Source organism: Gemmobacter aquaticus (assembly GCF_007859075.1).
Taxonomy (GTDB): Bacteria; Pseudomonadota; Alphaproteobacteria; order Rhodobacterales; family Rhodobacteraceae; genus Gemmobacter; species Gemmobacter aquaticus.
Genome location: NZ_VOAK01000011.1, coordinates 389222 through 444057 on the forward strand (window position 1 = coordinate 389222; position 54836 = coordinate 444057).

A 54836-nucleotide genomic window follows, 5' to 3' on the forward strand; every position below is an offset into this window, starting at 1 on the left:
GGCCCGTTCGTCTATCGGTTAGGACACCAGGTTTTCAACCTGGGAAGAGGGGTTCGACTCCCCTACGGGCTGCCAAGGTTCTCCCCATACACACCACGAATTCTTGCGACTTAAGTCGGCTCGCCAGAATTGGTGGGCAATCCCGTCGCGAAGACTGCGGTACTGCCCGATGGAGCGGGGGGCCTTGGTGGTTCCATTTCATTCGACACATCTGCGCCTGCATCTCTCGCCATCCGGTTCCGTCGTCTCTGTATGGTTCCAGTTTTAAGATGTTGCTCGGGTTGACGGCCGGAGGGAAAGAGGTTCCTGCGGCGCAAGATCGACCCTTCACGCCGAGCGCTAAAAGCAATTGGCACCGGCTCTCCTGTCCTGACAACGCCACGGTTCAACATCATGGAACCACTACCGGGAGCAGATGCTGCAAGACCGAAAAAACCGCTTGTCTGTCCCGAGGACCACAAATATACGGGTCGGCGGAGACGTGGCCGAGTGGTCGAAGGCACACCCCTGCTAAGGGTGCAGGCCCGGAAGGGTCTCGAGGGTTCGAATCCCTTCGTCTCCGCCATTTCCCTATTGCCGTGGAATTCGTATTGCGCTGATTTTGCGCGATATTTTTGCGAGTATAGCTGGAACTGGCTCTGCGCAACGCGCAATCTGCTGCACATTTTGCTGCACAAAGCGCTGCACGCAGACTTGAGAGGCAGGTGCAGGCTTGCTAGGGTCAGGACCCATTGATCGGCTTGAGGCCGCTCGGCCTGCGTGATTCAAGGCCCCGACCTGACGGGGGTGATGATGAGCAATCTATTCTGGCTGACAGATGAGCAGATGGAGCGGTTGAAGCCATTCTTCCTGAAGAGCCACGGCAAGCCGCGGGTGGATGATCTGCGGGTTTTGAGCGGCATAATCTTCATCAATCGCAATGTCTTGAGGTGGCGCGCCGCGCCGCGTGAGTATGGTCTGCCAAAGACACTCTATAACCGGTGGAAGCGGTGGGGGGACATGGGGGTCTTTGCCCTGATGATGGAGGGGCTGGCCCCGACAGGCACCGAGCTGAAGACGGTAATGATCGACGCGACCTATCTTAAGGCGCACCGCACGGCTTCGAGCCTGCGGGTGAAAAAGGGGGACCTGACGACCAGAGCGGGCGTTTGATCGGGCGGACCAAGGGAGGGCTGAACACCACATGGCATGCCGTCACGGACGCCAAGGGAAGGCCCCTGAAATTCTTCATGACTGCAGGCCAGGTCAGCGACTACACTGGAGCCGCCGCCTTTCTGGGCAGCTTGCCTGCTGCCGAATGGTTGATCGCGGACCGGGATTATGACGCCGACTGGTTCCGAGATGCGTTGAAAGACGAGGGATGCGCCCCTGTATCCCCGGTTGGAAGTCGCGCGGCAAAGCTGTCCGCTACGACAAGCGACGCTATCGCCGCCGCAACCGCATCGAGATCATGTTCGGCCGACTGAAAGACTGGCGCAGGGTCGCAACCCGATACGACAGGTGCGCCAAGACCTTCCTGTCCGCCGTCGCCCTCGCCGAAACCGTCATATTCTGGCTTTGACGATCAATGAGTCCGGACGCTAGAACGGGTCATCACACTAGTCGATGATATGGTAGCCGCCATCGACATAGATGACCTGTCCGGTCATGTGGCGGGCCGCATCGAGTGCCAGAAAGGCGCAGGTCGCGCCGACATCGTCGATCGTGACAAGGGCGCGGGCGGGTGCATCCGATTTGGCCTTGTCCAGCAGGGCGTCGAATTCGGCGATGCCGGATGCTGCCCGTGTCGCCAGCGGGCCAGGCGAGATGGCGTGGACACGGATGCCCTTTGGCCCAAGCTCGGCTGCCATATAGCGCACGGCGCTTTCCAGCGCGGCCTTGGCCACGCCCATGATATTGTAGTTCTCGACCACCATCTGCGCGCCGTAATAGGTCATGGTGAACAGGGTGCCGCCCTTCGTCATCAGCGGTTCGGCCAGATGCGCCATCCGCAGGAAGGACCAGCACGAGACGTCCATGGTCTTCAGAAACCCGTCGCGCGGGGCATCGGTCACACGCCCATGCAACGTATCGCGCGGTGAGAAGGCAATCGAATGGATCACGAAATCTAGCGCGCCCCAGTCTTGCGCGATACGGTCGAACACCGCCTCCATCTGGCCATCCTGCATGACATCGAGCGGCAGGAAGATCTCGGCGTCAACCTCTTGCGCCAATGGCTCTACATGCGGCTTTGCCTTGTCGCCCAGATAGGTGATCGCCAGTTCAGCCCCAAGCGCCCGGAAGGCGCGCGCGCAGCCCCATGCGATGGACTGATCATTCGCGATGCCGACAATCAGGCCACGTTTGCCCTCAAGAAGTTTGGCCTTTGCGGTGGGAAGCGTCATTTCGGTCTCCAGGTCAATGGGGCGTGTCAGTCCAGCAATGCAAGCGTCTGGCGGGCGATCATCAGTTCTTCGTCGGTGGGAATGACCATCAGGCGCAGCTTTGAGCCGGGGGTCGAGATCACCATCTCGTTCCGCTCATTGGCCGCAGCATCCAGTTCTGCGCCCAGCCAGCCGATACGTTCCGCGATGCGCGTACGCACCTGCGGCGCGTTCTCGCCAATCCCTGCGGTGAAGACCAGCGCATCCAGCCCACCCAGGGCCGCCGTCAGACCTCCGATACTGATGGCGCACCGGTGGACGAAGTGATCGATTGCAAAGGCTGCGCGCGGGTCAGTGCTGACCAGCAGGTCGCGCATGTCGTTCGACACCCCCGACAGGCCCTTCAGCCCCGACTGCTTGTAGAGAAGGTCTGAAACCTCGGCCGCGCTCATGCCCTTTTGGTCAATGAGGTAGAGAACAACGCCTGGATCAAGCTGGCCGGGGCGCGTGCCCATTGGCAGGCCGTCCAGCGCCGTGAACCCCATGGTGCTTTCGACGCTGCGCCCTCCGCGGATCGCGCACATCGACGCACCTGACCCCAGATGCGCCACGATGATGCGGCCCGCGCTCAGGTCGGGCGCCACCGTCTGCAGACGGTTGGCGATGTATTCGTAGGACAGGCCGTGGAACCCGTAGCGCCGGACACCTTCGTCATAAAGCGCCGCCGGAATTGCGTAACAATCGGCAACGGGCGCATGGCCCCGGTGAAAGGCCGTGTCGAAACAGGCGACCTGCGCCATGTCGGGGGCTGCCGCCATGACCATGCGGATGGGGGCAAGGTTGTTGGGTTGATGCAGCGGCGCCAGATCCTCAAACCGTTCGAGCCGTTTCAGCACATCGGCGTCGATCCGCACCGCGCGGTCATAATCCGGGCCGCCATGCACGACACGATGGCCGATGGCGCGCAGCGTCATGCCCTCGGCGTGCTCGACAAGCCACTGGCGCAGGCGCCCTGTCGCCGCAGCGAGATCCGGAATTTCGGCGGCAGGGTAAGACTGATCGAGCAGTGCCGCACCATCCCTGTCCGCCACGCGGAACCGGGGATGCACACCGATCCCGTCGATCTGACCCTTGTACAGCCGTTCAGGGCCGGCGGGTGTGATGTCGAAGATCTGGAACTTGAGGCTGGAGGAGCCGGCGTTCAGGACAAGGATGACATCCATGGATCAGACCCTTGGCACCGCGGCCTTGGCGCGGCGCGCGGCGGCGAGGATATTGCCCACGGCGGCCGAGGCGAGCCGGGTGCGTACACTATCGGCCCGGCTGGTCAGGATCACCGGCACGCGGGCGCCCAGAACGATGCCCGCGGCATCGGCATGCGCCATGAAGGTCAGGTTCTTGGCCAGCATGTTCCCGGCCTCCAGATCCGGCACGACAAGGATCTGCGCGCGCCCAGCGACGGGGCCGTTGATGCCCTTGATGCGTGCGGCCTCGGGGTCAATTGCATTGTCAAAGGCCAGGGGGCCGTCCAGCGTTCCCCCGGTGATCTGTCCCCGGTCGGCCATCTTGCAAAGTGCTGCCGCCTCGATGGTTGAGGGGATCTTGGTCGTCACCGTTTCAACGGCCGAGAGGATGGCCACGCGGGGCTCTGCGTTGCCCAGGGCGTGGCACAGGTCAATCGCGTTCTGGATGATGTCGCGCTTGGTCTCGAGGTCGGGAAAGATGTTGATCGCCGCATCGGTGATGAAGAGGGTCTCTTCATGTCCGGGGACGTCCATGATGAAGACATGGCTGATCCGCCGCCCCGTGCGCAGACCCGTCGCCGAGGAGGTGATCTCATGCATCAACTCATCAGTGTGCAGGCTGCCCTTCATCAGAAGTTCGGCCTTGCCTTCGCGGATCATCGCAACGGCAAGCGCCGCTCCGGCCTCGCTGTTGGGCGCGGACACGATCTCGACCCCGGTCAGGTCAAGCCCGCACTGGCTGGCCACGCCGCGGATGCGCGCTTCGGGCCCGACAAGAATGGGCACGATCAGCCCGGCATCGCGGGCCTCCAGCGCCCCGGCCAGAGAGCTTTCGTCGCAGGGATGCACGACCAGCGTGGTCGCGGCCGGAAGGTCATTCGCGGCATCGATCAGCAGGTCATACTTTGCGTGGCTCGTCGGTTCCTGTGCGGTCATGCGTCATTCCCTTTGCGGCATCGAATGCGATTACGGCGTTTTGGTCCCTGCTGGTCGCGCCTTGACCGGTGTGATGCGGGGCTCGGGGTCGAAAATGCCCTCAACCCTATGCATCCGTTCGGCCACCTCTCCCTCCAGCGGGCCTGTGCCCTCAAGGATATGCCGGATAGTGTCGATCGTCGCGCGGCGGGGGGCGCTGTCTTCGGGCAAGAGGTCGGGCAGCGCGGCCATTGCGGCCTCTTCATTGATCTTCAGCATCAGGAACTGACGCCGGACAATCTGCTTGAATTCTGAAAGGCTCAGCCCGGAACTGCCGGTCTGGCTCTGCCGAAGCCGGCGGATCACCTCGAATCCGCGCTCATCCACGGCGGCGCGGGGCAGGCCCACATAGATCAGCGCCCGGATCGCAGCCTCGCGCAGCCCCCCCTTGCTGAAATCGACGCGCAACTCGTCGACCTTTTGGCGAACCAGCTCGGCATGCAAGGGGCTTTTCGCGGCGCGGCGGGGCCGCTTGTCCGAGGCCGTATCGACGCCAAGCGCGGTTTGCAGGGCGGGCGAGCCATAGATGCGGTGGAAGGCATCCTCTGCCGATCGCTCTGCCATCTTCCGAAAATCTTCAAGCCCCGTGACGATCGCGTCCGAAAGCTTTGCCTGCCAGGCGAGGAAAGGGTTCTCGGGGTCGGCCTGCTTGCGATCTTCGCGCACCTTTTCGGCCGATGACGCGACCCAGGCCATGAAGGGGTTTGCCGGCCCGAAGACATCATACTGCAGACGCAACGGATGCATCCGCTTCATCGTCTCGGCCACGGCCGGGGTGACCATGGCCTTGACGACCGGCTGGGCGAATGTGCGGTACAGCGCGAGGTTGAGCTCGGATGCGCGCGCGGCGGCGGCGAACATGCGCTCGTCCTCGATGGAGTTGCCACCAAGGGCGCGGATGTCGTCAAGCGTCCGTGCCTCGCAACGCATGACCCATTCTCCGGTCGCAAGGCCGCTTGCGTCGGCCTCACGCGGGGTCAGCACCGCCTCGTAGAGGCCGGGTGGAAGTATGTCGATCAGATCGATGTTCGAGGCAAACTCGTCATGTTCCTTCCGCGCGACGCCGGCCGAGACGAAGATGCCAAGGTGGCCGATGCTATCGTGGATGGTGTAGACAATGGTCTGACCATGGGCGCGGATTTCGTCCACGCTGTCATAAAGGTCAAGGATCCAGTCCAGCGCCTGCTGCGGCGGGGTGATGTTGTCACCCTTGGAGCAGAAAACCACGATGGGCGAGCGGATGTTGCGCAGATCGATGCTGGTGCCGTCAGAAGTACGGATCTCGCCCGCCGCCAGCTTGTTGCCGACGAAAAGCTCATCGACGATGAACTGCATCTCCTCGGCATTCAGCGAAACATGACCGCCCCACCACTTCTCGAACCCCAGATAGCGGTCGGCCTCGGTGTCGATCTTGGAGTAGAGGTTGTATTGCTTGGACCAGAGCGTGTTTGCCGGGTTCTGGTTCTCGAAATTGCTGACAAGCCAGGCGCCGTCAAAGACGCCCGCACCCAAGTCACCAGCAAGCGCAGTCAACCAGCTGCCGCCCAAGAGGCCGCCGGAATAGCGCATCGGGTACTGCCCGCGTACCCCTGCCCAATATGACAGGGGCGAGCCCGCGACGATAATCGGACCGAAGAGCTCGGGGCGCAGCGCCGCCAGCATCATGACAGCCCAGCCCGCCTGGCAGTTGCCGATTACGCAGGGCTTGCCGTCGGCCTCGGGGTGCAGGGTGATGACATGTTCCAGAAACTCTGCCTCGGCGCGGGCAACGTCCTCGATGGTCTGCCCTGGCACCGGATCGGGCAGAAACCCCACGAAATAGCACGGATGCCCCGCCCGCATTGCGACGCCGATCTCGCTGTCGGCCTTGAAGCCGCCGATGCCCGGCCCATGGCCCGCGCGCGGGTCCACAACCACGAAGGGCCGTTTGCGCGCATCAAGGATGATGCCCTCGGGTGGCAGGATGCGGACCAGCAGATAGTTGACCGGACGTTTGAGGCGACGCCCGTCGCAGACAAGCTCGGCCCTGAAGTCGAGCACGTTCGGCACGGCCTCGGCGTTATGGGCGGCAGACTGCGCGGACCTTTGGCGCATCACGTCCAGAAACAGGATCGCGCGCTGGCGTGCATCGGCCAGATAGCCCATGGCATCGGCGGGGGTGGGAAGCTCTGACATCGCTGATCTCCTTGCTGATCCGACTCAGCACCAAGTCACGTTCCGTGCGCCTTCAATTGCCCCGGCGTGCATCGGGTCGGCCATGACCCAGATCAAGCCCGGACCGATACCTGACGTTTCCCCTGCCACTTCTTCAGGCCCATGACCGAGGTCAGGCATAGACGGGTATCAGTCTTGCTAATGTTAGGCGAAACTGACGGCTCCGTCGCTCAGTTTTGCCGCTCCAATTGGCGGGCGTGGGCGAAGAAGACTTACACCAGCGTGGAACTCCGCCAGTCTTGCGGGCAGATCAACGCCTCTTTCATCATCATCTGGTCCTTCGGATCCAGTCGAATCGGGACCAGCCCGTGGTCCTCGTCAAACTCGGCCAGCGAAACAGAACCGATACTTGGGCCAGAAGCCACGATCTCGCGCTTTTCGGCCACGGTCGCAGGCCTAGGGTCCACACCCGCAGACTTAGCCGCGACTTCCAGCTTCATCCGTGTCCTGGAGCCGCGTTATCAAAGTACCAGCAGGTATTCTGCCAGTCGCGCGAAGGTCAGGCGCCTTGTCCGCGTAATGGCCGTAAAGACTGCTGACAACCGTTTCGGCGTTTCCGGTGCAGGCCGAAATGCGCACGCCCGGATATCGCTGCCGGAAGCCGTGACCCTCGGTGCCCATTTATCTTGCCGAGGCCGTGTCGGGGATGATCGACCACGACATCGAACGGGCGGCAAACAACTGCGCTGCAATCCTGCAAGAATGTTGAGGGTCTTCGGCAGACCATACAGCCCCAGCGTATTGCTCCACCACAAGTGATTGTTATCAAACGATATTATACCATCCAAGGCCCCGTGGTCATCTGCCCGCGCCAGCCGCGCGTCTGTGGGCCAGAAAAGGTTTCTCATCCGTCAGTCTGCTCGCGGAGGCCGAATCATGCCGTAGACACAAGGTCGATGGGTCCGGGCCCTAGGCGTGTGGGCGTCGGCTCACCGCCTTGCTTGCGCGGGTCAGGCCGTGGCGGGCCATCCGGCGATGGATCGTGGTGCGGTCAACGCCAAGCGCCTCGGCCACGGCCGAGATATTCCAGCCGTGCTGGTTCAGCACATGGCGCAACATGGCCGGGGTATCGGCGCGAGGGGTGGGGCCAACGTCCCACAACTCTGGCGGAAGCTGCGCCAGACCCAGATGAACGCCCGAGGCAGGGCAGGGGGCGTAGCTTGTGGCGATGGACTGGGCCATTGCTTCCAGTTCGTGCAGGTTGCCCTGCCACGGATGGCGGGTCAGGGCAGAGGCAGCGGCGGTTTCGAAGGTGACGGGGCAGCCGAGTGCCTGACCAAAGACCCGCCCTGCCAAGGATACCAGGTCCTGCCGCTGTGCCAACGGGGGCAGGGTCAGCCGATACCCCGAAAGGCGGTGAAACAGATCGCGCCGCAGGCTGTCGGTCTGTGCTGACCCACGACTGGTGACGATCACGCGCGCGGTCGTGGTCCTTTCGCGCAGCGCGCCAACCGGACGGAAGCGGCGCTCGGCGATCAGGCTGACAAGCCGTGCCTGCAGGCGCGGGGGCAACTCTTCGAGATTGTCGAGCACAAGCGTTCCGCCCTCGGCCGAGGCGATGAGGCCCGCCTCATGTCCACGCGCGTCGCCGCGACCGAACAGCACCGCCGCTTCGTCTTCCCCGATTGTCTCGCAGGCAATGGTGACGAACGGCCCACGTCTGCCAGTCGCGTGGATTGCCCGCGCAAGCGTCGACTTGCCGCACCCGCTTGGGCCTTCGATCAAAAGGGGCACATCGCGAGGCGCCAGCGCTGCAGCCTGTTCCGCGATCCGGCGCATCACCGGATCATCGCCTGCAAGCTGGCGCAGTTCGGGCGACAGGGTCCGCGCGGGTTCGGCCCGTGGCGCGGGGGTGCGGCGCGGTTCGATGGCATGGGCAAAAAGACGATAGCCGTCACGGGTTTCGATCAGCCGGTCGCGTGCGGCATGCTGTCGGGTCAGCCCCTCAAGCGTGTCGATGTCCAGATCAAACACCTCTGACACATGGCGACCGATCAGCGTAGGGCCGTGGCGCCAGTCCTGACCCAGAACCCGCGCCATCAGTCGCGCGGCACCATTGGTCATGCCGATCACGCGGCCCCCTGCATCAAGCCGCAGTGCTGCCTGCGGGTCGACATCCAGAAAGTCGGGGCTTCCCGCCAGCCGCAGCACCCAATCGGCGCGGCTTTCGGCCATGATGTTCGCCATCTCGATCCGCCGCGCGGTCTGCCGCACGAGGTTGAGTGCGAGCAATTGGCTGGTGCGCGCCACGGGCGAGGACAGGAGCGAGATATCCAGCACTGCCGCCAGTCGTCCGGCCGTGTCATAGATCGGTGCGGCGGTGCAGGACAGTCCGCCATGCGTGACGTCGAAATGGTCGCTCTGGTGGATGATCAGCGGCTCGCCCGTCTCGATACAGGCGCCAAGGGCACAGGTGCCCGCCCGCGCCTCGGACCATTCCGCGCCGAGGTAGAGACCAGACCTGCGCAGTTCGGCCTTGTGGCTTTCCTCGCCAAGATACTCGACGGTCACGCCGCAGCCATCGGACAGAAGCAGGACATAGTTCTGGCCCGCGACAAGGCGGTAGAGGTCATCGATCCCCGACCGTGCGATGCGGATCAGATCCTCGGACCGCTGGCGATGCTGGCGCAGGGCGGCGTCCGGCACGATATAGGCCTCGGACCGCGCCGTCGGGTCGAGCCCGTGCTTCTCAAGGCAGCGCAGCCAGCTTTCCACGACGATGGGATCACGGCTTTCGCTGCCGTGCTGTGCGACGATCTCGATCTCGCGGATGTGCTCGACATCGGTCTGCATGGGTGCCCTCCGGCCCGGCCCCTGAAGGGGCGGACCCGCGTGATCCTAGCCCACATTCCCCTGTCATAGAACCTACCCATGACGGGGGCGCAGCATCGTGCCGCACTGCGGCAAAGGTGTTGCGGCCCGGTGCAACAGTTGCCGCACTTGATGCAACAGGTGTTTCCGGCAAGCCATTGAAATCACGTGGCTCGCGTTTTGCGTTTCGTCCCTGTCGCGCAAGCGGCCACCCTGTCTCTGCATTCGAGGAGGAGACAGAATGAAGGCCCTGCGTTTCCATGCCGCCAAAGATCTGCGTATCGAGGAGATCGCGGCGATTCCCGCCCCCGGCCCCGGTCAGGTGGCGATCCGGAACCGGTTTGTCGGCATTTGCGGCACGGATCTGCACGAATATGCCTACGGCCCGATCTTCATCCCGACGGCGCCGCATCCCTTTACCGGCGCCCATGGCCCGCAGGTTCTGGGGCACGAGTTCGGCGGCGTCGTCACCGCAGTTGGTGCCGGTGTGACCCATGTCGCCGTGGGCGACCGCGTGTCGGTCCAGCCGCTGATCATGCCACGGTCGGGTGACTACTTTGCCGATCGTGGCCTTTTTCACCTGAGCGAGAATCTGGCGCTTGCCGGACTGAGCTGGGTGTCCGGCGGCATGGCCGAGGCAGCGCTGCTCAATGACTATAACGTGGTCCGCATCCCTGACAGGATGAGTGACGAGGAGGCAGCTCTGGTCGAGCCCACCGCCGTCGCCGTCTATGCCTGCGACCGCGGCAAGGTTACCGCCGGCCATTCGGTGTTGATCACCGGCGCGGGGCCGATCGGCATCCTGACCCTGCTGACCGCAAAGGCCTTTGGCGCGACCACCCTGTTCCTGTCCGATCTGAACGACACCCGGCTGGAGCTTGCCCGGAAGATGCTGCCCGGCGTCATCACGCTGAACCCCAAGCGCGACGACATCGGGGCCGCGGTGCGGGCCGCGACCGAGGGGGGTGTCGGCTGTGATGTGGCTCTGGAATGCGTGGGCAATGAACGCGCGCTGCAAGGCTGCCTCGATGCGGTGCGCAAGCAGGGCACCGTCGTGCAGGTCGGGCTGCATCCTGGCAATTCGGGTCTGCACTGGCACACGGTCACCTTCAAGGACGTCGACCTGCGTGGATCGTGGGCCTATCCGACCCACCTCTGGCCGCGCGTCATCGATCTTATCGCTTCGGGCGCGATCCCGGCGGCGCGGGTGGTGACACGCAAGATCCGTCTCGATCAAGCCGTTACCGAGGGCTTCGATGCGCTTCTCGATCCGGCGGGGACGCAGCTCAAGATCCTTATCGATCTGACCTGATCCATCACCACGGGGCGGTGGGGTTGGGAGGCCCCTCTGCCCGGACATATCCAAAGCAAATGGGAGGAGAAACCATGCTTGATACAACATCCGAAGGCGCGCTTGCGGCGCTGGTGGCTGACCTTGAACGCGCATTGGTCGCGCAGGATGCCGATGCAGTGGCAGGCCTGTTCCTTGAAACAGGCTTCTGGCGCGATCTGGCGGCCTTTACCTGGAATCTGAAGACCTGCGAGGGGCGCAGCCAGATTGCCGAAATGGCCCGCGCGCAACTGCCACGGATTGCACCCAAGGCCCTGTCGCTCGACCCGACTGAGACGGTGGCCGAGGCGGGCGGTGTGACCGAGGGCTGGCTGGTGATCGAAACCGCTGCCGGGCGCGGCCAGGGCTATATCCGCATGAAGGAGGGCAAGATCTGGACGCTGCTGACCACCTTGCACGAGTTGAAGGGGCATGAAGAGCCGCGTCGCTTTCGCAGGCCCATGGGGGCAGAGCATGGCCACGATCCAAAGCGCCAGACGTGGAAGGAAAAGCGCGAGGCAGAAGCCGCACGCCTGGGCCATGAAGAGCAGCCCTATGTGCTGGTGATTGGCGGCGGGCAGGGCGGTATCGCCCTTGGCGCGCGGTTGCGCCAGCTGTCGGTTCCGACCATCGTGATCGACAAGCACCCGCGCCCGGGCGATCAGTGGCGCAACCGCTACAAATCGCTCTGCCTGCATGATCCGGTCTGGTACGACCACCTGCCTTACATCCCCTTCCCGGACAACTGGCCGGTCTTCGCCCCCAAGGACAAAGTGGGCGACTGGCTGGAGATGTATACCAAGGTCATGGAGTTGAACTACTGGTCCTCGACCACCGCGAAGTCGGCCAAGTACGACGACGCCAAGGCAGAATGGACCGTCATTGTAGAACGCGACGGGCAAGAGATCACCCTGCGCCCCAAGCAGCTGGTGCTGGCAACCGGCATGTCGGGCAAAGCGAATGTGCCAAAGTTCAAGGGGCAGGATGTCTTCAAGGGCGAGCAGCAGCACTCCAGCCAGCACCCCGGCCCCGATGCCTATCGTGGCAAGAAGGTTGTGGTCATCGGTGCCAACAACTCGGCCCATGACATCTGCGCCGCCCTTTGGGAGAACGGTGCAGATGTGACGATGGTGCAGCGCTCGTCCACGCATATCGTCAAGTCCGACAGCCTGATGGAGGTCTGTCTGGGTGGGCTCTATTCAGAACAGGCGGTGGCGAACGGGATCACGCATGAAAAGGCCGACATGATCTTCGCAAGCGTGCCCTACAAGATCATGGCCGATTTCCACGTCCCGCAATACGCCGAGATCAAAAAGCGCGACGCCGACTTCTATGCCGCGCTTGAGAAGGCGGGCTTCATGCTCGACTTCGGCGATGACGAAAGCGGGCTCTTCATGAAGTATCTGCGCCGCGGGTCGGGCTATTACATCGATGTGGGTGCCTGCGATCTGATCATCGACGGGTCGATCAAGCTGCAATCGGGCAAGGGCATCAGCCATCTGTCGGAAACGGCGGTCGTGCTGGACGACGGAACCGAACTGCCCGCCGATCTGGTGGTCTATGCCACGGGCTATGGGTCGATGAATGGCTGGGCTGCCGATCTGATCAGCCAGGAGGTTGCGGACAAGGTGGGCAAATGCTGGGGCCTCGGGTCCAATACCACCAAAGACCCCGGTCCGTGGGAGGGGGAAGAGCGCAACATGTGGAAGCCCACGATGCAGCAGGGGCTGTGGTTCCACGGTGGAAACCTGCACCAGTCGCGGCACTATTCGCGCTATCTTTCGCTGCAGCTCAAGGCCCGGTACGAGGGGATCGACACGCCCGTCTGGGGGCTTGAAGCGCCGCATCATCTGGCCTGAACCAAGTGGGCTGCCCTGCCTGCGTGCGGGGTGGCCCAATTTCTCCAACCTTACGATTGGCCTGCTGGCAAATAGGGGGAAGGTGCAGGTTTCTGTTGCCAGGTACCTGCGAACCCCGCCTTACGCGGCTAAGCGCAAGGGCTTAAGTTTCGGTTACCCGAGCTGCTTACGCAGCCAGAGCGACCGGAGCACGGTTGTCGTTGGCAACTGTACTTTTGGACCGATAACGGTGGTACCTCACCGAGCGAAAGCTGGCCTCTTTAGACGTTCGTCGATCCTGTTTCGGCCCCCTCCGCGCCCAACGAGCGAGTATTGGTGGAGCCGCCGGGTACCGCCCCCGGGTCCGATCCGCTTATTCCAGGTGCGTTTATCGCCATAGTCCGGGCGAACCCGAACAAGACAGATATAGGCCGGGGGGAAACGGGGCGCAAGGTGGCGCAGGCCGGTCATGAAAAACGTGCCTGCCATGCAAAAGGGGCCGGTCAGAAACCGGCCCCTTTTCAAACTGTGGTCTGATGACGGATCAGAAGCCCGCCTTGATCGCCTCGAACTCGTCGATCATGCGGGTGCGCATTTCGGTCGGGATCGGGGTCTGCGCAAGGATCGTGGTCGAAACCGGATCCACATAATGCGCCTTCAGCGTCTCGGCCGGGATGGTCGCCATCGCGGCGTCATTCGACAGCGCATAGCCCAGTCCATCGAGCAGGGCAGGGGCCGAGGTCGGCGCCAGCAGGCTGTTGATGAAGTCATAGGCCTTTTCTTCGTTGCCGGGGCCGTCCTTGGCGTTCACAAAGCCGCAGAACCAGGTGGCGGCACCCTCAGCAGGGCTGCGCTGGAAGCCGATGGGGAAGCCCTCGTCCTGCAGAAGCGCCACGCCGTCATTCCACGACCAGGCGACCAGAACCTCACCTGTCGCCATCAGCTGCGACATCTCGGCCGGGTCCGACCAATAGGCGCGGACATTCGGGTGCACGGCGCGCAGCCAGTCGGCGGCCGCCTGGAACTGTTCATCGGTGACGTTTTCCCAGCTGGTCAGGCCCGTCGCAAGGAAGGCCAGCGACCACACGTCATCAGTGGAATCGGGCAGCGAGATGCGGCCTGCGTATTTCGGGTCCTCAAACACCTTGAGCGAGGCGACATCAGCCTCGGGCACTTCCTTGGTGTTATAGGCAATCGCGGTATAGGCGTAGTCTGTCGGAATGAACCAGACGCCTTCGCCATCCTTGAACACCTCGGAATCCAGCATCCGTGCGCCGATGTTCGCGAACTCCGGGATCTTCGAGACATCCCATGGCTCGATCAGGCCGGCCTCGCGATAGCGGGCAACGTGGGCGGCGCAGGGGTGCACGATGTCGGCCTTGAAGCCCGACGAGAATTTCTGGAAGGCCTCATCGTCGTCGGCGAAAAACGAATAGGTCGGCTTGTCGCCGTTCTTGGCAACATAGCCATCCATGATCCCGTCAATGTCCCAGCCGGCCCAGTCGAGAACCGTCAGTTCGGAATCGGCGGCGAAGGCGGGCAGGGCGAATGCGAATGCGGCGCCGGCCAGCAAGGTCGTGCGAATGGTCATGGAAGCTCCTCGGCTGTTGGTGCATCCGACCGATCCCCCGGTGCTGCGGATGCATGATGGGCTGACGCTAAGCGAGCGGTTTTCACCCGACAAGAAAAAATTTCGCGAGCAAATCCCCATCGGCGGGAAAACGCAAAATTTTGATCAAAATATGATCGAAGCGTGTCGCGCTGGTCGGTCCTGAGGTTGCGGCAGGGGCCGCACTTCGACAGAATCACCCACGACATACCGAGGATGACATGACCCAGACCAGCCAGACCCTTCGCCCGACGCTTGACCTCGACTTCGTCCGTGGCCAGTTCCCGGCCTTTTCCAGCGCGGCGCTGCAAGGCCAGATGTTCTTCGAGAATGCGGGCGGATCCTATACCTGCAAACCGGTGATCGACCGGTTGTTCCGCTTCTATCATGAACGCAAGGTTCAGCCCTATGCCCCCTATGAGGCAAGCCGCCTTGGCGGGGCCGAGATGGACGAGGCGCGCGCCCGTCTGGCAGCCCTGATGGGAGTTGAGACGGACGAGCTGTCGTTTGGCCCGTCGACCAGCGCCAATACCTTTGTGCTGTCGAACGCGGTCCGCATGTGGCTCGAGGGCAAGAACGCGGCGATCGTCGTCACCAATCAGGATCATGAAGCGAACAGCGGTGTCTGGCGCCGTCTGGCGGACGAGGGCATAGAGGTGCGCGAGTGGCGGATCGACCCGCAGACAGGCCATCTTGATCCTGCAGCACTTGCGCCACTGCTTGCGGACGGCAAGGTGAAGCTGGTGTGCTTCCCGCATTGCTCGAACATCGTGGCCGAGATCAACCCGGTGGCCGAGATCTGCGCCATGGCGCGGGCGGCGGGCGCGTTTACCTGTGTTGATGGTGTCAGCTATGCCCCGCACGGCTTTCCCGACATGGCGGAACTGGGGGCCGACGTTTACCTGTTTTCGGCCTACAAGACCTACGGGCCGCATCAGGGGATCATGGTCCTCCGTCGCGGCATCGGGGCAGAGCTGCCCAATCAGGCGCATTTCTTCAACGGCGATGTCCTTTACAAGCGCTTTACGCCCGCAGGTCCCGATCATGCCCAGGTCGCGGCCTGTGCTGGCATGGCCGATTATGTCGATGCGCTCTACGCCCACCATTTCGGTGCGGCCGCGGCCAGCCCGGTGCAACGGAATACGGCCGTGCATGGTTTGATGCGCGACCACGAGATTGCACTGACCGCGCCTCTTCTCGACTATCTGGCCGCGCGCAACGATCTTCGCCTGATCGGCCCGCGCCAAGCCGCGCGGCGGGCGCCCACGCTTGCCGTGGCGCTGGATCGCCCGGCCCTGCCGGTTGCCACCGCGCTTGCGGGTCATGGCATCATGGCGGGGGGCGGCGATTTCTACGGCGTCCGTCCGCTGGGGGCGCTTGGCGTTGACCTGGAAAAGGGCGTACTGCGGCTGAGCTTCGTGCATTATACGACGAAGGCCGAGGTCGACCACCTGATCGGCGCACTGGACCATGTTCTGAAGGCCTGAGTCCACGCAATGGGGGAATCCCCTTTCCATCGCTTCGGGTGCGCCTTATGGTGAACCCGAGGCTGCAAGAGGTGCTTGATGTCCCGCTCTATAGACTATGGCAACCTGATGCACCGCGCCATGCGGGGGCTGATCCAGACTGTCCTGAAGGACGTGGCCGATCACGGTTTGCCCGGGGCGCACCATTTCTTCATCACCTTCGACACGACTTACCCCGGTGTCGAGATCGCCGACTGGTTGCGCGCGCGCTATCCTGAGGAAATGACTGTTGTCATCCAGCACTGGTTCGAGAACCTCGAGGTGACGGATGAGGGGTTCTCGGTCACGCTGAATTTCGGCAATGCGCCCGAACCGCTGATCATCCCGTTCGATTCCGTGCGCACCTTTGTCGACCCGTCGGTAGAGTTCGGGCTGCGGTTCGAAACCCATGCCGATGATGAGGATGACGACGACGAGATCGACGACGAGGACGATGTGGAAGAATCGCCCGCCCGTCCGCACGAGGCCGAGATCGTCAGTCTGGACAAATTCCGCAAGTAACCATCCAGAAATGCAGGATGTTAGCGGTATACATATGTATGCCGATTGATTTCCCATGTTCCGGCGCATAGAAGAGGCGGGCAAATTTCTGGAGGCTTGCCCATGACCGCCACCCGCACCGAGACCGACAGCTTTGGCCCGCTCGAGGTTCCCGCCGACAAGTACTGGGGCGCGCAGACCCAGCGTTCGATCATGAACTTCCCCATCGGCTGGGAAAAGCAGCCCGTGGCCATCGTGCGCGCGCTTGGCGTCATCAAGAAGGCTTGCGCCCTGGTGAACAAGGCGCAGGGTGACATGGCGCCCGAACTTGCCGACGCGGTCGCCGCTGCCGCGCAAGAGGTGATCGACGGCAAGTTTGATGACAACTTCCCGCTGGTGGTCTGGCAGACCGGATCGGGCACGCAGTCGAACATGAACGCCAACGAGGTGATCTCGAACCGCGCGATCGAGATGCTGGGCGGCGTGAAAGGCTCCAAAAAGCCGGTCCACCCGAACGATCATGTGAACATGGGGCAGTCGTCGAACGATACATTCCCCACGGCGATGCACGTGGCGATTGGCATGATGGCTCGCGATGTGCTGATCCCCGGCCTTGAGAAACTGCACAAGGCACTTGTCGCCAAGTCGGAAGAGTTCAAGGACATCATCAAGATCGGCCGCACCCACACGCAGGATGCAACGCCCCTGACTCTGGGCCAGGAATTCGGCGGCTATGCCAAGCAGGTGGAAAAGGGCATCGCCCGCGTCAAGGCCTGCCTGCCCGACATCTATGAACTGGCGCAAGGCGGCACCGCCGTCGGCACCGGGCTGAATACGCGCGTCGGCTGGGATACCCGCGTCGCCGCACAGATCGCCGAGATCACGGGCCTTCCGTTCGTCACCGCGCCCAACAAGTTCGAGGCGCTGGCCGCGCATGATGCAATGGTCATGTTCTCGGGCGCGCTGAAGACCGTGGCGGCGAGCCTCTTCAAGATCGCGAACGACATGCGCCTGCTTGGCTCGGGCCCCCGCTCGGGTCTGGGCGAGCTGATCCTGCCAGAGAACGAGCCGGGCAGCAGCATCATGCCGGGCAAGGTGAACCCGACCCAGGCCGAGGCGCTGACCATGGTGTGCGCGCATGTCATGGGCAATGACGCGGCGATTGGCTTTGCCGGTTCGCAGGGCCATTTCGAACTGAATGTCTACAATCCGATGATGTCCTACAACGTGCTGCAATCGATGCAGCTTCTGGGCGATGCGGCAGGGTCGTTCACCGACAACATGGTGGTCGGCACGCAGGCCAATGTCGCGCGCATCGACAAGCTGATGAAGGAATCGCTGATGCTGGTGACGGCGCTGGCACCGACCATCGGCTATGACAACGCCACGAAGGTCGCGAAGACCGCGCACAAGAACGGCACCACGCTGCGCGAAGAGGCGATTGCGCTTGGCTTTGTCGATGGCGAGACTTTCGACCGCGTCGTGCGCCCGGAAGACATGATCAGCCCGAAAGGGTGAGGCACGGTCGGGGGCGCACTTCGCGCCCCCTATGAGGCGCTCCGGTGGAGCGTTTCGAGTGCCGAACGCCCGAGCAAACCTGCGAGGGTAGTCGATCAAGGAGATGCCGATGGCCGAGGTGGTAAACCTCAACCGGTTTCGCAAGGACAGGCAGCGCGCGGAAAAGCGCGCCGAGGCCGATGCCAATGCCGTGCGGTTTGGTCGGACCAAGGCCGAGAAGGATCTGGAAAAGCAAAGGGCGGCCAAGGCCGCCCGAGAGCTTGATGCGCATCAGCGCGAAGCTGACAAAGATCAGGAATAAAGCGCGGCGCGCACACGTTCGGCAACCGAGGTGGCCGAGGGGTCAGTTTTCTCTGTCTCGCGCGCCTTGGCCTCACGGCTGCGCAGCGCGTTCTGCTTTCGGCAAATCTCTGCGCGGGATACTTTAGGAACCGTTTCGATCGCAGGTGTGACCGACCGCGATTTCCGACCAAACAACGCCAACCCCAGACGGAACCGCGAGCCACCATTCCGTGCCCCGGAGCTGTCGAAACCCATCATGCGAAACCCCCAGTTTCGGTATTTTTCGTCGCTTGAACATGCGACCGGTGGCAGCCGACTCGCATTTGATCACCCTAGCAGGATGTCCCGATTTTGGGGAGAATGATTCAACGATGCGATCAATTTCCGGTTATTGACTGGCGATCGGAAACAGCGCTTGCGTGCATTTGCATGTTTCGGTGGCATTCCCGCAACTTGCCCGCCAGAACGGAGCGGGACCAGATCAGGAGAAGGCGATGACGATGCGCCCCACGAAACACTCGCTGACACTGCGCGGTCATCGCACCAGCGTATCACTGGAGGCCGAGTTCTGGGATGGGTTCAAGGCAATGGCACTTGCGCGTGGCAAGGGGTTGAACGAGCTGGCGGTCGAGATTGACGAGGCGCGTGACGGCGATATCGGTCTTGCCAGTGCCATCCGCCTAGCTGTGTTGCGGCACTACAGGGCCAGCCAGACCTGAGGCGGGAATTTGCGTCATTTGGCGATGCGTCGGTGATCCGCTTTGATATCCTGATCGTAAAGACGTGAAAGATCAGGATGTTCGCCGATATGTCTGCCCAACCGCTTCTCGTCTGGTTTCGCCGGGACCTTCGGCTGAACGACCATCCGATGCTGACTGCAGCCGTCCAGGAAGGGCGTCCTCTGATCCCGGTGTTCATCCTGGACCCCGAGACCGAAGAGATCGGTGCTGCGGCGAAGTGGCGGCTTGGATTGGCGCTCGCCGCCTTTGCGGAGAGCCTTGGCGCCATGGGCCAGCGTCTGGTGCTGCGGCGTGGCCCGGCGCTTGAGACGCTTCGCGCCCTGATCAGTGAAAGCAACGCCACAGGGGTATATTGGACGCGCGCCTATGATCCGGCGTCGCGCGCGCGCGACAGCGCAATCAAGGAAGCGCTGCGGGCCGAGGGAATCGAGGCGCAAAGCCATCCCGGATTCACCCTGCACGAACCCTGGCAGGTCGAGACCGGGCAGGGTGGGTGCTACCGTGTCTATTCACCATTCTGGCGCGCGGTGAAGGACCGCCCGGTTGCCGCGCCCTTGCCTGCGCCGGCCCGGCTGCTGATCCCGGCCGCATGGCCCCGGTCGGACAAGCTGGACGACTGGCGGTTGGGGGCAGCCATGCGCCGGGGGGCTGCGGTCTGCGCACCCTATCAGCATGTCGGTGAACCCGCCGCGCAGGATCGGCTGGCCGCGTTTCTGGACCAAAAGGTCGCGGGCTATCGTGCCGCGCGGGACTTGATGGGTGAGGATGCCACCTCTGGCCTGTCCGAGAACCTGACCTATGGCGAGATTTCCCCGCGTACCATCTGGCATGCAGGATTTCGCGCGATGCAGCAGGGTGCCGCAGGCGCCGAGCATTTCCTCAAGGAACTGGTCTGGCGCGAGTTCGCCTGGCATCTGCTCTATCACTTCCCGACGCTTGCCGATCAGAACTGGCGCGAAGGCTGGGACGCCTTTCCATGGCGCGGCGACAACGAGGATGCCGAGCGGTGGCGTCGGGGCTTGACGGGTGAGCCGCTGGTCGATGCGGCCATGCGGCAGATGTATGTGACCGGCACCATGCACAACCGCGCCCGGATGATTGCTGCAAGCTATCTGACCAAGCACCTGATGACCGATTGGCGGGTAGGCCTGCGCTGGTTTGCCGACTGCCTGACAGACTGGGACCCGGCGGCGAATGCGATGGGCTGGCAATGGGTTGCGGGCTGTGGCCCCGATGCTGCCCCGTATTTCCGCATCTTCAATCCGGCAGGGCAGGCCGATAAGTTCGATGTCGATGCCCGATACCGCCGCCGTTTCGTGGCAGAACTGTCCCGCACCCCCGAGCCCGAGGCCATCGCCTATTTCCGCGCTGTGCCGAAACGCTGGGGCCTTGATCCCGCGCAACCCTATCCCGCGCCCCTGATCTCGCTGGACGCAGGGCGCAGGCGTGCTTTGGAAGCCTATGAACAACGTAACGCTTGAGTGATGGCCCACCTTCGGGAATCATCTGGAAAGACCCGGCCGCAGAATGCCGGGGGAGGTATGTGAAATGACGGTGCTTACTTCGTCGCAGGGCCAGCACGGCCTGCCGCGATACTTTGCGCAGGTGTTGCGCGTGCTGGAGCGGTTGCAGACCGGGCAGCTTGACTTCGTTCTGCCTGACGGGCGGCGGTTTCGGTCACAGGGCAGCCAGCCCGGCCCGGTGGCCGAGGTTCGGGTGCGCAACGCCGATGTATTCTCGCGGCTGATCCGCGAGGGGGATCTGGGCTTCTGCGATGCCTATCTGGATGGTGACTGGGATACGCCCGACCTGCAGGCCTTCATGGATCTGGTGCAGATCCCCGCCAACAACGCGGTGAACGACGGCTTTCCCGGCATGGGTCTGGTGCGGGCCTATGAGCGGATGCGCCACTGGATGCGCTCGAACTCTCGCACGCAGGCCCGGCGCAACATTGCCTACCACTACGATCTGGGGAACGACTTCTACAAGTTGTGGCTGGACGATACGATGACCTATTCCAGCGCGCTTTTCACCAGCGGGCAGGAAAGCCTCGAAGCCGCGCAGACGGCGAAATACGCCTCGATGATCGATCAGATGGGCGCCAAGGCTGGCGATCATCTGCTGGAGATCGGCTGCGGTTGGGGGGGATTTGCCGAATATGCGGCGCGCGAGCGGGGTATGCGCGTGACCGGTCTGACGATCTCGAAAGAGCAGCATGACTTCGCCCAGGATCGCATCCAGAAGGCCGGCCTTGCCGACCGGGTAGAGATCCGTCTGCAAGATTACCGCGATGAGAGGGGGCGCTACGACGGCATAGCCTCAATCGAGATGTTCGAGGCGGTGGGCGAAAAGTACTGGCCCACCTACTTCAACGCGGTGCACAACTGCCTGAAGCCCGGCGCCAATGCGACGCTGCAGATCATCACTGTGCCCGACCACAGATTTGAATCCTATCGCAGGACGGTGGATTTCATCCAGAAATACATCTTCCCCGGCGGGATGCTTCCCTCGCCTTCGGCCTTGCAGCGCGAGATCACAACAGCGGGATTGCGGCTGAAAGGCTCGATAGAGTTCGGCCACAGCTACAGCCTGACCCTGCGCCGCTGGTATGACACCTTCAACGGGCGCTGGCCCGAGGTGAGCCGTTTGGGCTTTGATGACCGCTTCCGCAGGATGTGGAATTTCTACCTGACCTCTTGCGCAGGTGCCTTTGAGGGCGGAAACTGCGACGTGACGCAGATCACGATGACGCGGCCGGGTTGAGGGCTGCGCGAGGGGCAGGAAAAGCATGCCGACAGCGGGAAAGCTGGCAGGTGCCGTGGTGTTCGCGGCCATAGCTTGGGTGGTGACTGAACTCTACGCGCGCGCGATCCCGCCCGATCAGGCCTTTGGCGACTACCGGTCCATCGCGGCCTTCATTGGCCTTGTATGCGGCTGGCGTATCATGGGCCCACAGGCTGACCGGCCCCTGATGGTCACGTTGAGCGCAGGGCTTCAGACATCGCTGATGACCGTGGTCTTCTGCCTGCTTGCGCTCTCGATCTATCAGATGGTCATCAAGTCGCTTCGGATGCTCTACGACGGGCCGGTTGCCGCGGTCGTGGGCATCTTCGAGATGGCTGTGGAATATGGTCTTGTGCTGATCAATGGCCCCGTCCTTCTGGCCATCGTTCTGGGCGGGTTCATCGGCGGCTGGATCTCGGGCATCGTCGGGCGGAACTATCCGTGACGGTGCTGTTCTTTTACGGAACGCTGCGGCACCTGCCGCTCTTGCAGCAGGTCCTGGGGCGAGAGGTCGCGGTAGAACCGGCGGCTCTGCCAGGCCATACCGTCGCACGGGCCGAGGCTGGTGACTGGCCGACCCTTGTTCCGCTTGCAGGCGCTTTGGCGTCGGGGTCCCTGATGCGGGATGTGACCGACAGCGATCTGGAGCGGCTGGATTTCTATGAGGGTGGTTTCGGATACCGTCTCGCCGCGCAATCGGTGCGGGTCTCGGATGGCACGACCCTGACGGCGCTGGTCTATATGCCGCCAGAGGGGCAGGGCAGCGCGGGCGATTGGAGCCTTGATGACTGGCGCCTCAATTGGGGCGATGTTGCGGTCGCAACGGCGGCCGATGTGATGATGCTGATGGGCCAGCGCAGCGGGGCAGAGGTCGCGCGGCGCTATGGTCTGATGCAGGTGCGCGGCGCCAGTCGGTTGCGTGCGGCAACAGCGGCCCCGGCAACCCGGCGCCACCATGCCGGCGATAGCGATGTGCAGGTTCTGCGTCACCGGCAAAGCTATGCGAATTTCTTTGCGCTTGAAGAATACGACCTGACCTATCGCCGCTTCGACGGATCGCGCAGCCCGGTGATCAACCGCGCGGTTTTCGTCTCGGGCGATGCCGTGACGGTACTGCCCTATGATCCGGCGCGCGACCGCGTGCTGCTGATCGAACAGTTCCGTGCCGGGCCGATGGGGCGGGGTGATCCGCAGCCCTGGCTGCTTGAAGCCATCGCAGGGCGCATCGATGCGGGCGAGACACCCGAACAGGCCGCGCGGCGCGAGGCGGTCGAGGAGGCCGGCCTGAACCTCGGGGCGCTGGAATTCGTTGCGGGCTATTACCCGTCGCCCGGTGCGAAAAGCGAATACATCTATTCCTATGTCGCCCTGACCGATCTGCCCGATGGCATCGAGGGCGTGTTCGGCGTCGAGGGCGAGGCCGAGGATATCCGCGGACATCTTATTGAATTTGAAGCCCTTATGTCGCTGATCGCGAGTGGCGAGGTGAACAACGCCCCCCTGATGCTGACGGCATTGTGGCTTCAGCGTGAGCGGGCACGTTTGCGAACGCCGCGCCACGGCGATAGCGATAACACGTCTGTGTGAAGTGGTGTTACATTCCTCGAATCCGCGACGGATGCGTCCTATCTTGACGTAAAATGTCGGAAACCGTGCAGGCACTGGTTGTGGTTTGTGCGGTCCGTTGTAAAGTGTCTGCCCCGCAAGGCTTTTGGCTTCGGGGCGAGAAAGGGGGACAGTCAATGTCGAGCTATGCGAACCTTCCGGCGCCCAGCCCAGAACAGGGGCTGAACCGCTATCTTCAAGAGATCCGCAAGTTCCCGCTGCTGGAACCGGAAGAAGAATACATGCTGGCCAAGGCCTGGGTTGATCATCAGGACCCCAAGGCCGCCCACCGGCTTGTGACCAGTCACCTTCGGCTGGCCGCAAAGATCGCCATGGGCTATCGCGGCTACGGTCTGCCGCAGGCCGAGGTGATTTCCGAAGCGAACGTCGGCCTGATGCAGGCCGTGAAGCGGTTTGACCCCGAAAAGGGCTTCCGCCTCGCGACCTATGCCATGTGGTGGATCCGCGCCTCGATCCAGGAATACATCCTGCGGTCCTGGAGCCTTGTGAAACTGGGTACCACCTCGGCGCAGAAAAAGCTGTTCTTCAACCTCCGCAAGGCCAAGGCCAAGGTCGGTGCGCTTGAAGACGGCGACCTGCGTCCCGAAAACGTGGCTCAGATCGCCAAGGATCTGTCGGTGACCGAGGATGAGGTCATCGATATGAACCGGCGCCTGTCTGGCTCGGATGCCTCGCTGAATGCGACGGTGGGTTCGGACGGCGATTCCTCGACCCAATGGCAGGACTGGCTTGAGGATGAGGACAGCGATCAGGCAGGCGCCTATGCCGAGCGTGACGAACTGGACGCCCGCCGTGCCTTGCTGGCGCAGGCGATGTCGGTGCTCAACGACCGCGAAAAGGACATCCTGGTGCAGCGCCGTCTGAGCGAAGACCCGGTCACGCTTGAAGAGTTGTCCGATAGCTACGGCGTCAGCCGCGAGCGGATCCGCCAGATCGAGGTGCGTGCCTTTGAAAAACTGCAGGCCAAGATGAAAGAACTGGCCCGCGGCAAGGGGATGCTGGCCAAAGTCTGATCGCAGCAACGCAGACAGAAGGAAAAGGGGCGGCTTTCGGGCCGCCCCTTTTTCGTATCGCGGCCAGCCCATCCTGCCCGTGATCCGCCGAGGCCATGCCCTGCAGTTGAAAATGTGATCGGGCAGGGGTTTACTTCGCGTCGCGTTTCGTGTCCAAAGCGTCGTATTTAGTTGCTTTGTCGTTTGCGCGCATGTTGCGCGGCGGCGTGGCGTTGATCCTGCGGGCAGGTGTCAGTACCAAGGCGCAAACGGAACAAGGACCCTGACCGATGACCATGCCCTCTGACATGCTGAAGACGTTCATAAAGCCGATGCACCCCGAAGGCATCAAGTTCGTCGCGATCTTTGGTCTGGTTACCCTGCTGCTGTTCTGGCTTTGGGACCCGCTGGGCTGGATCGGGGTCGGGCTGACCATCTGGTGCTACTACTTCTTCCGCGATCCCAAGCGTGCCGTGCCGCAGGGCGATGGCTTGATGATCTCTCCCGCCGACGGTGTCGTGTCGCTGATCGAACGTGCGGTTCCGCCGCCTGAGCTGGGCATGGCAAGCGACCCGCTGCTGCGCGTTTCCGTATTCATGTCAGTCTTCAACTGCCATGTGAACCGTGCGCCCATCGCGGGTAAGCTGGTGGAGATGGCCTACCGCCCTGGCAAATTCCTGAACGCCTCGCTCGACAAGGCGTCCGAGGACAACGAGCGCAACTCGCTGTGCCTTGAGCTTGCCGACGGCCGCCGCATCGCAGTCGTGCAGATCGCAGGTCTGGTCGCGCGCCGGATCGTGCCCTTTGTGTCAGAAGGGCAGAGCCTGAAGACGGGTGAGCGTTTTGGCCTTATCCGCTTTGGCAGCCGCGTCGATGTCTATCTTCCCGAAGGTGTGTCGCCGCTGGTCGCCGTGGGACAGACCTGTATTGCAGGCGAGACGGTGATCGCCGAGCTGGGCCGCGAGTTGCCCCAACGCCTTGCAAAGCTGGTCTGAGCGATGGAACCCGCGCCGCGTCGCCTTTCGCTGATCGGGCTTGTGCCCAATATGCTGACGGTTGGCGCGCTTTGCGCTGGCCTGACGGCCATTCGGTTTGCCATCGAGGGCCACTTTCGTCTGGCATTGTTGCTGATTGTGCTGGCGGCGATCATGGACGGACTCGACGGCCGGATTGCGCGCCTGCTGAGGTCTGAGAGCCAGATCGGTGCCGAACTGGACAGCCTGTGCGACTTTGTCAATTTCGGCGTGGCGCCGGGCCTGATCCTGTGGATCTGGGCGCTGCAGGACATGCGCGCGGCGGGCTGGATTGCCGTGCTGATCTATGCCGTCTCGTGCCTTCTGCGGCTTGCGCGGTTCAATCTGGGCAACCGCGCAATCGACAAGGTGGCCGAGAAGGCGGGCTTTCAGGGTGTGCCCTCGCCTGCCGGGGCGATGCTGGCCTTCCTGCCCATGTTCCTCAGCTTCGCCATCGATGCCGAACAGCCGTTCCATGGCAGCATCGTCGCGGTTTACATGGCGGGCGTCGGGGCGCTGATGATCGGGCGTTTCCGCACGCCGTCGTTCAAGAAGCTGACCTTCGAGGCACGGTATGTGCGCTATGTGGTGGTGGCCTTTGCAGGTCTGATCGCAGCGCTGATCGCCTACCCATGGGCCACGCTGGTGGCGCTAGACCTGATCTATGTCGGCATCGTCGGCTTCAGCATGGTCCGCCGCGACAAGACACCCGATGCAGGGCCGACCGAAACCTGATGATTTGAAAGGAGCCCCGGATGGAGCTTGAAGCCGTCGCGAAATCCTATGCCCGCTGGGCCCCGGTTTATGATCGCACCTTTGGCGCGGTCACCCATGCTGGACGGCGGCGCGCGACGAGCTTTGCCAACCATGTCGGCGGCACGGTGCTGGAAGTCGGGGTTGGCACTGGCCTGGCCTTGCCATTCTATGCCCCGCATATGCAGGTGACAGGCATCGACTTTTCCGAAGAGATGCTGGCCAAGGCGCATGAACGGGTGGCCGAGCAAGGGCTGCGCCATGTGCGCGAACTGCGTCAGATGGATGCGCGGGCGCTGGATTTCGCGGACGAGAGTTTCGACACCGTTTGCGCCATGCATATCATGTCGGTCGTCCCTGAGCCCGAGCGCGTTCTGGCCGAAATGGCGCGGGTTTGTCGGCGCGGTGGCCATGTGCTGATCACCAACCACTTCGCGGCCGAGGGCAAGGGGGCGCTGGCCAGGATCGAGCGGATGGTTGCGCCGCTGTCCGATCTGCTTGGCTGGCACAGCGACTTTGATCGTGCCCGTGTGCTGGGCGATGCCCGGCTCGAACTGGTCGAAGAGGACGGGTTGCCGCCACTTGGCCTCATGACCTATCTGCGGCTACGTCGCCGCGACTAAGGCTGTTTGCGCTAACTTCCGAGCTTGCGGCGGGCATGCCACCCGCCTAACCTTCGCACGACACGGGCGGGAGGGAACGCGATGAGCGTGCGTTGGGGTATTCTAGGGGCGGCGAAGTTCGCGCAGAACCACATGGGACCGGCGATCCACGCGGCCAAGGGGGCCGAGCTGGCGGCGCTGGCAACCTCATCCGAGGAAAAAGCGGCGGGATTTCGTGCCTTTGCGCCCGGACTGCGCCTGCATGACAGCTACGAGGCGTTGCTGGCCGATCCCGGCATCGATGCGGTCTATATCCCGCTGCCCAACACCCTGCATCTGGAGTGGTCGCTGAAGGCCATCGCTGCCGGCAAGCATGTGTTGACCGAAAAGCCCATGACCATGCAGGCGGCCGAGTTCGAGCAGCTGATCGCCGCGCGCGATGCCAGCGGGCTCGTGGTGGCCGAGGCCTATATGATCGTGCATCACCCGCAATGGCAGAAGGCGCGCGACCTGATTGCCGAGGGCGCGATTGGCCGGCTGGAGCATGTCGATACCGCCTTCAGCTATGACAACCGGACCGAGCCGGGCAATATCCGCAACCGTCCCGAAACCGGGGGCGGCGGCATCCGTGACATCGGGGTCTACACCTATGGATCGGTGCGCTTTGCCGCAGCGGCCGAACCCGTGAACCTGCAGGCGCGTTTGCGTCGGGAGAATGGGGTCGATACCTTTGCCCATGTCACCGGCGAGATGGAGGGGCCGCAGGGGCGTTTCACCTATTCGGCCATCACCTCGATGCGGCTTTTCCCGCGTCAGGAAGTGATCTTCCAGGGCACGACCGGCCTGATCCGCCTGACCGCACCGTTCAATGCGGGGCTCTTCGGCGAGGCGCAGGTAGAGCTACATCGCGGCGGCGGGGTCTCTGAGCTGTTCCGTTATTCCGGCGTCAACCACTATGTCCTGCAGGTTGAAGCCTTTGGGCGCAGCGTGACAGAGGGGGCGCCCTATCCATGCTCGATGGAGTTCTCGAAGGGCACGCAGGCCATGATCGACACGATCTTCGCCTGCGGTGTGGAATTCTGAGAGGGCGCAGGGGGCTGTCCGCCCCCTCTGGTCGGCGGCCAGCTCACCCCCGAAAGTTCTTGGTGCCCGGATGAAGGGGTCAGGCCGCCATCGTGACCACGATCTTGCCGGTCGAGCGGCGTTCGCGCAGGCAGGAGAGTGCCTCGGAGGCATGTGACAAGGGGAAGCGGTGGCTGATGTGGGGTTTCAGGCTGCCATCCGCGATCCAGTCGGCAAGCGTGCGCAGGCTTGCGGTCAGAACATCGGGGCGGAACGTCAGGTAGCCGCCCCAGTAGAGGCCCATCACGGTCAGGTTCTTGACGAGCAGCAGGTTGGCCGGGATCTGCGGCACTTCGCCACCGGCAAAGCCGATGGTCAGGATGCGCCCCTCAGGCCGTGTGGCGCGCAGCGCTTCAGAAAAGGCGGGCTCGCCCACCGAGTCATAGACGACATCCACCCCGCCAAGCTCGCGCAGGGCCTCGCGCAGGCCGGGGGCGTCGCTGTCGATCACATGGTCGGCACCGGCCTGGCGCGCAACCTCCAGCTTTTCGGCGCCGCGGGCCGAGGCGATGACCCGCGCGCCCATCCGTTTGCCGATCTCGACTGCCGTCAGGCCAACGCCGCCCGCCGCACCGGTCACGAACAGCGTCTCACCTGGCTGCAGGTGCGCGCGGTGATCGAGCGACAGGTGCGACGTCCCGTAGGCGATCTGGAACGCGGCGGCGGTTTCGAAATCAAGCGCTGCTGGCAGGGGAAGGCAGCGGCTTGCGGCGACATTCGCCTCGGTTGCAAGGCCGCCCTGTCCGGCAAAGGCCGCGACCCGGTCGCCGATCCTGAACCCGGTCACATCTTCCCCAAGGGCGATGACGGTTCCCGCCATCTCCATCCCGAGGGTGAAGGGGAGCGCGGGTTTTTCCTGATAGCGCCCGTCGATCATCAGAAGGTCCGCAAAGTTCAGCGCACAGGCCGCAATCCGCAGGCGCAACTCGCCACGGGCGGGCGCAGGCAGGGTGATCTCGCGCAGGACAGGCGCGACGTGAAGGGTTTCGAGTTGTAGCGCTTGCACGTCAGAATCGCTCCGGTTGCAGGACTGGAATCATTGTCGAAAAAGGACCTTAGCGAAGAGAGAATCGCTGTCCAGAAGGGGGAAGATTGGGCTTGCGTGGTGGTCAAAAACTGGGCACAACTATTTGGTGAAAGCCCCTGTATCAGAGAAAGCAGGGGCGGAATGCGGTGGCCAAGGGTGAATTTGCGCTGCAATCCCGGACTGTTGTTCGATGGTGCGACGGGCACTGTCTAAAAAGACAGGTAGCCGTTTTGAGTGTTACATGACAATAAGGAGAAGCCGGGCAGCATCCTACACCCATAGGCTGCAAACCGGTGGTAACGGTAAATTTTGTCACTTGGGAGTATTGAAGATGAAGCACCCCGTTGATGCGCATGTGGGCAAGCGTATCCGGCATCGCCGCTGGATGGTGGGCATGACCCAGCAACAGCTGGCTGATCAGGTCGGGATTAAATTTCAGCAGATTCAGAAATACGAAACCGGCATGAACCGTGTCAGCGCCTCCCGCCTGTGGGACATCGCCGAGACGCTTGGTGTGCACATCGGTTTCTTCTTTGAAGGTCTTGATGAAAAACGCGACGTGGCCGTGCCCGTCGAAGGCGACATGCTGGCCGACAAAGAGGCGCTGGAGCTGGTTCGGTCTTACTACGCCATCCCCGAAGCGCAGCGCCGCCGCCTGTTTGATCTGGCGCGCGTGCTGAGCGACGCTGCCTGAACACCGGGCTCCGCCCCTGGTGCGGAAGAAGACGGGGTGCCGGGAAAGGCGCGCCGGTGATGTGATGAAACGCCTCTTTGCTTGACCGGCCTGACGGGCATCGCTAGCCCTTGGACGGCAAGCAAGAGGTGACAGATATGACGGTGCTGACAGAGGCGACACGCGCGGACCTGATTTCAGTCGCGCATGAACTGGCAGACGCGGCGCGGACAGCGACGTTGAGCCATTTCCGCAGCGCCGATTTGACCGCAGACAACAAGGAAAGCCACCGGTTTGATCCGGTAACTGTTGCCGACCGCCTCTCGGAACAGCGCATGCGTGAGATTCTGGGGCGGCGTCGCCCCTTGGATGGCATTCTTGGCGAGGAATTCGGCGCCAGTGTCGGAAGTTCGGGCCTGACCTGGGTGCTCGACCCCATTGATGGCACGCGGTCTTATCTTTGCGGCACGCCCACCTGGGGGGTGCTGATCTCGGTCGCAGATGCCTCGGGGCCGATCTATGGCCTGATCGACCAGCCCTATACCGGCGAGCGGTTCGAGGGCGGCTTTGGCATTGCCAGAATGGTGGGTCCGCATTGGACGCGTCCTCTGGCCACCCGGACGGCGCGTGACCTAGGCGAATGCATCATCATGTCGACATTCCCAGAAGTCGGGACAGCAGAAGAGGGCGCGGCATTCCACGCGCTTGCGCGCGAGTGTCGGCTGACGCGCTATGGCACAGACTGCTACGCCTATGCGCTGCTGGCGGCGGGACATATCGATCTGGTCGTCGAAGCAGGGCTGCAGGCCTATGACGTTCAGGCCCCCATTGCCGTGATCGAGGCTGCGGGCGGCATCGTCACCGACTGGGAGGGCAGGCCCGCGCATCAGGGCGGGCGGATACTGGCGGCTTCGTCCCCGGCGGTCCACAAGGCAGCGATGGCCGTCCTGCGGGGCTGAGCCCACTCTTGCGTCAGCACGGCGTTTCAGGGCAGATTGGCCCTGACGCGCCGAGTCCTTCCCCCCTTCTGTCGCGCGTCCGGCCGGGAAACCGAAGGGGCAAGACAAAGGACCCGGGAAATGACCCAACAGATATTGATCCGTAACGCATTGGCCGTGGTGACGATGGACCACGCGCGGCGCGAGATTGCGGGCGGCGATGTGCTGATCCGCGATGGCATAGTTGAGGCGGTGGGGCAGGGGCTGCAGGCATCCGGCGCAGAGGTGGTGGATGCCACGGGCTGCGTTGTGACTCCGGGCCTGGTGAACACGCACCATCACCTCTATCAGACGCTGACGCGGGCGGTGCCGGGCGGACAGGATGCGCTGCTCTTTGGCTGGCTCAAGACGCTCTACCCGATCTGGGCGCGGTTCGGCCCGGAAGAGATGTTCGTCTCGGCCGAGATCGGGTTGGCCGAACTTGCACTCTCGGGCTGCAGCCTGACCTCGGACCACCTTTATCTCTACCCAAACGGCGCGCGGCTTGATGACACGATTGCCGCCGCGACTGAGGTGGGTCTGCGCTTCCATCCGACGCGCGGGGCGATGAGCATTGGCGAAAGCGCCGGTGGATTGCCACCGGACAGTCTGGTGGAGGCCGAGGATGCGATCCTGAAGGACAGCATCCGCGTTATCGACACCTTCCACGACCCTGCCGAGGGCGCGATGGTGCGTGTGGGGCTGGCCCCCTGTTCACCGTTCTCGGTCAGCCGCGATCTGATGCGCGATGCAGCCCTGCTGGCCCGCGACAAGGGGGTGATGCTGCATACGCACCTTGCCGAGAATGACGAGGATATCGCCTATAGCCTTGCCAATTTCGGCTGCCGCCCCGGACAGTATGCCGAGGATCTGGGCTGGACGGGGGCCGATGTCTGGCATGCGCATTGCGTGAAGCTGGACGGGGCCGAGATCGACCTGTTTGCTCGCAGCCAGACCGGGGTGGCGCATTGCCCCTGTTCCAACTGTCGGCTTGGGTCGGGCATCGCGCCTGTGCGTGCCATGCGGGACAACGGGGTGCGTGTCGGGCTTGGCGTCGATGGCTCTGCATCGAATGATGCGGGCAATCTGATGGATGAGGTGCGCCAGACGCTGCTTCTGCAACGGGTGGCGCGTGGGGCGGATGCGATGTCGGCGCGCGAGGCGCTGGAGATTGCCACGCTGGGGGGCGCTCAGGTGCTGGGGCGCAATGACTGCGGCAGCCTTGCGCCGGGCAAACGGGCCGATATTGCTGTCTGGGACATGCGCGGCATTGAGGCGGCAGGTGCGTGGGACCCGGTCGCGGCGCTGGTCCTCTGTGGTCCCGGTCAGGCGCGGCATCTGTTCGTCGAAGGGCGGCAGGTGGTGCGCGATCACCAGCTTGCTACCATCGACCTTCCCCTGGTGATCGAGCGGCAGAACGCACTGGCACGGCGGCTGGCCAACGCTTGACGCTTGCGCCGCGCCGTGCGCTTTGGCATGACCGCCCCAAAGGGAGACCTGCGATGAGTCACGACTACAAAGCCCAGAAAGCCGAGACCTTTGAAAGCTTCGAGGCCTTCGCCGCCGATGCGCCCGAGGTCGCCATCATCACCTATCAGTTCTACCCCGAGGATATCGACGCCAATTGGGACGGGGTGCAGAAGGCGCTGCAGGATCGCGGTTTCCGCACCAACCGCGACGATGAGGACGAACTTCTCGACGCGATGATCGGCCCCTTGAAGATTTCGGCCGATGTCATCTGGCAGCACGAGAAAATCGCCACCGAAATCGCGTTGAAGTTCGACTTCACGCCGGATGGCTGGGGTCTGCTGGAAGAGTAAGCGAACCCCGGACCGGGAGGGGATCTCGGCCCGGGGAATTGGCCGCGAGGATGCCTTGGGGGACGGCGGCCCGAATCGCGCTGTGCGCCTGCCCATTAGCTCGTGATCCTGCAACAGGATCGTGACGGCTTAGGCCAGCCGGCGCATGCCCCCACGCAAAAGGCGCAGGCCCAGCGATTTGGCAAAGCTGATCGCGGCGGCGACCATCCCCGCCAGCCCGGCAAACAGCTCTTGCGCCAGATCCGAAAGGCGGATGCCAAGGCGCATCATGCGGGCCTTGCCCAGAACCTCGATGCTGCCCAAGGTGCGCGGCCCGAGTGCCGTGGAGGCACGCGCCATGCGGCGGGCGTCATTGGCATCATCAATATGGGGCAGAAGGCGCAGCGCGGTCTTGGGGTCGGTCGCCTCGGCCACGCGCCACAGATCGGTCGCGGCAGCACCGATGGCGGCAACGGGGGCACGGTTGAATACACAGGGCAGGTCAGTTGGCCAGCGCACTTGCTTGAGCGCGGCCATGTCCACGGCCTCATCCCCCATGCGCAGAAGCCAGCGTTCCATCCCGGGCGACAGAAGCCGCATACCGCGCGCAAGCTTCAGCCCCGATGCGCCTGCCTTGACCGCAATTGAGCTGCCTTCGGTCACGACAATCGCCGCCGTCGCGCCCAGTCCGATGGCCGAGAGCGTCAGGTTCAAGGTGTCCACCGGTCGGCCCCGTGCGGCGTTCAACCCCTCTTGCGCAAGGCCCGCCACATCGCCCACCGGCGTAAAGCTGATCGGGACATTGCAGATCAGCGTTTCTGATATCGAGCAGCTTTCCACGTCGAACATGCAGCGCCCGCAAGCCGTGGCCTTGGCGAGCATGCTCGAATCCTCGTCCCAGGCAGCGCTGATGCGCAGTGCCAGCGCCGGGTCGACAGGGATGCCCCGTTCCGCCGCGACATCCTCGACCGCACGCAGTGCGATCCAGTCGCGCGGTGTCTCGTTCAGATAGCCCTCAATCAGCGTGTGGATCCGCTGGGGCGTTGCGGCCCGCGCCATGGCCGCATCGACCGCGGCCCGGAATTCGGCCTCGCCACGTTCCACATAGGGCGTCAGCGCAGGGTTCTCGCGCAGTTCAAGCACGCCGCGCACGACCAGCACGACAGAAATCACGAACAGGACATGAAGCCCTGCCCGTGCAATCAATCGCAGGCCGCGCCCGGCCATCACACCTGCCGCGAACGCACCATGCCGACGATGTCATAGACCTCGTCGAGGATGGGGCGGGCGATGGCCTCGGCGCGGGCAGACCCTTCGCCAAGGATCCGGTCGATCTCGGCCGGGTCGGCCATCAGGCGGTTCATCTCGGTCGTGATGGGCGACAGCACGCTGACGGCAAGTTCCGCAAGCCGGGGCTTGAAGGTGCCGAACTGGGCGCCTGCATGCTCGGCCACCACCGCAGCGGGCGTAAGCCCCGCGAGGGCTGCGTAGATGTTCACCAGATTGCGCGCCTCGGGCCGGTCTTTCAGGCCGTCGAGCGTGTCGGGCAGCGGCTCGGGGTCGGTCTTGGCCTTGCGGATCTTGGCGGCGATGGCGTCGGCATCGTCGGTCAGGTTGATGCGGCTCTGGTCCGAGGGGTCGGACTTCGACATCTTCTTCGATCCGTCGCGCAAGCTCATGACGCGGGTGGCCGCGCCTTCGATCACCGGCTCGGTGATGGGGAAGAAGTTCACGCCGTAGTCGTTGTTGAACTTGGCCGCGATGTCGCGTGTCAGCTCAAGATGCTGCTTCTGATCCTCGCCCACCGGCACATGGGTTGCCTTGTAGGCCAGAATGTCGGCCGCCATCAGCGCGGGATAGGCAAAGAGACCCAGCGAGGCATTCTCGCTGTTCTTGCCGGCCTTGTCCTTCCACTGCGTCATGCGGCCCATCCAGCCCATCCGCGCGACGCAGTTGAATATCCAGCCGAGTTCCGCATGCGCGCTGACCTGGCTCTGGTTGAAGAGGATCGAGCGTTTCGGGTCGATCCCGGCGGCGATGAAGGCGGCAGCCCCCTCACGCGTTTGCCGGCGCAAGTCTGCGGGGCTTTGCCAGACAGTGATCGCATGCATGTCCACGAGGCAGTAGATCGTCTCGATCCCTTCGTCCTGCTTCTCGACAAAGCGCTTCAGCGCGCCAAGGTAATTGCCAAGAGTAAGACCGCCCGAGGGCTGGATTCCCGAAAAGATCCGGGGGGTGAAGGTCTGAGGCGTTTGGACCGGCTCGGACATATGCGTTCTCCGTCTGGAAATGGCTGGGGCTTCGGCTTACCTTCCGGGCGGCGGGCCGTCAATGAAGGCACCCGCAGGAGTGAGGTGCCCATGCGCGATACCCTGAATGCCCCGCCGCTGAACCCGCTGCCGCCGGTGGTCTGGCTGCTTGCCCTGCCGATCATCGCGATGGAGGTGGTGCTGGCGGCTGGCGCAGGTGGTCTGGTCGGTGGTCCTGCGGCGATTGGCTGGCGGATCGAGGCGCTGCAGCGCTTTGCCGTGATCCCGGATCTGACGCGCTACATGTGGACGAATGGTGTCTGGCCCATCGAGGCCCTCGCGCGGTTCATCCTTTACCCCTTTGTTCAGGGCACGACGACGCAGGCGGTATTCGTGGTTGTGATCCTGCTGGCGCTTGGCAAGAAGGTGGCCGAGATCTTTCGCTGGTGGGCGGTGCTCGTCATCTTCTTTGGCGCGTCGATCATCGGCGCGCTTGCCTTCAGTGCCCAACCTTGGGTGACCGCCCCGCTGTTCGGGGGGTATCCGGGTAACTACGGGCTGATCGGGGCCTTCACCTATCTGCTGCTCATGCGGCAAGACGCGGTGGGGGCGGCACGCCTGCCCGCGTTCCGCATGATCCTGTTCCTTCTGGGCGCCCAATTGCTTTTCAGCCTGCTGTTCGGGGGGGCGGATTACTGGGTTGCCGACCTCGCGGGCTTTGTTGCAGGCTTTGCGCTCAGCTTCGTGGTCAGTCCCGGCGGTGTGTCGCGGCTGACCTCGCGCCTGCGTCAGCGCTGATCCGTGCTGAGCAGCGCGGCGATCAATCCATCGGTCGCGGCCTCCAGCAGATCAAGCGTCTGGTCAAAATCGCCGGTGTACCAAGGGTCTGGCACTTCGGTCAGGCCGCAATCCGGGGCGTAGCTCAAGAACAGTTTGGGCAGGGGTCCCATACCCGCCTGCGCCCGCAGGGCCGAGGCTTTGCGCTGGTTGGCGTTGTCCATCGTCAGGATCATGTCAAACCGCGCGAAGTCCGAGACGGAGAGCTGGCGCGCTCGCAGAGCCTCCAGCCGGTATCCGCGCGCCGTCGCGGCGGCGATCATCGGCGGATGTGGCGGCTCTCCCACATGCCAGTCACCGGTGCCGGCGCTGTCGACCTCTACCATCAGGCCTGCGCGGGCGGCCTTTGCGCGCAGCACGGCTTCAGCCGCCGGGGAACGGCAGATATTGCCAAGGCAGACAAACAGGATGTGCCGGGTCATGTGTGGTTCCTTGGGTGGGCCTGCGGAGCCAGACATAGCCCCGCTGGCCCGCTTGATCAGTTTGAGGCGCCATGCTTGTGCATCTGGCCTTCGCCCATGCCGCCGCCCATCTGCATGCCGGGCCCGTCCTGACGTTCCAGGTCGACGGGGATCTTGATGGTGACGTCGCCCGCCTTTTCAAAGGTCAGCGTCACGTCGACCATGTCGCCATGTGCCAGCCCACGGTTCAGGCCAAGGAACATCACATGGTCGCCCCCACGCGCCAGCGCATGGCTGCCGTGGGCGGGAATGGCAAAGCCCTCCTTCACCTCGAGCATCTGCATGTTTCCGGCCGAATCCGCCCGATGGGTATGCAACTCTACACGCTGCGCTACATCCGAAGTGGCCGAGATCAGGCGGTCGTCCGTGTCGGTGGTGTTTTCGATCACCATGAAGGCAGCGCCTGCCTTCGCGTTCATGGAGGAAGAGCGCGCGTAGGCGTCATTCACGACGATCCCTTCGGCGAGGGCGGGCAGGGCGAAAATTGCCAACATGGTGGCAGAGAGCAGCGATGTCTTGAGCATCGGTCGGATCCTTGTCTGAAAGTTCAATAACTGGGGTTCAGCAGGGATCAGCGGGTGGGTCACGGGCCGAGCGGAGAGGCGGCGCATGGTCGGCAACGGCCGCACGTTGCCCGGCTGCGCGCGGGGCCACGGTATCTGGCGCCGGTGGCACGAGAATCGGCTCGGGCAGAATCGAGAGACCCGCGATGACGCAATCCGGGCAAGGGTGCACGGGCTTCTGCGAGCCGCCAGAGGCCAGCTTCAACGTGATGATCTGATCGCCCGAGCAGATCTCGATCACGTCCATCAGCGCCGGCTGCATACGTGCCAAGGCAATGCCGCCGCTGCCGATGGCAAGGACAAGACAGATAAGTCCGGCGATTGCACTGCGCAGGCGGGTCATGCCGAAAGACTACCTGCTGGTGCGAAAAAGGCAAATGCGACAAAGCGTGCGCAGGGCCTTTCGCAAACGACAAAAGCCCCGCGAGCACATCGCAGGGCCTTCATGCATCGACCGGAAAGGATCAGGCTGCTGCCTGGGCCTTTTCGATGTCTTTCTTGATTTTCAGCGCCTTAGCCGACAGCTCTTCGTCCTTGGCCTTGGCCAGGAAGGCGTCCAGACCGCCGCGGTGGTCAACAGTGCGCAGGGCAGCCGCCGAAACGCGCATCTTGAACGACTGGCCCAGAACGTCCGACAGCAGGGTGACGTCGTTCAGGTTCGGCAGGAAGCGCCGCTTGGATTTGTTGTTGGCGTGGCTGATGGTGTTACCAACCATCGGGCCTTTACCGCTCAGTTCGCAGACGCGCGACATCTTGTTGTTCCTTGTCTTTCGGACCATTGCCCAAAGGCGGCAGCCCGGAGTAACACCCATGGAGCCCGCTGAGCCAGCCGGCACCGAATTCCATCGCCGCCGTTTAGGCGGATTTCCCGGCATCGTCAAGCGATTCACCATGGACATGCGGCATTGATTTGGCGCGCCTCAGCGACCGAGATGGGCCAGCAGTTCTGCCGCCGCCTCGTCTGGCGTGCGTTCGCCCCGGCCCACGGCTGCGCCCAGCCCCTCCATCAGCCCGCGCAGAGGTTCGCGCGCCAGACGGGCCAGAAGGCTGTGGCGCACCTCTTCCTCGAACCAGTGGCGGGCCTGTTCGGTGCGTCGGCGCTGCCAGTGCCCGGTTTCACGCCGCCAGGCGGTCAGCCTCTCCATCTCGTCCCATGCCTGGGCAAGCCCGTTCTCCTCAAGCGCCGAGACGGCCAGTGCCTTGGGAAAACCCTCAGGATCCTGCGGGCGGCGGCGCAACAGGCGAAGGGCGCCGGCGTAATCGGCCTGCGTGCGCAATGCCGCAGGCTTCAGATCGCCATCGGCCTTGTTCACCAGAATGATGTCGGCCATCTCCATGATACCACGCTTGACGCCCTGCAACTCGTCGCCACCGGCGGGCGCCAGCAGCAGCAGGAACAGGTCGCACATTTCGGCCACCATGGTTTCCGACTGGCCCACGCCTACGGTTTCGATCAGCACGACGTCAAACCCTGCACCCTCACACAACGCGACTGCCTCACGCGTGCGGCGGGCAACACCGCCCAGATGCGTCTGACTGGGCGAAGGGCGGATAAAGGCCCGCGGATCGCGGCTAAGCCGCTCCATCCGGGTCTTGTCGCCAAGGATCGAACCACCTGACCGGGCCGAGGAGGGGTCTACCGCCAGCACGGCAACGCGCAGGCCAAGCCCTGTCAGGAAGCACCCGAAGGATTCGATGAAGGTAGACTTGCCCACCCCAGGCGTGCCGGAAAGGCCGATCCGCAGGGCCTCGCGCCCCGACTTGGCCACCTCGGCCACAAGGACGCGGGCCTCGGCACGGTGATCCTCGCGCGCGCTTTCCACGAGTGTGATCGCGCGGGCCAACGCCCGCCGGTCGCCCGCGATCACGGATTGTGCAAGCGCTGAAACATCCATCTGCCGGCTCCGCAAGTTTGCCAAGTTCGGGCGCGCCAATTCGGCACGAAGGGGCCGATCCTGACAGCTTTGCGCTGTAATGCCCCAGACCGTCCCTATATTCCAGTAGCCAAACGGCGCAGGCGACGCGCTCTGTGCCTTTACAGGAGCGGGCAGGATGGTTTCGACGATACGTATGCTGGCGGCCGCAGCCATCGCGCTGGCGCTGTCTGGTGCGGCGCGGGCCGAAGAGGCGCAGTTCGATTTCGTGTTGCGCGGGATCAAGGCGGGCAGTCTGGCCTGGGCGGGCGAAGGCGAGGCCGGCGGAAACTATGTCGTTCGCGCCCAACTGAAATCGGGCGGACTTGCTGCGCTGATCCGGACCGTGCGCTATGACGCCACCGCCCGTGGCGTGATCACTGACAAGGGCACCTATATCGCGACCACCTATACCGAGGATGCGGACACCGGCAAACGCCAGTCCAAATCCAGCATGTCATGGGTGAAGGGTGTTCCCACGGTGCGCAGCTACCAACCCGCACGCGAGCCGCGCCCTTATGACGTCGATCCCGCGACGCAGGCGGGCACCGTCGACCCGCTGACGGCGATGTTTGCCACCTTGCGCGACGTGGCGCCGGGGCAGGAATGCGGCGTGGACCTGAAGATGTTCGACGGTCGACGCGCCACGGCCATTGTGCTGGGCGCCCCGAAGGCGGATGGCGCAAATGTCGTCTGTGCCGGAGAGTATCGGCGGATCGGCGGCTTCCCTCCGGATGATATGGCGGAACGGACGCGGTTTCCCTTTACTTTGACCTATGCGCCTGCAGGAGACCGGATGCAGGTGGTTGAGGTCGCGATGGACACGCTTTATGGCAAGGCTCGGCTGGTCAGAAGGTAGGCGCTATGGATTACAGCAAATCAGGCTCCGTCGCAGGCGCAAAAAAAGCGCCGACGCGGTACAACGAGAAAAACCAGAAGGGCGGCGAAAAGAACCCCTTCGGATCAAAGGACGACAAGGCCACGCTCATTGCCCGCATGAAGGCGGCGGCCGAGGCCAAGAAAAAGCCCTGAGAGGGGAGGCCCCGGCCAGGCCGGGGCCAGTCGGCCCTTACTTGCGGGTGATGCGCCCGTCGGTAAAGGGCGCATAGGGGGCGTTCTTCGCCAGATACTCGGCCGTCACATCGGCAAGGTCGGGGCCAAAGTCATAGGCGTCTTTCGCATCGACGAACATCTTGTAGCCGTCTCCACCACCGCGAACATAGTTGTTCGACACGGCGAGATACTCCTTGGCCGGATCAATGGCGACCCAGGCCTCGCCGTCCTTGACCATGACATCAGAGACGCGGCTGCCCGCAGGCTGGGCCGGATCGAAAGTGTATTTCAGACCCGCAACCTGCGCAAAACGCCCGGCGCCTTCCTCGATCTGGCTGACGCCGTTTTCCAGGGCGGCGATCACGGTCGCACCTGTGACGGTAAAGGTGGACAGCGTGTTCTGGAACGGCAGAACCGTCAGGACTTCACCCATGGTCACTGGTCCTGCGTCGATCGAGGCGCGCAGTCCCCCGCCGTTGGCAATGGCGATCTGTGCACCCTGCGCTGCCACGCGGTCCAGCATCGCCTCGGCCACCAGATTGCCCATCTGGCATTCCACCGCCCGGCAGGTATCGCGCGAGCCGTCGATGGCTTCGGCCGTTTCGGCAACAACACGGTTCTTCAACTCGGCAATCGGGCCAGCCAGTTCTGCGACTTTCGCCTCAAGTGCCGGATCGGGGGTGATGGAGCTGTCGAGCAGCTTCGTGTCACCCTTGGCCGCGGTCAGCACGCCCGCATCGTCGAAGGTCAGCTCCAGATGGCCAAGGTATTTGGAATAGGCATAGGCCTGCACGACCGGCACCTTGCCGGTCGGACCATCAACCCAGGTGGGGTAGGGACCTGCCGCCTCGGGGTCGGACGCCGAAAGGTACGTGTGGCTGTGACCGCCCACCACCGCGTCAAGCCCCGGCACCGCGGCGGCGATCTCCTGGTCGCGCTTGTAGCCCACATGGGTCAGAGCGATGATCTTGGTGACGCCTGCGGCCTCAAGCTCGGCGACGTCTGATTTCAGGCTGTCGATATCGTCGCGGAAGATCACCGTCGGGCCGGGGGAGGCGGTTTCGGGCGTGTCGGTCGCAAGGGCAGAGACGATGCCCACCTTCTCGCCCCCGACATCGAGCACCGTGTAGCGTTGAACGCGGCCCTTCAGCATGTTGTTCTGGCTGACGTCGATATTGCCCGAGATGATCGGGAACTTCACGCGATCAAGAAAAGTCGCCACGCCCTCGGGGCCGTTGTCGAATTCATGGTTGCCGATGGCCATGGCATCAAAGCCGATCTGTGCCATGAAATCGGCCTCGGCTGCGCCGTGATAGGTGGTGAACATCAGGCTGCCCTGCGACTGGTCGCCTGCATCCAGAACGATGACATTCTGACCCTCGGCGCGCAACGTGTCGCGCAGCCCGTCAATTGCCGCCTTTACCCGCGCAACGCCACCAAAGCAGCCATCCTCAGCCGCGTCCTTTTCCGTGCAGGTGCTGTCGAACTTGTTGATCGGCTCGATCCGGCTGTGAAAATCGTTGATGTGCAGGACATGCAAGGAAAACTCTGCCTGTGCGCTGCCCGCGCAGAGCGCGAGCGCCGCCGTTGCCATCAAAAGGTGGATGCGCATGCTGAAACTCCCAGTTGAATGAACACTGAAAGTCTGCGGGCAGTTGGTGCCTGCGTCAAACGTTCGCGTCCTGATTGTTGGCGATTTGCGACCCTTGGACGAGGTTCAGCGAAAAGATGCCTGAGGATTGACCGCGTGGCGCGTTAGGTGCATGGAGACATCATGCTGATCTACAAGATCTTCCGTCGCCCCGAATGGGATGCATTTCGTGCCGCCGGTCAGACACTTGGCGCGCCGGTCGATCTTGCTGACGGGTTCATTCACTTTTCGACCGTGTCCCAGGTTGCGGAAACCGCGGCCAAATGGTTCTCGACCGAAAGTGATCTGGTGCTGGTTGCCGTGCGCGCCGAACCGCTGGGGGCAGACCTGAAGTGGGAGCCGTCGCGGGGTGGGGCGCTGTTTCCGCATCTTTACCGGCCTTTGCGCATGGCTGACGTGCTTTGGGACAAGTCGCTTCCCATGGGCGTCTCTGGCCATATCTTTCCCGAGGGTGTGATTTGAGCCTTCCTGGCCTGACCTTGACCGAAAAGCTGGGCCTTGCCGCCCTGCATCGTTGCGATCCCGAAAAGGCGCATGGGCTGTCGCTTTGGGCGCTGAGGGCTGGGCTTGCAAGCCTGCCGGGTGTCATCACGTCGGCCCGTCTGGAAACCAGACTGGCGGGGCTTGCGCTGCCCAATCCCGTTGGGCTTGCTGCGGGTTACGACAAGAACGCGGTGGCGCTGGCGCCCCTTATGCGCTCGGGCTTCGGGTTTCTGGAGGTGGGGGCCGCGACGCCCCGGCCGCAGCCGGGCAACCCCAAGCCGCGCCTTTTCCGCCTGTCCGAGGATCGCGCTGCGATCAACCGCTTTGGTTTCAACAATGACGGCGCCTGCGAGATTGCGGCGCGTCTGGCGCTTCGGCCCAAGGGTCCGGTGCCCGTGGGGCTGAACCTTGGTGCGAACAAGGACTCCACCGATCGCGCCGCCGACTTTGCCGAGGTGCTGGCCACTTGTGGACCGCATGTCGATTTCGCCACCGTGAACGTCAGTTCCCCCAATACCGAGCGCCTGCGCGACCTGCAGGGCCGTGCGGCGCTGGCGGGCCTTCTGGCCGGGGTGGTCGAGGTTCGGGCAGGCCTGTCCCGTCCGGTGCCGGTGTTCCTGAAGATCGCCCCCGATCTGACCCCGGCCGAGATCGAGGACGTGGCCGAGGTTGCACTGTCGTCAGGGATCGACGGGATCATCGCTACAAACACCACACTTTCGCGCGAAGGTTTGAAATCTGAACATCGCGACGAAAAAGGCGGGCTTTCCGGCGCGCCATTGTTCGAAAAGTCCACGCGCGTTCTGGCGCAGCTTTCGCGTCTGACCGAAGGCCGGCTGCCGCTGATCGGGGTTGGCGGGATCACCACGCCCGAACAGGCATGGGAGAAGATCCGGGCCGGTGCCACGGCCGTGCAGGTTTATACTGCGATGGTCTATGAAGGGATTTCGCTGGCGGCCAAACTGGCGCGCGGGCTTGAGTTGATTGCCGCGCGCGAGGGGTTTGCCCGCGTCAGCGATGCGGTGGGCACCGGGCGCGACCGCTGGTTGTGATCCGGGGGAACCCGCGCCTGTGCAAGGCGCGGGAACTTACGGCTTAGCCGCAATAGGCGGCGGCGGCGTCGCCAAAGGCCTTGTAGTGCTCCCAGAACTCATCGTCGGATTCGCGCTTGGAGATCCAGACCTCATGCGCCAGATCGGGGTCGTTCATCAGCTTGGCCGCGCGGCGCTGGTATGATCCGCGCAGGGTCGAGTCCGCAACCTGCTGGATGCAGCTGCATGTCGCGCGATTGGCGTTGTTGCTGCCCGAACGATTGCAGGCGCGCTCAATGGGGCCTGCAGATGCCAGACCTGCGGTCAGGGAAATGGCGAGGCCAATAAAGGCGCCTGCCAGATAAGGTTTCGTCATGATCTGCCTCATACACCGCCGGCGGTTCGCCGCCGTGCCTTGGGTTCATTGGGCGATACTATGCCGTCATCCGTGCGAATTTTCAATGCAGCAAAGTGGTTTGCAGGTTTTTCTTCATGCGGCTGCGCAGCCGCAATTGGCTGGTGTTGGCCTGCGCTCTGACACAATGGGTTGCGTCTGGCCGCCCGTAACGTGCCGAAGGCGGTCATAGCCGCGCGATTCTGTCGCAACCGTGCAACACAAGTCCCCTGACGGTATAGCGCGATGCCCTGTGGATGCCCCCTTTCCGGCCCTGTGCTTACAGGCTATATCCGCGCCCATGACCCAGCTTGACCGCATCCGCAATTTCTCGATCGTGGCCCACATCGACCACGGCAAATCCACCCTCGCCGACCGTCTGATCCAGATGACGGGCACGGTGGCCGAGCGCGACATGAAGGCGCAGCTCCTGGACAGTATGGATATCGAGCGCGAGCGCGGCATCACCATCAAGGCCAACACGGTGCGGATCGAGTATCCCGCCAAGGACGGTCACACCTATGTCCTGAACCTGATCGACACGCCCGGCCACGTCGACTTCGCCTATGAGGTCAGCCGCTCCATGCGCGCGGTGGAAGGCTCGCTTCTGGTCGTCGATGCAAGCCAGGGGGTCGAGGCGCAGACACTTGCCAACGTCTATCAGGCCATCGATGCCGGTCATGACATCGTGCCGGTGTTGAACAAGATCGACCTGCCCGCCGCGGACCCCGAGAGGGTGAAGGAAAACATCGAGGATGTGATCGGGATCGACGCATCCGACGCGATTCCGATCTCGGCCAAGACCGGGCTTGGAATTCCTGACGTGCTTGAGGCGATTGTGAAGCGCCTGCCCGCGCCCAAGGGCGACCGGAATGCACCGCTGAAAGCGATGCTGGTGGACAGCTGGTATGACAGCTATCTGGGCGTCGTGGTCATGATCCGGGTGATCGACGGGGTCATCAAGAAGGGTGACCGGGTCAAGATGATGCAGACCGGCGCGGTCTATGGCATCGACAAGCTGGCCGTTCTGAAGCCGCAGATGGTGGATATCGCCGAACTGGGGCCGGGTGAGATCGGTGTTCTGACCGCATCCATCAAGCAGGTGCGCGATACTCGTGTCGGCGACACGATCACCCATGAACGCAAGCCCTGCGCCGAGCCCCTGCCGGGCTTCAAGCCCGCGCAGCCCGTGGTGTTCTGTGGCCTGTTCCCGGTTGATGCCAATGACTTTGAAGCCCTGCGCGACGCGATCGAAAAGCTCGCCCTGAATGACGCCTCGTTCAGCTACGAGATGGAAACTTCGGCCGCACTCGGCTTTGGTTTCCGCATGGGCTTTCTGGGCCTTCTGCACCTTGAGGTCGTCCGAGACCGGCTTGAGCGGGAGTATGATCTTGACCTGATCACCACCGCGCCCAGCGTGGTCTTCAGGCTGCACATGAAGGATGGCGAGGTGCGTGAATTGCACAACCCCGCCGACATGCCCGACCTGACCTACATCGACCATATCGAAGAGCCGCGCATCAAGGCCACGATCATGGTGCCGGACGAATATCTGGGCGATATCCTGAAGCTGTGCCAGGACCGTCGCGGCATCCAGCAGAACCTGACCTATGCGGGCAGCCGCGCGATGGTGGAATATGACCTGCCGCTGGCCGAGGTGGTGTTCGACTTCTACGACCGGCTGAAATCGGTGACGAAGGGCTATGCCAGCTTCGACTATCAGCTCAGCGAGTATCGCGAGGACAACCTTGTTAAGATGTCGATCCTCGTCAATGACGAGCCGGTTGATGCGCTGTCGATCATGGTGCACCGCGATCGCGCGGAATCGCGCGGCCGCGTCATGGTGGAAAAGCTGAAAGAGCTGATCCCCCGCCACATGTTCAAGATCCCGATTCAGGCCGCAATCGGCGGTCGGGTCATCGCCCGCGAAACCATCAGCGCCATGCGCAAGGACGTGACCGCCAAGTGCTATGGTGGTGACGCGACCCGCAAGAAAAAGCTGCTGGAGAAGCAGAAAGAGGGCAAGAAGAAGATGCGCCAGTTCGGCAAGGTGGAGATCCCGCAGTCGGCCTTCATCAACGCGCTGAAGATGGACAGCTGATCCCTAGGGATCAAAGCGATAGCCGAAGCGCGCGATGTCTTCGGCGCAGTCCTCGGCGACGATCCGCGCCAGATCATCGGTATAGGCCGCCCGCCAGTCACGCGGGCGGTCTGATGCGTTCGCGCGGGGCAGGGGCGCAAGGCGGAAACCCAGATGCGCCTCGACCGGGGCGAGGTCGGTTTCAAGATGCTCCAGCCGCACAAAGGCCGAAGCGCGCTCGGTGCCGGTCCGGTCGGTCATATAGGCCCGCGCGGGCCAGAGCCGGAATGCGGTGCGGATCTGCGGGTGGCGCAAGAAGGCGTCGAAGGGCAGGGTCTTGGCCAGCGCCACCGACGGATGCGCGAATCCCTGCACGCGCAGCCAGCTGTAATAGCTCAGCGCCCGGTCCCAGGGGTTGCGCACCAGCGTAAAGGTGAAAAACCCCGCGATCTCTTCGTCAGAGGCAAGCCCCGCGATATCGGCCAGTGTCGAATGTTTCCAGAGCCGCCCATGCGCCTTGACCCCGCGCCAGCGACGTGACCGGGCGCGGGCCTTCGGGGTGTCGCCGATCAGGATATCATCCTTCATGGCCCGCCCCTCCAGCGCGAGCGCAAGCGCCGTGCCGCCCGTTTTGGGGATGTGGACGAAAATGAACCGGCGCCCGCGCGACAGGATCATCGCCGCCTCAGTTCACCTGATTGGGCAGGGGGCGCCCTTCGGCAAAGGCCAGCAGATTGTCGAGCGCCATCAGACCCATGGCCTCGCGCACCTCGAGCGCGGCGGTGCCCAGATGCGGCAGCAGGGTCACGTTCTCCATCGCGCGCAGCGCTTCGGGCACATGGGGTTCGTGCTCATACACATCCAGACCTGCACCTGCGATGCCGCCCGCTTGCAGATGGGCGATCAACGCGGCCTCATCGATCACATCCCCGCGCGAGATGTTCACCAGGAAGCCGTCGGGTCGCATCTGGGACAGAGCGCGCGCGTCAATCAGGTGGTGGGTCGAGGCCCCACCCGGAACCGCGATGACCACGATATCTGCGGCCAGCGCCTCGGCCATCGGCACCTGCTGTGCCGGAAAACCAGGGTCGATGACAGATCGGTTGTGAAAGATCACCGCCATACCAAAACCGAAATGACAGCGACGACCGATGGCCTGGCCAATGCGCCCCATGCCGATGATCCCGACCTTGCGGCCAGTCACATGCCGGCCCAGCATCTGCGTAGGGTGCCAGCCCGCCCACGCGCCACGACGCAGCATCCGTTCACCTTCGCCAGCGCGGCGGCAGGTCATCAGGATCAGCGTCATCGCAATATCGGCTGTGGCATCTGTCACGGCGCCAGGCGTATTGGTCACGGGAATGCCGGCTGCGCGCGCCGCCGCCACGTCGATGTGGTTGTATCCCACCCCGAAATTCGCCAGCAGCCGTGCCCGAGGTTCGGGCACTTGCGCGAAGACCGCGGCCGAAAAGCGATCACCGAGCGTGGGCATGATGAGATCAAACTCTGCCAGCGATTGCACGAGTTCCGCATCAGACAGGGGCTGGGTGCTCTGTCGCAGGGTGACGTCGAAATGCTCTTGCGCCTGTGCAACAACACGCTCGGGCTGCGGTCGTGTGATCAGAAGGCGCATCAGAACATCCTTCCACCGAGGGGCACGTCATGGCCGGGGCCAATAAGCACCACCTCGCCATCGGCGTCAGGCAGGCCCAGAACCAGCACCTCGGATCGCACCGGCCCGATCTGGCGGGGCGGGAAGTTGACCACGCCCAGAACCTGCCGCCCGACCAGCTCTTCCAGCGTGTAATGTCGGGTGATCTGGGCTGACGACCGACGCTCACCAATCTCAGGCCCGAAGTCGATCCACAGCTTGTAGGCAGGCTTGCGCGCCTCGGGGAAGGGCTCTGCGCGAGTAATGCGGCCCACGCGGATATCGACGCGGGCGAAATCGTCGTAGGTGATGGTCATTTGCCCAGCTCCCGTCCCCGGTCAGCGGCGGCCTTGACCGCGCGTCGCAGCAATGGTGGAAAACCTGTCTCCTCATCCATCAGCACGCCAAGCGCCGCCGCCGTTGTGCCGCCCGGCGAGGTGACGTTGATGCGCAATTGCGCCGCAGATTCGGGCGATTGATGCGCAAGCTCGCCGGCACCGCAAACAGTGGCGCGGGCAAGCTGCATCGACAGATCCGCAGGCAGCCCCTCGGCGACGCCGGCTGCGGCAAGCGCTTCGATCAGGTGAAAGACATAGGCGGGGCCCGATCCCGATACGGCTGTCACGGCATCCATCTGATGCTCGCCCTCAAGCCGGACAACGTCACCAACAACCGCAAGCAGGGCCTCGGCCAGTGCGAGGCTTTCCTCGCCCGCATGAGCGTTCCCGGTGATCGCGCTGATGCCGCGCCCGACGGCGGCCGGCGTGTTGGGCATGGCCCGCACAATCGGGGATGTGGCACCAAAAGCCGATTCGAAAGTGGCAATGGTGGTTCCTGCGGCAATCGACAAGAAGAGCGTCTCGCCACCGCCCAGCCGGGATACTGCGGGCAGGGCGTCCCCCATCATCTGCGGCTTGACCGCCAGAACCACGACGGCGGCATGTTCGGGCACGCCCTCGTTCAGATGCACGCCCGTGGATTTCAGCCAATCCGAGGGGCGCGGCTCGATCACCCAGATTGCGCCGGGGGGCGCGCCCCGCGAGAGCCAGCCCTGCAGCATGGCCGATCCCATCTTGCCACAGCCCAGCAGTACCAATCCGCGTTCGGTGATCCGTTCAAGCATTCCAACCTCCTGATCTCGGGGCCGAGATTAGGGGGCCGCGCTGACGGCGGCAATGGGGCAGGGGCCATCAGGCCCGCCCATATGCCTCGGCCATGGCGATGCCCATGGCATCGAGCGGCGTCCGGTCTGCCCAGGCGACCAGCTGAAACGCCGGATAAAACCGCTCGCACGAGGTAATCGCCTGCGAGATCATATGGTTGATCTGATCCGGCCCCGCCGTTGCCCCGCCCGATAGCGACAGCCCATAACGCCAGACCATCAGCTTTTGTTCGACCCAGTAGGTGAAGGCGCCCACCCAGACCTGATCATTGCAGCGGTTGACCGCGTCATATACATCGACCAGACGATGCTCTGGCGGGTCCATCTCGAAGGTGCAGATCAGGCGCAAAGTCTCGTCCGACGGAGACCAGGCCAGCGTCAGCGAGTAGGTGCGCCACATGCCCTCAACCGCCATGGCGATCTGGTTATCGGTGACCCGGTCAAACTCCCACTGGTGGTCCGATGCCAGGGTCTCCACCAGATCGATCGGGTGAAGGTCGTCGTCCAGCATCAGGTCTTCGGCAAGCGACACGGCAGAACCTCTCGATACAGCCTTGCTTGCGGAGATATCCACAAGAAGCTGGGATTAAGGGCAACTGACAGCAGAGACCCGGTCAGCCCTTACTAGATATGGTGTGCCGAAAGCGGAAGCCTGTAAAGATGTTTATGCTCAAATCTTCTGTGCATAAGTCATTGCCCTCCATTCCACCCAGGCAAACGACAAATGCGGCCGCCTTTCGGACGGTCCGCACTTGATCTTTCATTCTGAAAATACCCTCGGGCGTTTGGGGGGGCAGAGAGCCCCCCGTCAGTCCCGGATCAGGCCGCCTTATGTGTGGCGGGGGTGTAGAAGCCCCGGCCATCGGCCGCCATGTCGCGCAGCATCTGGGGCGGGGTAAAGCGTGCGCCGTGGCGTTCGGTCAGACCCTCGCAGATCTCGACCGCGCGCGCCTCGCCAAGGATATCCAGCCACCCGAAGGGACCACCCGACCAAGGCGCAAAGCCCCAGCCAAGAATGGCGCCCACATCGCCCTCGCGGATATCGGTCAGAACGCCATCCTCAAGCGCGCGCACGGCCTCCAGTACCTGCGCCATCAGCAACCGGTGCTGCACTTCGGTGAGAGAGGGCTGGGCCTCGCTGACCGGCCACTCGTCTGAAAGCCCGCCCCACAGCCCCAGACGATTACCCTTTTCGTCATAGGCATAGAAACCCGCGCTTGCCTTGCGACCCAGACGGCCGAGATCGGCCATGCGGAACACCACCTCATCGACGGCACCGTCGGGATAGGCGTCGCCCATCGCGGCTTTGGTCGCCTTGGCGATCTTCACGCCAAGGTCGATCGAGGTCTCATCAACCAGCTGCAGCGGCCCAAGCGGCATGCCCACCAGCTTTGCGGCATTCTCGATCAGCGCGGGTTCGACCCCTTCGGCAACCATGCGGATGCCCTCGTTGATATATGGGATGATGCAGCGGTTGGCGTAGAAGAAGCGCGCGTCATTGACCACGATCGGCGTCTTGCGAATCTGGCGGACGAAGTCCAGCGCCTTGGCGACCGCGACCTCGCCGGTTTCGCGGCCCTTGATGATCTCGACCAGCATCATCTTGTCGACCGGGCTGAAGAAGTGGATGCCGATGAACTGCGCAGGCCGGGCGCTGGCCTTGGCAAGGCTGCTGATCGGCAGAGTCGAGGTATTGGTGGCATAGATGCATTCCGCACCGACGACGGCCTCGACCTTGGCAGTCACCTCGGCCTTGACCTTCGGGTCCTCGAAGACGGCCTCCACGATCAGGTCACAGCCCGACAGGGCGGCATAATCGGTGGTCGCAGTAATACGGCCCAGCACTTCGGCCTTCTTTTCGGCGGTGACCTTGCCGCGCTTCATGCCCTTGTCGAGGATTCCCTCGGAATGGGCCTTGCCGCGATCCGCCGATTCCTGCGTGGCGTCGATCAGCACGACCTCGATCCCTGCGTTGGCCGAGACGTAGGCGATGCCCGCACCCATCATGCCCGCGCCGATGACACCGAGTTTCTTCACCGTCTGGTCGGCAACCTTGGGCCGGTTCGCGCCCTTTTCCAGCGCTTCCTTGTTGATGAACAGCGAGCGGATCATGGCGGTGGACGAGGGGTTCATCAGGACCGAGGTGAAGTGGCGCGCCTCGATCTTCAGGGCCGTGTCAAAGGGAACCAGCGCGCCCTCATAGACCGCCGATAGCAGCGCCTTGGCCGCCGGATAGACCCCTTGGGTCTTGCCGTTGACCATCGCGCTTGCGCCGACAAAGGTCATGAAGCCAGCCGGATGATAAGGGGCGCCGCCCGGCATCTTGTAGCCCTTGGCATCCCAGGGCTTGACCAGATCGGCATCCTTGGCGCCCAGCACCCATTCTTTCGCGCGCGACAGCAGGTCTTCGGGGGCCACCACTTCGTCGATCACGCCCGCGGCCTTGGCCGCCTTCGGGTCGCTCAGCTTGCCCTCCAGCAGGAAGGGGGCCGCAACCATGGCGCCCATCTTGCGCACAAGCCGCGTGGTGCCGCCTGCGCCGGGGAAGATGCCGACCATGATTTCCGGCAGGCCGATCTTGGCCTTGGGGTTGTCCGCCGCGATGATGCGATGGCACGAAAGCGGCAGTTCTAGCCCGATGCCAAGCGCGGTGCCGGGCAGCGCGGCGACAATCGGCTTTGCCCCCTTCAGGGTCTTTGCATCCATGCCTGCACGCTCGATCTTGCGCAGCACGCCATGCATCTGCATCACGCCGTCAAAGATCGCCTGTGCGCCCCCCTCCCGCATGCGGGCGATCACGTTCAGGTCCATCCCGCCCGCGAAATCCTTCTTGCCGCTGGTGATGATCACGCCCTTCACACCGGCATCCGCCAAGGCGGTGTCGATATGGGCGTTCAGCTCGGCAAACCCCTCCATCGACATGACGTTCATGCTTTTGGACGGCACGTCCCAGGTGATGGTGGCGACGCCGTCGGCGTCAACGGCATAGGTGAAGTCGGTCATGGTGGTCCTCCTCTCGGGTGCCGGGATGGCAGGGCGTTGCGCGCCCACACCCCTGCGGGGTACTTTGATCAGGTTGAAGCCCAGGGCGTGCCATCGCGGTGCAGATAGCGCCGGGACGGGCCGTCCTTGTGGGTGACCAGGTCGTGGTCGGTGTAATGGATGACATCGCGCGCATGGCGCGTGCCGATGACCAGATAGCGCGCCGGCGCGTCCGAGCGGTTGTCGAGCCTGTGGCCGATGGCAAGTCCCGCCGGCCAGCAGGCTGCGTCGCCTGCCCGCAGGATGGCTTCCTCATCTTCTACCAGCACAACCTCGCCCGAGAGGATCAGCACCATCTCGTCCTCGGTCTCGTGCCAGTGGCGGCGGCCCGAGGTCGAGCCGGGCGGCAGTTCCTCGATAAACGCGCCGAACTGCGTCAGACCGCCGGGGTCGGACAGCAGTTGATAGCGATAGGGGCCGAGGCCACCCCCCAGAACCGGGTGAACCGTGTCGGTCTCGGTCTCGAAGGGGGGCGGGCTCAGCTTGGGCATCAGCGCGGGCCCGTCCAGTCGGCGCCGTCCTTGTAGGTGAAGCGGGCGGTCGTGCCGTCGATTTCAACCTTCAGGTCAATGTCAGAATAGGTCGCAACCTCGCGTGGGGCCTTGGTGCCCACCACAAGAAACTGCGCGACACTGCCCGAACGGTTGATGAAGTGATGCCCGTTCGGCGTGTTGGCCGGAAAGGCCGCGCAATCGCCCGCGCGCATCACTGTCTCGCCCTCATCCTCGACCAGCACGCATTCGCCGGTCAGCACCATGACGAACTCATCCTCGTTCAGGTGCCAGTGGCGCAGGCTGGACAGGGCGCCGGGCTCCAGCGTCACCAGATTGACGCCGAACTGCGTCAGCCCCCCGGCCTGACCCAGGCGAAGGCTGGATCGGCCCTTCATCATCGAGGCATAGGGCTCGGGGTAAATCGAGCCGGTCTTTTGCGGCACCTGCGCAAGATCGAGTTTCGGCATCACACCCTCTCGATGATCGTGGCCGCACCCATTCCGCTGGCGATACACAGCGTGGCAAGGCCGGTGGATTTTCCGGTCCGCTCCAACTCGTCCAGAAGCGTGCCGATGATGATCGCGCCTGTTGCGCCCAGCGGATGGCCCATCGCAATCGAGCCGCCGTTCGGGTTGACCTTGGCGGGGTCCACGTCGAAAGCCTGCATGAAGCGTAGAACGACCGAGGCGAAGGCCTCATTCACCTCGAACAGGTCGATGTCCTTGATCGACATGCCGCTGTCTTTAAGAATCTTTTCGGTGACAGGCACCGGGCCGGTCAGCATGATCGTGGGGTCGGTCCCGATCTTGGCCGTGGCGCGGATGCGTGCACGCGGCTTCAGTCCGTAGGCCTTGCCGAAGTCAGCGTTTCCGATCAACACGGCGGCCGAACCATCAACGATCCCGGACGAATTACCGGCGTGGTGGATGTGCTCGATCCGCTCAAGATGGGGGTACTTCATCAGCGCGATCTTGTCGAAGCCGGGCATCGCCTCGCCCATGTCCTTGAAACTGGCCTTGAGTGCACCGAGCGCCTCGACCGTGGTTCCGGGGCGCATGTATTCGTCGTGGTCGAGAATGGTCAGCCCGTTGCGGTCGGTGACCGGGATGATCGAGCGTGCGAACCGCTTGTCGGCCCATGCCGCCGCAGCCCTGCGCTGCGATTCCACGGCCAGCGCGTCGGCCTGTTCCCGCGTGAAGCCATATTCGGTGGCGATGATATCGGCCGAGATGCCCTGCGGAACGAAATAGGTCTTCATCGCAAGTGCCGGATCGACCGCGATGGCCGCCCCGTCCGAGCCCATGGCGACGCGGCTCATCATCTCTACGCCCCCGGCGATATAGGCCGCGCCCGCGCCGCCCTTCACCTGGTTCGCGGCGATATTCACTGCCTCCATCCCGCTTGCGCAGAAACGGTTGATCGCAAGGCCAGGGATCGACTGGTCGAGGTTCGAGGCCAGCACCGCGCTGCGGGCAAGGCATCCGCCCTGTTCGCCCACCTGGGTCACGTTGCCCCAGATGACATCCTCGACCGCGTGGCCCTCAAGCCCGTTGCGGGTCTGGATTGCGTTCAGAATCTGCGCCGAGAGGTTGACCGAGGTCACCTCATGCAGGGCGCCGTCGGGGCGACCCTTGCCGCGCGGGCTGCGGATCGCGTCGTAGATGAAAGCTTCGGTCATGGTATCCTCCCGTCGAGTCGCTGAAAGCCTAGCAGCGGCATGTCCGCGATGTATGAATGCCGTCACGTCGCAGAAAGGTTGACGTGACAGTCACGTTGCGTCACTTGCCGCCTGTGCGGTCGGCGGGGCTTCCCGGCATCAGGTCATAGGGGTGTTTCCAGCCGGGCAGCGCCGCGACCCGGTCGAGCCAACGGTCGATATGCGGCCAGTCGGCGCGGACAAAGCCGAAAGGTTCAGGGTAGTAAAGATAGCCGCAGCAAGAGAAATCCGCGACGGTCGGTTCATCGTAGGCAACCCAGTCGCGGGTGGCGAGATGATCGTTCAGAACCGTGTAGGCCGCCTTGAGACGTCCTTGAAGGAACGGGATCACGCCTTCGGGGCGCTTCTCAGCGGGCAGGAAGTTCATCAGGAAGCGGCAAGTGCCGGCCTGCCCGGAGAGCTTGTGGTTGTCCCAAAGCACCCATCGCCAAACCTCTTTCTGCGCGGTTGGCGTGCTGCCACCGAAGCGTTCGGTCTTGCCCACGAGATGGTAGAGGATATTGCCCGACTGGGTCAGGACCTCGTCCCCGTCTACCAGCACCGGCACCTCGCCCATGGGGTTCAGCTTGCGGAAGGCCTCGCCCCGCGCTTCGCCGTTGAAGAAATCGACGTAGCGTGGTTGCCAATCCTGACTGGCCACCGAAAGCATCAGCGCCACCTTGTAGGCGTTGCCGCTTTCCCCAAAGCAATAAAGCGTCATCGTCATGGGCAAATCCCTCTGCGTGGCTGTTGCGTCGCGCGCCGGGGGTTTTCCACCCCCGGACCCCCGGAGGGTATTTGCGCCAAGAGGAATGGCAAACAGGAATTTCTTAAGATTTCAGGTCCAGTCTTGCAGGGCGGTACAGGCTGGGGAGCCGATGACCGCCCAAGGGGAAGCCCCGTCCCGACATATCGCATAGCCAAGGCGTGGAGCGGGGCGGGGTGGACCGCCTGTTTCCTCTTGGTGGCAAATACCCGCCCGCCGCAGGCGTCCCAAGTGGCCGCCGATGTTGCCGCCGGAGAGTCAGCGCTTGCGCGAGTCCAGTTCGGCGTTGAAGAGGCGCAGCCGATGGGTGAGTGTTTCATGGTCGATCACGCTCGACCAGTTCTCGAACACGAAAGAGAGTGCCTCCCCCTCATCCAGCCCGGCCTCGCGGGCAAAGGCACGAAGGCGGCGGTATCCGTCTTCTGTCATGGCCACGGGAAATCGGCGGGTCAGTCGAAAGCGTCGGGGCATGGGAATCTCTGGCTGGACAAGGGGCGCGCGGATCGGCGCGCCCCCGCTTGCCAGAGATTAGAACGCCTCCGCGGGCAGCGCCATCACCGGATCGGTGCCGCTTTCGATCCGGGCAAGATGCATCGCGCAGGCAGGCAACTGGCGTGCCATGTAATAGCGCCCGGTAGCGATCTTGGTTTCATAGAACGCCGTATCGGCGGCGCCTGCGTCCAGCGCGGTGTAGGCCGCCTTTGCCATGCGCGTCCACATCAGGCCGAGGCAGACGTGGCCCATCAGGTGCATGAAATCATACGAGCCCGAGAGCGCCGCATTGGGGTTCTTCATGCCGTTCTGCATAAAGAACATGCCGGCCTGCTGCAGCTGTTTAGAGGCAACTTTCAGCGCCTCGGCAAAGGGCTTCATCCGCTCGTCGCCGTCATGGGCCTTGCACTCGGCCTTGACCATCTCGAAGAAGGCCATCACATGCTTGCCGCCATCCTGTGCCAGCTTGCGGCCCACAAGGTCGAGCGCCTGCACACCATTTGCGCCTTCATAGATCATG

At 63.4% G+C, this 54836-nt stretch carries 57 protein-coding genes, 2 tRNA genes, 1 other RNA gene and 1 pseudogene (1 of these 61 cut by a window edge); 30 read left to right on the top strand and 31 right to left on the bottom strand.

Annotated elements, in window-relative coordinates:
• The 3 genes and pseudogenes from FQU74_RS03890 (at window position 1) to FQU74_RS03900 (ending at window position 1561) form a co-directional block, all read left to right on the top strand.
• Window positions 1-75 (top strand) — tRNA-Glu (locus FQU74_RS03890).
• Between the two features lie 400 nt (window positions 76-475).
• Window positions 476-565: transfer RNA gene (locus FQU74_RS03895), tRNA-Ser, on the top strand.
• A 227-nt stretch (window positions 566-792) separates the two neighbouring features.
• A pseudogene (locus tag FQU74_RS03900) lies at window positions 793-1561 on the top strand (IS5 family transposase).
• Window positions 1562-1598: 37 nt separating this feature from the next.
• Here the strand turns inward: FQU74_RS03900 and fabI are convergent.
• The 6 genes from fabI to FQU74_RS03930 form a co-directional block, all read right to left on the bottom strand.
• Window positions 1599-2384 (bottom strand): enoyl-ACP reductase FabI, encoded by a 786-nt coding sequence (gene fabI, locus FQU74_RS03905; RefSeq protein ID WP_146285117.1) that lies wholly within the window; start codon window positions 2382-2384, stop codon window positions 1599-1601.
• A gap of 26 nt (window positions 2385-2410) precedes the next feature.
• Entirely contained in the window at window positions 2411-3586 is a 1176-nt protein-coding gene (locus tag FQU74_RS03910; RefSeq protein ID WP_146285118.1) for an acetate/propionate family kinase, read from the bottom strand.
• A 3-nt stretch (window positions 3587-3589) separates the two neighbouring features.
• Window positions 3590-4543, bottom strand: coding sequence for a phosphate acetyltransferase (locus FQU74_RS03915; RefSeq protein ID WP_146285119.1), 954 nt, complete (start codon window positions 4541-4543; stop codon window positions 3590-3592).
• Window positions 4544-4573: 30 nt separating this feature from the next.
• Window positions 4574-6757 carry a DUF3141 domain-containing protein gene (locus tag FQU74_RS03920; RefSeq protein WP_146285120.1) on the bottom strand — a complete coding sequence of 728 codons (2184 nt, stop codon included), beginning with the start codon at window positions 6755-6757 and terminating at the stop codon, window positions 4574-4576.
• 251 nt (window positions 6758-7008) lie between these two features.
• Entirely contained in the window at window positions 7009-7236 is a 228-nt protein-coding gene (locus FQU74_RS03925) for a hypothetical protein (RefSeq protein WP_146285121.1), read from the bottom strand.
• Window positions 7237-7705: 469 nt separating this feature from the next.
• Window positions 7706-9589, bottom strand: a complete 1884-nt coding sequence (locus FQU74_RS03930) for a sigma-54-dependent Fis family transcriptional regulator (protein WP_146285122.1) — start codon at window positions 9587-9589, stop codon at window positions 7706-7708.
• 259 nt (window positions 9590-9848) lie between these two features.
• On the opposite strand from FQU74_RS03930, the gene FQU74_RS03935 reads away from it, so the two are divergent.
• Together FQU74_RS03935 and FQU74_RS03940 are read left to right on the top strand one after the other, a co-directional pair.
• The gene (locus FQU74_RS03935) at window positions 9849-10919 is read left to right on the top strand and encodes a 2,3-butanediol dehydrogenase (RefSeq protein WP_146285123.1); all 1071 of its coding nucleotides are present in this window, start codon (window positions 9849-9851) and stop codon (window positions 10917-10919) included.
• Between the two features lie 74 nt (window positions 10920-10993).
• Window positions 10994-12796: an NAD(P)-binding domain-containing protein gene (locus FQU74_RS03940; RefSeq protein ID WP_146285124.1), complete on the top strand. Its 1803-nt coding sequence runs from the start codon at window positions 10994-10996 to the stop codon at window positions 12794-12796.
• A gap of 81 nt (window positions 12797-12877) precedes the next feature.
• Here FQU74_RS03940 and ssrA read toward each other — a convergent pair.
• Window positions 12878-13231: a transfer-messenger RNA gene (gene ssrA / locus FQU74_RS03945) on the bottom strand.
• Window positions 13232-13319: 88 nt separating this feature from the next.
• Window positions 13320-14366, bottom strand: coding sequence for an extracellular solute-binding protein (locus tag FQU74_RS03950; RefSeq protein WP_146285125.1), 1047 nt, complete (start codon window positions 14364-14366; stop codon window positions 13320-13322).
• Between FQU74_RS03950 and FQU74_RS03955 the strand changes: the two genes are divergently transcribed.
• The 5 genes from FQU74_RS03955 (at window position 14359) to FQU74_RS03975 (ending at window position 18209) form a co-directional block, all read left to right on the top strand.
• Window positions 14359-14550 (top strand): hypothetical protein, encoded by a 192-nt coding sequence (locus FQU74_RS03955; protein ID WP_146285126.1) that lies wholly within the window; start codon window positions 14359-14361, stop codon window positions 14548-14550. The genes FQU74_RS03950 and FQU74_RS03955 overlap by 8 nt on opposite strands.
• Window positions 14551-14605: 55 nt before the next feature.
• The gene (locus FQU74_RS03960) at window positions 14606-15871 is read left to right on the top strand and encodes an aminotransferase class V-fold PLP-dependent enzyme (RefSeq protein ID WP_146285127.1); all 1266 of its coding nucleotides are present in this window, start codon (window positions 14606-14608) and stop codon (window positions 15869-15871) included.
• Between the two features lie 78 nt (window positions 15872-15949).
• Window positions 15950-16411, top strand: coding sequence for an SspB family protein (locus FQU74_RS03965; RefSeq protein WP_146285128.1), 462 nt, complete (start codon window positions 15950-15952; stop codon window positions 16409-16411).
• A gap of 102 nt (window positions 16412-16513) precedes the next feature.
• Complete coding sequence (gene fumC / locus FQU74_RS03970) at window positions 16514-17908, top strand: class II fumarate hydratase (protein ID WP_146285129.1); 1395 nt, start codon at window positions 16514-16516, stop codon at window positions 17906-17908.
• A gap of 109 nt (window positions 17909-18017) precedes the next feature.
• Window positions 18018-18209 (top strand): DUF4169 family protein, encoded by a 192-nt coding sequence (locus FQU74_RS03975; protein ID WP_146285130.1) that lies wholly within the window; start codon window positions 18018-18020, stop codon window positions 18207-18209.
• On the opposite strand, the gene FQU74_RS03980 is transcribed toward FQU74_RS03975, so the two are convergent.
• The gene (locus tag FQU74_RS03980; RefSeq protein ID WP_146285131.1) at window positions 18200-18448 is read right to left on the bottom strand and encodes a hypothetical protein; all 249 of its coding nucleotides are present in this window, start codon (window positions 18446-18448) and stop codon (window positions 18200-18202) included. The genes FQU74_RS03975 and FQU74_RS03980 overlap by 10 nt on opposite strands.
• 236 nt (window positions 18449-18684) lie before the next feature.
• Between FQU74_RS03980 and FQU74_RS03985 the strand changes: the two genes are divergently transcribed.
• The 10 genes from FQU74_RS03985 (at window position 18685) to FQU74_RS04030 (ending at window position 27783) form a co-directional block, all read left to right on the top strand.
• Window positions 18685-18909, top strand: a complete 225-nt coding sequence (locus tag FQU74_RS03985) for a ribbon-helix-helix domain-containing protein (RefSeq protein ID WP_146285132.1) — start codon at window positions 18685-18687, stop codon at window positions 18907-18909.
• A gap of 77 nt (window positions 18910-18986) precedes the next feature.
• Entirely contained in the window at window positions 18987-20411 is a 1425-nt protein-coding gene (locus FQU74_RS03990) for a cryptochrome/photolyase family protein (protein ID WP_188781567.1), read from the top strand.
• A gap of 67 nt (window positions 20412-20478) precedes the next feature.
• Complete coding sequence (locus tag FQU74_RS03995; protein ID WP_146285134.1) at window positions 20479-21693, top strand: SAM-dependent methyltransferase; 1215 nt, start codon at window positions 20479-20481, stop codon at window positions 21691-21693.
• 25 nt (window positions 21694-21718) lie between these two features.
• Window positions 21719-22159 carry a TrgA family protein gene (locus tag FQU74_RS04000; protein WP_146285135.1) on the top strand — a complete coding sequence of 147 codons (441 nt, stop codon included), beginning with the start codon at window positions 21719-21721 and terminating at the stop codon, window positions 22157-22159.
• A complete protein-coding gene (locus tag FQU74_RS04005; protein WP_277752289.1) occupies window positions 22156-23301 on the top strand; it encodes a gamma-glutamylcyclotransferase in 1146 nt (381 codons plus the stop codon). Before FQU74_RS04000 ends, FQU74_RS04005 begins: the two co-directional genes overlap by 4 nt.
• A 155-nt stretch (window positions 23302-23456) precedes the next feature.
• The gene (gene rpoH, locus FQU74_RS04010; protein ID WP_146285136.1) at window positions 23457-24353 is read left to right on the top strand and encodes an RNA polymerase sigma factor RpoH; all 897 of its coding nucleotides are present in this window, start codon (window positions 23457-23459) and stop codon (window positions 24351-24353) included.
• A 275-nt stretch (window positions 24354-24628) separates the two neighbouring features.
• Complete coding sequence (locus tag FQU74_RS04015) at window positions 24629-25327, top strand: phosphatidylserine decarboxylase (RefSeq protein ID WP_229704353.1); 699 nt, start codon at window positions 24629-24631, stop codon at window positions 25325-25327.
• A 3-nt stretch (window positions 25328-25330) separates the two neighbouring features.
• A complete protein-coding gene (locus FQU74_RS04020) occupies window positions 25331-26080 on the top strand; it encodes a CDP-alcohol phosphatidyltransferase family protein (RefSeq protein WP_146285137.1) in 750 nt (249 codons plus the stop codon).
• A 20-nt stretch (window positions 26081-26100) separates the two neighbouring features.
• Entirely contained in the window at window positions 26101-26721 is a 621-nt protein-coding gene (locus FQU74_RS04025; protein WP_146285138.1) for a class I SAM-dependent methyltransferase, read from the top strand.
• An 81-nt stretch (window positions 26722-26802) separates the two neighbouring features.
• Window positions 26803-27783 carry a Gfo/Idh/MocA family protein gene (locus tag FQU74_RS04030; RefSeq protein WP_146285139.1) on the top strand — a complete coding sequence of 327 codons (981 nt, stop codon included), beginning with the start codon at window positions 26803-26805 and terminating at the stop codon, window positions 27781-27783.
• A 79-nt stretch (window positions 27784-27862) separates the two neighbouring features.
• On the opposite strand, the gene FQU74_RS04035 is transcribed toward FQU74_RS04030, so the two are convergent.
• Entirely contained in the window at window positions 27863-28828 is a 966-nt protein-coding gene (locus tag FQU74_RS04035; protein ID WP_146285140.1) for an NADPH:quinone oxidoreductase family protein, read from the bottom strand.
• 352 nt (window positions 28829-29180) lie between these two features.
• On the opposite strand from FQU74_RS04035, the gene FQU74_RS04040 reads away from it, so the two are divergent.
• From FQU74_RS04040 to FQU74_RS04055, 4 genes are all read left to right on the top strand, one after another.
• Complete coding sequence (locus FQU74_RS04040) at window positions 29181-29543, top strand: helix-turn-helix domain-containing protein (RefSeq protein ID WP_146285141.1); 363 nt, start codon at window positions 29181-29183, stop codon at window positions 29541-29543.
• A gap of 137 nt (window positions 29544-29680) precedes the next feature.
• Window positions 29681-30481 (top strand): inositol monophosphatase family protein, encoded by an 801-nt coding sequence (locus FQU74_RS04045; protein WP_146285142.1) that lies wholly within the window; start codon window positions 29681-29683, stop codon window positions 30479-30481.
• A gap of 120 nt (window positions 30482-30601) precedes the next feature.
• Window positions 30602-31948 (top strand): 8-oxoguanine deaminase, encoded by a 1347-nt coding sequence (locus FQU74_RS04050; RefSeq protein ID WP_146285143.1) that lies wholly within the window; start codon window positions 30602-30604, stop codon window positions 31946-31948.
• A gap of 53 nt (window positions 31949-32001) precedes the next feature.
• Window positions 32002-32319, top strand: a complete 318-nt coding sequence (locus FQU74_RS04055; protein WP_146285144.1) for a hypothetical protein — start codon at window positions 32002-32004, stop codon at window positions 32317-32319.
• Between the two features lie 129 nt (window positions 32320-32448).
• On the opposite strand, the gene FQU74_RS04060 is transcribed toward FQU74_RS04055, so the two are convergent.
• Window positions 32449-33525, bottom strand: coding sequence for a hypothetical protein (locus FQU74_RS04060; protein ID WP_146285145.1), 1077 nt, complete (start codon window positions 33523-33525; stop codon window positions 32449-32451).
• Entirely contained in the window at window positions 33525-34568 is a 1044-nt protein-coding gene (trpS, locus tag FQU74_RS04065; RefSeq protein ID WP_146285146.1) for a tryptophan--tRNA ligase, read from the bottom strand. The genes FQU74_RS04060 and trpS overlap by 1 nt, the downstream gene beginning before the upstream one ends.
• A 90-nt stretch (window positions 34569-34658) precedes the next feature.
• On the opposite strand from trpS, the gene FQU74_RS04070 reads away from it, so the two are divergent.
• Window positions 34659-35345, top strand: coding sequence for a rhomboid family intramembrane serine protease (locus FQU74_RS04070; RefSeq protein WP_146285147.1), 687 nt, complete (start codon window positions 34659-34661; stop codon window positions 35343-35345).
• Here FQU74_RS04070 and FQU74_RS04075 read toward each other — a convergent pair.
• The 5 genes from FQU74_RS04075 to meaB form a co-directional block, all read right to left on the bottom strand.
• Window positions 35336-35806: a low molecular weight protein-tyrosine-phosphatase gene (locus tag FQU74_RS04075; protein WP_146285148.1), complete on the bottom strand. Its 471-nt coding sequence runs from the start codon at window positions 35804-35806 to the stop codon at window positions 35336-35338. The two genes, FQU74_RS04070 and FQU74_RS04075, sit on opposite strands and share 10 nt — an antisense overlap.
• A gap of 56 nt (window positions 35807-35862) precedes the next feature.
• A complete protein-coding gene (locus tag FQU74_RS04080; RefSeq protein WP_146285149.1) occupies window positions 35863-36369 on the bottom strand; it encodes a copper chaperone PCu(A)C in 507 nt (168 codons plus the stop codon).
• 37 nt (window positions 36370-36406) lie between these two features.
• A complete protein-coding gene (locus tag FQU74_RS04085; RefSeq protein ID WP_146285150.1) occupies window positions 36407-36751 on the bottom strand; it encodes a hypothetical protein in 345 nt (114 codons plus the stop codon).
• Between the two features lie 121 nt (window positions 36752-36872).
• The gene (gene rpmB / locus FQU74_RS04090) at window positions 36873-37160 is read right to left on the bottom strand and encodes a 50S ribosomal protein L28 (RefSeq protein ID WP_146286200.1); all 288 of its coding nucleotides are present in this window, start codon (window positions 37158-37160) and stop codon (window positions 36873-36875) included.
• Between the two features lie 168 nt (window positions 37161-37328).
• A complete protein-coding gene (meaB, locus tag FQU74_RS04095; protein ID WP_146285151.1) occupies window positions 37329-38303 on the bottom strand; it encodes a methylmalonyl Co-A mutase-associated GTPase MeaB in 975 nt (324 codons plus the stop codon).
• A 157-nt stretch (window positions 38304-38460) separates the two neighbouring features.
• Between meaB and FQU74_RS04100 the strand changes: the two genes are divergently transcribed.
• A complete protein-coding gene (locus FQU74_RS04100; RefSeq protein ID WP_229704325.1) occupies window positions 38461-39180 on the top strand; it encodes a DUF3108 domain-containing protein in 720 nt (239 codons plus the stop codon).
• A 5-nt stretch (window positions 39181-39185) separates the two neighbouring features.
• Entirely contained in the window at window positions 39186-39353 is a 168-nt protein-coding gene (locus FQU74_RS19390) for a hypothetical protein (RefSeq protein ID WP_170246191.1), read from the top strand.
• Between the two features lie 37 nt (window positions 39354-39390).
• On the opposite strand, the gene FQU74_RS04105 is transcribed toward FQU74_RS19390, so the two are convergent.
• Window positions 39391-40986, bottom strand: coding sequence for a bifunctional metallophosphatase/5'-nucleotidase (locus FQU74_RS04105; protein ID WP_146285152.1), 1596 nt, complete (start codon window positions 40984-40986; stop codon window positions 39391-39393).
• Between the two features lie 162 nt (window positions 40987-41148).
• On the opposite strand from FQU74_RS04105, the gene FQU74_RS04110 reads away from it, so the two are divergent.
• Together FQU74_RS04110 and FQU74_RS04115 are read left to right on the top strand one after the other, a co-directional pair.
• On the top strand, window positions 41149-41487 hold the full coding sequence (locus tag FQU74_RS04110; RefSeq protein ID WP_146285153.1) for a DUF952 domain-containing protein: 339 nt from the start codon (window positions 41149-41151) through the stop codon (window positions 41485-41487).
• 11 nt (window positions 41488-41498) lie between these two features.
• Window positions 41499-42560, top strand: coding sequence for a quinone-dependent dihydroorotate dehydrogenase (locus tag FQU74_RS04115; RefSeq protein WP_146286202.1), 1062 nt, complete (start codon window positions 41499-41501; stop codon window positions 42558-42560).
• A 43-nt stretch (window positions 42561-42603) separates the two neighbouring features.
• Here FQU74_RS04115 and FQU74_RS04120 read toward each other — a convergent pair whose 3' ends face one another.
• Window positions 42604-42915 carry a hypothetical protein gene (locus FQU74_RS04120; RefSeq protein WP_146285154.1) on the bottom strand — a complete coding sequence of 104 codons (312 nt, stop codon included), beginning with the start codon at window positions 42913-42915 and terminating at the stop codon, window positions 42604-42606.
• 319 nt (window positions 42916-43234) lie between these two features.
• On the opposite strand from FQU74_RS04120, the gene lepA reads away from it, so the two are divergent.
• Window positions 43235-45034 (top strand): translation elongation factor 4, encoded by a 1800-nt coding sequence (lepA, locus tag FQU74_RS04125; RefSeq protein ID WP_146285155.1) that lies wholly within the window; start codon window positions 43235-43237, stop codon window positions 45032-45034.
• A 3-nt stretch (window positions 45035-45037) separates the two neighbouring features.
• On the opposite strand, the gene FQU74_RS04130 is transcribed toward lepA, so the two are convergent.
• The 12 genes from FQU74_RS04130 to FQU74_RS04185 all read right to left on the bottom strand — a co-directional run.
• On the bottom strand, window positions 45038-45691 hold the full coding sequence (locus FQU74_RS04130; RefSeq protein WP_146285156.1) for a sulfotransferase family protein: 654 nt from the start codon (window positions 45689-45691) through the stop codon (window positions 45038-45040).
• 7 nt (window positions 45692-45698) lie between these two features.
• A complete protein-coding gene (locus FQU74_RS04135) occupies window positions 45699-46646 on the bottom strand; it encodes a 2-hydroxyacid dehydrogenase (RefSeq protein WP_146285157.1) in 948 nt (315 codons plus the stop codon).
• Window positions 46646-46981: a tRNA-binding protein gene (locus tag FQU74_RS04140; protein ID WP_146285158.1), complete on the bottom strand. Its 336-nt coding sequence runs from the start codon at window positions 46979-46981 to the stop codon at window positions 46646-46648. The genes FQU74_RS04135 and FQU74_RS04140 overlap by 1 nt, the downstream gene beginning before the upstream one ends.
• Entirely contained in the window at window positions 46978-47787 is an 810-nt protein-coding gene (gene proC, locus FQU74_RS04145; protein WP_146285159.1) for a pyrroline-5-carboxylate reductase, read from the bottom strand. The genes FQU74_RS04140 and proC overlap by 4 nt, the downstream gene beginning before the upstream one ends.
• A 67-nt stretch (window positions 47788-47854) precedes the next feature.
• Window positions 47855-48358: a type III secretion system chaperone family protein gene (locus FQU74_RS04150; protein ID WP_170246192.1), complete on the bottom strand. Its 504-nt coding sequence runs from the start codon at window positions 48356-48358 to the stop codon at window positions 47855-47857.
• Between the two features lie 287 nt (window positions 48359-48645).
• Window positions 48646-50829, bottom strand: a complete 2184-nt coding sequence (locus tag FQU74_RS04155; RefSeq protein ID WP_146285160.1) for a 3-hydroxyacyl-CoA dehydrogenase NAD-binding domain-containing protein — start codon at window positions 50827-50829, stop codon at window positions 48646-48648.
• Window positions 50830-50897: 68 nt separating this feature from the next.
• Window positions 50898-51359 carry a cupin domain-containing protein gene (locus FQU74_RS04160; protein WP_146285161.1) on the bottom strand — a complete coding sequence of 154 codons (462 nt, stop codon included), beginning with the start codon at window positions 51357-51359 and terminating at the stop codon, window positions 50898-50900.
• Complete coding sequence (locus FQU74_RS04165; protein ID WP_146285162.1) at window positions 51359-51829, bottom strand: cupin domain-containing protein; 471 nt, start codon at window positions 51827-51829, stop codon at window positions 51359-51361. Before FQU74_RS04165 ends, FQU74_RS04160 begins: the two co-directional genes overlap by 1 nt.
• Entirely contained in the window at window positions 51829-53040 is a 1212-nt protein-coding gene (locus FQU74_RS04170; RefSeq protein WP_146285163.1) for an acetyl-CoA C-acetyltransferase, read from the bottom strand. Before FQU74_RS04170 ends, FQU74_RS04165 begins: the two co-directional genes overlap by 1 nt.
• Window positions 53041-53140: 100 nt before the next feature.
• Window positions 53141-53785 (bottom strand): glutathione S-transferase family protein, encoded by a 645-nt coding sequence (locus FQU74_RS04175; RefSeq protein ID WP_146285164.1) that lies wholly within the window; start codon window positions 53783-53785, stop codon window positions 53141-53143.
• Between the two features lie 297 nt (window positions 53786-54082).
• Complete coding sequence (locus FQU74_RS04180) at window positions 54083-54295, bottom strand: hypothetical protein (RefSeq protein ID WP_146285165.1); 213 nt, start codon at window positions 54293-54295, stop codon at window positions 54083-54085.
• A 57-nt stretch (window positions 54296-54352) separates the two neighbouring features.
• A protein-coding gene (locus tag FQU74_RS04185) for an acyl-CoA dehydrogenase C-terminal domain-containing protein (protein ID WP_146285166.1) crosses the window boundary here: on the bottom strand, window positions 54353-54836 show its 3' end. The gene runs 1292 nt beyond the window's last position; 484 of the gene's 1776 nt are visible here — the last part of the coding sequence; its start codon lies beyond the right edge, outside the window; it ends in the stop codon at window positions 54353-54355.

Coding starts and splice junctions, on each gene's coding strand:
- FQU74_RS04120 (WP_146285154.1), bottom strand. CDS start 42,915: ATGACGAAACCTTATCTGGCAGGCGCCTTTATTGGCCTCGCCATTTCC.
- FQU74_RS04170 (WP_146285163.1), bottom strand. CDS start 53,040: ATGACCGAAGCTTTCATCTACGACGCGATCCGCAGCCCGCGCGGCAAG.
- FQU74_RS04110 (WP_146285153.1), top strand. CDS start 41,149: ATGCTGATCTACAAGATCTTCCGTCGCCCCGAATGGGATGCATTTCGT.
- FQU74_RS03985 (WP_146285132.1), top strand. CDS start 18,685: ATGACGATGCGCCCCACGAAACACTCGCTGACACTGCGCGGTCATCGC.
- FQU74_RS04130 (WP_146285156.1), bottom strand. CDS start 45,691: ATGATCCTGTCGCGCGGGCGCCGGTTCATTTTCGTCCACATCCCCAAA.
- FQU74_RS04175 (WP_146285164.1), bottom strand. CDS start 53,785: ATGACGATGACGCTTTATTGCTTTGGGGAAAGCGGCAACGCCTACAAG.
- FQU74_RS03955 (WP_146285126.1), top strand. CDS start 14,359: ATGGTCATGGAAGCTCCTCGGCTGTTGGTGCATCCGACCGATCCCCCG.
- fabI (WP_146285117.1), bottom strand. CDS start 2,384: ATGACGCTTCCCACCGCAAAGGCCAAACTTCTTGAGGGCAAACGTGGC.
- FQU74_RS04020 (WP_146285137.1), top strand. CDS start 25,331: ATGGAACCCGCGCCGCGTCGCCTTTCGCTGATCGGGCTTGTGCCCAAT.
- FQU74_RS04025 (WP_146285138.1), top strand. CDS start 26,101: ATGGAGCTTGAAGCCGTCGCGAAATCCTATGCCCGCTGGGCCCCGGTT.
- FQU74_RS03910 (WP_146285118.1), bottom strand. CDS start 3,586: ATGGATGTCATCCTTGTCCTGAACGCCGGCTCCTCCAGCCTCAAGTTC.
- FQU74_RS04000 (WP_146285135.1), top strand. CDS start 21,719: ATGCCGACAGCGGGAAAGCTGGCAGGTGCCGTGGTGTTCGCGGCCATA.
- FQU74_RS04100 (WP_229704325.1), top strand. CDS start 38,461: ATGGTTTCGACGATACGTATGCTGGCGGCCGCAGCCATCGCGCTGGCG.
- FQU74_RS03930 (WP_146285122.1), bottom strand. CDS start 9,589: ATGCAGACCGATGTCGAGCACATCCGCGAGATCGAGATCGTCGCACAG.
- FQU74_RS04080 (WP_146285149.1), bottom strand. CDS start 36,369: ATGCTCAAGACATCGCTGCTCTCTGCCACCATGTTGGCAATTTTCGCC.
- FQU74_RS03925 (WP_146285121.1), bottom strand. CDS start 7,236: ATGAAGCTGGAAGTCGCGGCTAAGTCTGCGGGTGTGGACCCTAGGCCT.
- meaB (WP_146285151.1), bottom strand. CDS start 38,303: ATGGATGTTTCAGCGCTTGCACAATCCGTGATCGCGGGCGACCGGCGG.
- FQU74_RS04030 (WP_146285139.1), top strand. CDS start 26,803: ATGAGCGTGCGTTGGGGTATTCTAGGGGCGGCGAAGTTCGCGCAGAAC.
- FQU74_RS04105 (WP_146285152.1), bottom strand. CDS start 40,986: ATGCGCATCCACCTTTTGATGGCAACGGCGGCGCTCGCGCTCTGCGCG.
- FQU74_RS03960 (WP_146285127.1), top strand. CDS start 14,606: ATGACCCAGACCAGCCAGACCCTTCGCCCGACGCTTGACCTCGACTTC.
- FQU74_RS04160 (WP_146285161.1), bottom strand. CDS start 51,359: ATGCCCAAGCTGAGCCCGCCCCCCTTCGAGACCGAGACCGACACGGTT.
- FQU74_RS03935 (WP_146285123.1), top strand. CDS start 9,849: ATGAAGGCCCTGCGTTTCCATGCCGCCAAAGATCTGCGTATCGAGGAG.
- FQU74_RS04140 (WP_146285158.1), bottom strand. CDS start 46,981: ATGACCATCACCTACGACGATTTCGCCCGCGTCGATATCCGCGTGGGC.
- FQU74_RS04060 (WP_146285145.1), bottom strand. CDS start 33,525: ATGGCCGGGCGCGGCCTGCGATTGATTGCACGGGCAGGGCTTCATGTC.
- FQU74_RS04045 (WP_146285142.1), top strand. CDS start 29,681: ATGACGGTGCTGACAGAGGCGACACGCGCGGACCTGATTTCAGTCGCG.
- FQU74_RS04180 (WP_146285165.1), bottom strand. CDS start 54,295: ATGCCCCGACGCTTTCGACTGACCCGCCGATTTCCCGTGGCCATGACA.
- FQU74_RS04155 (WP_146285160.1), bottom strand. CDS start 50,829: ATGACCGACTTCACCTATGCCGTTGACGCCGACGGCGTCGCCACCATC.
- FQU74_RS04070 (WP_146285147.1), top strand. CDS start 34,659: ATGCGCGATACCCTGAATGCCCCGCCGCTGAACCCGCTGCCGCCGGTG.
- FQU74_RS04165 (WP_146285162.1), bottom strand. CDS start 51,829: ATGCCGAAACTCGATCTTGCGCAGGTGCCGCAAAAGACCGGCTCGATT.
- FQU74_RS04050 (WP_146285143.1), top strand. CDS start 30,602: ATGACCCAACAGATATTGATCCGTAACGCATTGGCCGTGGTGACGATG.
- FQU74_RS03915 (WP_146285119.1), bottom strand. CDS start 4,543: ATGACCGCACAGGAACCGACGAGCCACGCAAAGTATGACCTGCTGATC.
- FQU74_RS03975 (WP_146285130.1), top strand. CDS start 18,018: ATGGCCGAGGTGGTAAACCTCAACCGGTTTCGCAAGGACAGGCAGCGC.
- FQU74_RS03965 (WP_146285128.1), top strand. CDS start 15,950: ATGTCCCGCTCTATAGACTATGGCAACCTGATGCACCGCGCCATGCGG.
- FQU74_RS04135 (WP_146285157.1), bottom strand. CDS start 46,646: ATGCGCCTTCTGATCACACGACCGCAGCCCGAGCGTGTTGTTGCACAG.
- trpS (WP_146285146.1), bottom strand. CDS start 34,568: ATGTCCGAGCCGGTCCAAACGCCTCAGACCTTCACCCCCCGGATCTTT.
- FQU74_RS04085 (WP_146285150.1), bottom strand. CDS start 36,751: ATGACCCGCCTGCGCAGTGCAATCGCCGGACTTATCTGTCTTGTCCTT.
- rpmB (WP_146286200.1), bottom strand. CDS start 37,160: ATGTCGCGCGTCTGCGAACTGAGCGGTAAAGGCCCGATGGTTGGTAAC.
- FQU74_RS04040 (WP_146285141.1), top strand. CDS start 29,181: ATGAAGCACCCCGTTGATGCGCATGTGGGCAAGCGTATCCGGCATCGC.
- FQU74_RS03990 (WP_188781567.1), top strand. CDS start 18,987: ATGTTCGCCGATATGTCTGCCCAACCGCTTCTCGTCTGGTTTCGCCGG.
- FQU74_RS04075 (WP_146285148.1), bottom strand. CDS start 35,806: ATGACCCGGCACATCCTGTTTGTCTGCCTTGGCAATATCTGCCGTTCC.
- FQU74_RS04055 (WP_146285144.1), top strand. CDS start 32,002: ATGAGTCACGACTACAAAGCCCAGAAAGCCGAGACCTTTGAAAGCTTC.
- FQU74_RS19390 (WP_170246191.1), top strand. CDS start 39,186: ATGGATTACAGCAAATCAGGCTCCGTCGCAGGCGCAAAAAAAGCGCCG.
- lepA (WP_146285155.1), top strand. CDS start 43,235: ATGACCCAGCTTGACCGCATCCGCAATTTCTCGATCGTGGCCCACATC.
- fumC (WP_146285129.1), top strand. CDS start 16,514: ATGACCGCCACCCGCACCGAGACCGACAGCTTTGGCCCGCTCGAGGTT.
- FQU74_RS03980 (WP_146285131.1), bottom strand. CDS start 18,448: ATGATGGGTTTCGACAGCTCCGGGGCACGGAATGGTGGCTCGCGGTTC.
- FQU74_RS03920 (WP_146285120.1), bottom strand. CDS start 6,757: ATGTCAGAGCTTCCCACCCCCGCCGATGCCATGGGCTATCTGGCCGAT.
- proC (WP_146285159.1), bottom strand. CDS start 47,787: ATGCTTGAACGGATCACCGAACGCGGATTGGTACTGCTGGGCTGTGGC.
- FQU74_RS03940 (WP_146285124.1), top strand. CDS start 10,994: ATGCTTGATACAACATCCGAAGGCGCGCTTGCGGCGCTGGTGGCTGAC.
- FQU74_RS03995 (WP_146285134.1), top strand. CDS start 20,479: ATGACGGTGCTTACTTCGTCGCAGGGCCAGCACGGCCTGCCGCGATAC.
- FQU74_RS03950 (WP_146285125.1), bottom strand. CDS start 14,366: ATGACCATTCGCACGACCTTGCTGGCCGGCGCCGCATTCGCATTCGCC.
- rpoH (WP_146285136.1), top strand. CDS start 23,457: ATGTCGAGCTATGCGAACCTTCCGGCGCCCAGCCCAGAACAGGGGCTG.
- FQU74_RS04015 (WP_229704353.1), top strand. CDS start 24,629: ATGCCCTCTGACATGCTGAAGACGTTCATAAAGCCGATGCACCCCGAA.